This window comes from Streptomyces sp. NPDC002734 (genome assembly GCF_040295685.1).
In the GTDB taxonomy this organism is placed as follows: domain Bacteria; phylum Actinomycetota; class Actinomycetes; order Streptomycetales; family Streptomycetaceae; genus Streptomyces.
In genome coordinates, this window is the sequence record NZ_JBEOVU010000010.1 from 57,672 (window position 1) to 112,131 (window position 54,460).

The window sequence follows — 54,460 nt, forward strand, 5'->3', positions numbered from 1 at the left end:
GGAGTAGATGCCGAGGGTGACGCCGTGCGCGGTCGTCACCTCGCGCAGGTACGCGATCGCCTCGCGCACGGGGCCGTCCTCCCAGTCACCCCGGCCGGGCAGGCCGTGGGTGACGGCCAGGTCGGCCGGCCCGATGTAGACCGAGTCCAGACCGGGGGTCGAGACGATCTCCTCGGCCCGCTCGACGCCGGCCCGGGTCTCGATCTGGACGACGGCGGACACCGCGTCGTTGCCGGCCTCGGTGTAGACGTCGCCCGGGTAGAGCGCCGGCCGGGACGGGCCCAGGCTGCGGTTCCCGAGAGGCGGGTACTTGGTGGCGGCGACCAGCGCCTCGGCCTGGGCGCGGGACTCGACGGTGGGCGCCACGATGCCGCGCGCCCCGCTGTCGAGCAGCCGCAGGATCGGGGCCGGGTCGAGCGAGCCGACGCGCGCGTAGGCGTAGGCGTTGTCCCGCGGCAGGGAGCGGAGGATTCCGCAGGCCGCCTCCAGGCCCAGCTCACCGTGCTGGAGGTCGAGGATCACCCCGTCGTAACCGGCGGCCGCGGCCCACTCCGGCAGGGAGAAGGAGGGGAGGGACTGGTGGTAGAGGACAGGGTTCCCCCCGCCGAGGGCCGATCGCTTCACCGCGCCGGTCCTTCCTGCGTCTGCCCGTCCTGCGCGGCCCCGTCCCGGCCGGCCAGCCGGGCGGCGTGCGCGGCGGCCGCCCGGCCGCCGAAGACCGGCACGATCTCGCGGCGCGCGAACAGCCACCGGCCGTCCACCTTCCGGTAGCGCTCGCGGAACTCGCCCACCGAGGCGGGCTCGGTCTGCGGCTCGTTGCTGTCGCGGAAGGTCAGGTACTGCACGGTTCCCTCGACCTCGTCACCGTCCTGCACCAGGCGGATCCCGCCGATGAAGTGGCGGCCGACGATGTCGGTCTGCCGGGCGCGCTTGGCCCCCCAGACCTTCATGGCCTCGCGGTCCATGTCGCCCATCGGCCCCACCGAGACGCCGTCCTCGGTGTAGAGCTCCCAGGTGGTGTCCGCCTGGTGGTGGTCCAGGCGGTAGAGCATCTCCGCGATGAGCTGCTCGATCTCGACGCGGGTGATCGCGTCGACGGGACGGTAGTCACTCATGTCCGTCTCAGCCCTTCGAATCGGCGGTCGCGACCACGCGACCGAGTCCGGTGATGGTGGCGACGCACTCGACGTCGGCGGGCCACGGCTCGATGTAGCCGATGGACCCGGACAGCAGCACCTCGCCGGCGCGCAGCGGCTCGCCGGTGCGGAGGGCGGTGGCGGCCAGCCAGACGATCGCGTTGACCGGGTCCTCCAGCACGTTGCTGCCGACGCCCCGGGTGATCTCGGCGCCGCCGCCGGTGATGACCATCTCCACCTGCGTCAGGTCGACCTCGCCGTAGGGGTGCCGCTCCTCGCCGAGGACGACGCCGCTGCAGCCGGCGTTGTCGGCGATGGTGTCCACGATCTGCCCGACCGACCCGCCGTAGCGGAAGTCGACGACCTCGAACGCGGGGGTGACGTGGTCGATCGCGGCCTCGACGCTCTCCCGGGTGGCGTCGAGGACGTCGTTCTTCAGGACGAACGCGACCTCCGCCTCGATCAGCAGCCGGTTGTACCGGGACAGCGGGAGGCGCACCCCCGAGGCGTGCACCATGTCGTCGTGGATGACGCCGTAGTCGGGCTCGTCGATGCCCACCCGTGCCTGGACCAGGGGGTTGGTCAGGCCGACCTTGCGGCCCACCCGCCTCACGCCCAGCTCGCGCTCCCGCAGGGCGGCGAACTCGGCGGAGATGGCGTAGGCCGCGTCGAGGTCGCGCTCGGGGAGCCGGGGGCTCACGTACGGCACGGTGTACACATCGCGCTTGGCCTCGAACAGCTCGCGCGCGATCCGGTCGATGGTCTCCTGGGGGACGCCCACCACGGTCCTTTCGTCAGACACGGTTCGGTCAGTCACGGATGCGTCAGGCATGGCTCTTGAGGAAGGCGACCGCCGCGGCGTTGAACTCCGCGGCGCCCTCCCACTGGGGCCAGTGCGCGGCGCCCCGTACCAGCAGGAACTCGCCGTCCGGGATCAGCCGACACAGGCGCTCGCCCTCGGCCGCGTCGCCGGTCGGTTCGTTGTCGGTCCACACCATGAGCGCGGGGACCGGGAGCGCGGCGAAGTCCTCGTCGGTGACCCGGTTGCGCCACCGCCGCTCCGGCTCCCGCAGCGCGGAGACGTTCGCCATGCTGAAGCCCTCGCGCGCGTAGATCGCCTGACGGACGCGGACCAGTTCGTCGGTGATGTTCTCCGGGTCGTGGATGACGACCTGAAGACGCTTCCTCACGTTCTCGAAGGTCGGCTCGCTGACCGCCTGGGCGCTCACGGACTGGGTCCGGTCCAGCTGCGGCTCCCCGACCACCCGGCCGCCCGGCGCGGACAGGATCACCGTGTGCAGCCGGTCGGGATGCCTCGGCGCGAACTTCAGCGCGAGCCAGCCCCCGAGGGACTCACCGGCGAGGTGCACGCGCTCCAGGGACAGGGCGTCCAGCAGCGCGAGCAGGTGGTCCGCGTAGTCGCGGATCTCCAGCGGATGGTCGGCGAGCGAGGTGTGGCCATGGCCCGGGTAGTCGAAGCCGACGACCCGGAAGCCCGCCTCCACGAGTGCGCGGACGTTCTGCGTCCACGCCTCGATGTGGCCGCTGGTGCCGCTGGCCAGCACCACCGTCCGCGCGTCGGGGGCGGCCGCGGGGAAGTCCAGGACCCGGGTGCGGTAGCCGCCTGCGTCCACGTACCGCAGGGTGTGCTCGAGGTCCGCGATCTCCTCCCAGAAGGTCGCGAAGTGCGTGCGGTCCGCCCGGCTCACGCGGTCACCGCCGCCTGGATCGCGAAGCCCGCGCCCCACTTCTCGACCGGCCAGTAGTGGTCGACGGCCATGCGATAGGAGCCGGCGGTGGACAGCGCCGCGTAGGCGGCGATCCAGCTGCGCATCTCGTGCGCGGCCGAGCCGCCCTCCGCCAGGAACCAGCCGTTCTCCCAGTCGTCGACCGGGCTCAGGTCGCCGGAGCGGAGCACGTCGAGGACGAGCCTGTCCCACTCCTCGTTGAGCGGGTCGCTCGGCGCCTTGCCGTCGGCGATCGCCTGGATGCCCCGGACGATCATCTGCTCGCGCTCGTGCCGCTCCTCGGGCGAGGGAGCGTACGAGACCAGGCGCTCGTGCACGGTGCCGGGCGCGCCGTCCCAGCGCGGGATCGGCGGGCTGTGGGAGATGCCTCCCGAGGCGAGGAACAGCACCTTCCTGTCCATCGCCCGCGCGGCCCGGCCGAAGGCCTCGCCCATCAGGCGCACCCGCCGCATCGGGGAGAGCGGCAGGCCGATCGCGTTCACGAACACCGGCACGATCGGCTGGGTGAAGCCCTTGCCGAACACGAAGTCCAGGGGCTGCACGATGCCGTGGTCGACCGTCATCCGCTCGCTGCGGCCGATGTCGACGCCCTCGGCCAGCACCGCCGCGTGGAAGGCCCTCGCGGCGTCGCCGTCGACCGGGAGCGGACCCGCCGTGGTGCCGTAGTCGCCGACGCCCTCGGCGACCGCGCCGATCACCCACGGCGTGATCAGGGAGTAGAGCTGGCCGTTGAAGTGGTCGGGCCCGAACACCACGACCAGGTCGGGCTCGTAGGCGGCGACGAAGCCCTTGACCTCGTCGATGGCTGCGTTGATCTCGGCGAACGTACTCCCTCCCGGGTCGACGTTGCCGAAGGACGGTGCGTGGGAGAGTGCTGCGAGGGCGAGCGGCAAGGCTGGTCCCTTTCTCGGGATGGGGCGGGAGCCGGCGGGTGTGGCCGGGCCGGGCCGGGCGGGGGCCCCGGCCCGGCCCGGGACTCGGGGGCCGGGGAGGCGGCCGGGGTCAGGCGGCCGCGGTGACGGGCTCGGGCTCCGCGGCCGCAGAGGCGGCGCGCGCCTGGCTGCGGTGGAGCACCAGCACGCAGACACCGGCGACGAGCATCGGCAGGGCGAAGACCGTGAAGGCGGTCCCCATCCCCATGCCCGCGTCGAAGGCCGCGCCGCCCACGATCGGGGCCGCGATGCCGCCGAACCGGCCGGCGCCGATGACGATGCCGAAGCCGGTCGAGCGCGCCAGCGTCGGGTAGAGGGTCGGGACGATCGCGTAGAAGGCGGCGGTGCCCGAGCAGACGAAGAAGGACGCCAGGAAGAGGGTCCACCAGGCGGTGGGCATCCCCGGACCGGCCAGGCCGAACAGTGAGAGGGCGCCGGTGGCCAGCACCAGGAAGACGGGGGCGAGCAGGCGGACGTTCACCCTTCCGCCGAGGAAGCCGAAGAGGACGTTGCCGAGGATGCCGCCGATGCTGAAGGCCGTGACGAGCTGCGGCGCCAGCGAGGGGTCGCCGTTGCCGGCGGCGACGCTGCTCGGCGCCCAGTTCGTCATGAAGTAGAAGCTGAGCATGTAGGCGACGTAGCCGACGATCATCAGCACCGTGTAGCCGCCCGTGCGCCCGGTGAAGACGGTGCGCAGCGATCCCTTGCTGTCGGCGGTCGCCGGGTCGGGCTCCGGGAGGGCCGCGAGCACCGGCCGGCGCATCTTCACCAGGAGGGCGTTGAGCCGGTCGAGGGAGTCGGCGCGCCGTCCCTCGGAGAGCCAGGCGAGCGACTCCGGGAGGAAGGCGTAGGAGGCGACGGCGGCGACGGCACTCAGCACGAAGCCGACCCACCAGCCGAACTGCCAGCCGCGCTCACCGAGCATCGGGCCCACGATCATGGAGCCGAGCAGTCCGCCGATGTTGATGGCGGCCGCCGAGATCGCCATGACCAGCGCGTACACCCGCCGACCGGTGTACTCCGCCAGGATCACGCCGACCACGGCCACCAGCGCGCCGATGCCGACGCCGGTGACGATGCGGCTGACGACCAGCGGCCAGGTCCCGGTCTCCGGGGTGGCGAACGGGCCGATGAACATGCCGATCGCGATGGTGGTCGTGGCGATGACGCCCATCCTGCGCCGGCCGATGCGGTCGGCGAGCGGCGCGACGAGGATCGAGCCGATCAGCATGCCGATGAGGGCGCCCGACATGACGAGTCCGAGCTGGGCCTTCGTCACACCGAAGCCCTGCTCGATGTACGGGGCGGCGAACGAGGTCAGCGAGACGTCGTAGCCGTCGAGTACGACAAGGGTGATCGCGATGACGACGGCGCGCTTCTGCAGCCCGCTCATCCTCCCCTGGGCGACCTGGTCCGTGACCTTCATGGGCGGCCTCTCTGCGGTCGGGAACCGCGGGACGGCGGCGTTGCCGCCCGCGGGGCGGGGAGGCCGCGTCGGAACCGCCGCCTTCCCGAATCTAGAATCTAGGTTCTAGGTTCTAGCTGGCGGTACAGTGACCGGCGAACGCGGTCGGCGTCAAGGGGTCGATCCGAGATTTGGTAGAACTGCGGTCCGAGCGGCGAGGGGGAACAATGGCTGGCAGGCGGAAGGCCCACCGGGCGTCCGAGGAGTCCAAGCAGGCGATTCTTGAGGCCGTGCTCTCGCGGGCGGTCGAGGCCGGGTACGAGGGCACCACCATGGCCGACGTGGCCCGCGCGTCCGGTCTGCCGATCGGATCGGTCTACTGGCACTTCCAGAACAAGGAGCAGCTCTTCGTCGAGCTGCTGGAGTACTCCTTCGAAGTCTGGAAGCGGGCCAACGCCGACTTCGGCGGCATGCGCGACCTGCTGCGACGCACCATCGGCGAGTCGGCGGCGGCCTCGGCCAGCCTGGCCGAGCCGGCGGCCGCGTTCTGGAGCATCGGTCTGGTCTTCGCGTTCGAGCGGCGCCTGGAGGACAACCTCGCGCGGCAGCGGTACCTCGCCATCCGCGAGGAGATGTTCACGTTCGTCACCTCCCGGCTGCGGGCCGCCTGTCCGAAGGTTCCGGACGACGTCGCGGAGGCCCTGGCGCACGACCTGGCCGTCATGGGCCGCGCGCTCACCGACGGCTTCCGCGTGGCCGCGGCCGCCGGTGACGACACCGACTTCGCCCGCTACGCGGAGTTGGCCGCCGACGCGCTCGAGTCCTTGGTCGCCACCCGCCTGAAGGAGTACACGCATGCCTGAGACGCCCTCGTCCGCCGCCGGGAAGGTCGCGATCGTCGTAGGGGGCGGATCCGGCATCGGCGCCGCCTCGGTACGGGAGTTCGCCGCGCACGGGTACCGGGTGGTCGCCATGTCGCCCTCGGGCCGGGCCCGGGTCCTGGCCGAATCCCTCGGCGGCGCCGGCCTGGACGGCTCGAACACCAGCGTCGAGGACCTCCGGGCGTGCGTCGACCTCGCGGTGTCGCGGTACGGCCGCATCGACGCGGTCGTCAACAGCAGCGGTCACGCGGCTCGTGGCCCGGTGCTCGAGATCACCGACGAGCAGTGGGCCGAGGGCGTCGACCTCTACCTGCTGAACGTCGTGCGCATGGCCCGCCTCGTGACGCCCCATCTGATCGCCGCCGGTGGCGGCGCCATCGTGAACATCTCCACCGCGGGCGTCTTCGAGCCGAGTGCGAAGTTCCCCGTGTCGGTGACCATGCGGGCGGCGCTGGCCTCCTTCACCAAGCTGTACGCCACCGAGTACGGCCCGCAGGGCGTCCGGATGAACAACCTGCTGACCGGGCTGACCAAGGACGATCCGGCGGCGGTCCCGGCCGAGTGGACGAGCGGCATTCCGCTGCGCCGGGCACAGAGCACCGCGGAGGCCGCCCGGATCGTCCGCTTCCTGGCCGGCGAGGAGTCGGCCTACATGACCGGGCAGAACGTCCGCGTCGACGGCGGAGAGACCCGGTCGGTCTGACCCGCCCGCGGCGGACGCTCGTCCCACCGGTCGACGTATGCCGCCCGTAGTCCAAGTACCCGCGCAGATGCGGCCGTTGAGCCCCTGTGGCCTCGCTGGGGAGCGCCTGTCACGTAGTGGTTCCGGGCTCCCGGCGCCCGAACGACCCGGAAACGGTGCCCCGGACCGCAGGCCCACGCCCTATACTTCTACAGTGGTGTAGAAATTGAAGGATGGCCGCGACCCCGTCCGACGAAGGAGTTGCCCGATGGCCCTGTGGGACCGCATCCGGGAATCCGCATCGACGATGCAGACCCAGCTGATCGCGAAGAAGAACGACCTGAAGTCCGGCGCCTTCCGGGACGCCTCCATGGCGATGTGCGCGCTCGTCGCGGCTGCCGACGGCACCATCGACCCGGCCGAACGCCGGCGTGTGGCGCAGCTGATCGCCACCAACGAGGTGCTGCAGAACTTCGACGCCGACGACCTGCGGCGCCGCTTCGAGGACAACCTGGCCAAGCTGACGACCGACTTCGACTTCGGCAAGGTCAGCGTTCTGCAGGAGATCGCCAAGGCCAGGAAGAAGCCCGCGGAGGCGAGGGCGGTGATCCAGATCGGCATCGTCATCGGCGGCGCCGACGGCGACTTCGACAAGACCGAGCAGGCGATGGTCCGTGAGGCGTGCTTCACCCTCGATCTGCCGCCGCACGAGTTCGACCTGTAGGGGGACGACCGCCCCGTCCGGCGCGCACCGCGCGTGAGAACGGGACGGGTCGGCATCCGAAGCACCACACGACTTCGAGGAGAGGACGGACGGCATGGAGATCTCCGGCATCATCACCGCCATCGTCATCGGCGCTGTCATCGGCGTGCTGGGGCGCCTGGCCCTGCCCGGCCGCCAGCACACCGGCTTCCTGTGGACCATCGGCGTCGGCATCGTCGCCGCCCTGGTCGGCACCGCGATCGCCGCCGCCGTGGGGGTGGCGGACACCAGGGGCATCGACTGGATCGAGCTGGCCATCCAGATCGCGCTCGCCGCAGGCGGCGTCGCCGCGGTCGAACGACTCAAGGGCCGCCGCTGACACGTGACAGCCTCGCGTCGCTGCGGCCGCCCGGCACCCTGCCGGGCGGCCGCAGCGCGTCACCGCCACCCAACGCCCTCCGCTCCAGTCCCTCGGGCAGCGCGGGCATCGCCGCCGACACGCCACCCGGCCGGCTCCGTACGGGAGCCGCCGCTCAGTTGCCCGCCGTGGCCGCCCAGGGGCGTTCACCGGGGGTGGATGTCGAGCACGTCCGGGCCGTCGATCTCGACATCCAGCCCGGCGTGGTCAGCGAAGCCGACGGCGACGACTGGCCTGCCGTGCACGCTCAACTGCTAGAGGCCCGGATTCTCTTCGAGACCGACGACGGGCGTCCCGTCGCCTGCAACCGCGTCGCCGGAGTCGTCGTCACCGGTAACGAGGACGGCGCGCACCACGTGATCAGCGAGATCAACGGCGCCCTCTGCGGCATCGGCCACACCGTCCCCGGCCGGTCGTGGAACTACTGGTACCTGGCTCCCGGCCCCGGCCCCGACCACCTCGACGACGGGAAGGGCCACGACCGGGCGCACAGGACCGGACGGGCGATGGCCGCCAACCTGCTCGGCACCGCACGCGCGCCGGCCGCGAACCCCCTGGGCGCTCCGCCCGGCTGAGCCCGGCCGACAGGTCACCGGGTGCGAGGAGGGGCGGCGCGGAACCGATCCGCGCCGCCCCTCACATCGTCTTCCGCGTGCCCGGGGGGCCGCACCCGGGTCGGGGCCGGGCGCCCCCACGGATCTCAGCTCGCGTGCGGTTGCAGCAGCCGGGCCAGCAGGTCGTCCAGGGTGACCATGCCGGTGACGTGGCCCGTGGCGTCCCGGACCACCGCGAGGGAGGCCCGGTGACGGCGTAGCAGCTCGATCGCCTCGGCCACGGTGGCCTCGCCGGTCAGCTCCGGCACCGGGCGGGCCAGGGCCCGGGCGTCGGTGACGCGCCCACGGGAGCGGGCGACCATGGCGTCGCGCGCGTGGATCGATCCGACGAACGCGTCGCCGGCGCGGACCAGCAGCCGGGTACGGCCGGCGGCCGCCGCCACCCGCAGGATCTCGTCGACGCCGGCGGCGGCGTCGACCGAGGTGATGCGTGCGGTCGGCACCTGCAGTGCGGCGACCGGGGTCTCGGGCTCGGTCAGCGAGCGGGTCAGCAGTTCGCCGTCCGTCTCGCTGATCAGGCCGAGCCGCCGGGACTCCACCACCAGGTGGGTCAGCTGTTCCCGGTTGTGGACGGAGGCCAGCTCCTCGCGCGGGGCGACCCGGCACAGCCGCACCAGGGCGTTGCTGAGCGCGTTGAGCAGCCGGATCAGCGGCCGCACCGTCCGCACCACGGCCCGGAAGGGCGGCGAGAGCAGCATGGCGGAGCGCTCCGGGTGGGCGATCGCCCAGGACTTGGGCGCCATCTCACCGACCACCATGTGGAGGAAGACCACCACGACCATCGCCACGGCGAACGCGATGCCGTAGCTGAGCCCACTGGGCAGGCCCAGGCGGTGCAGCAACGGGTCGAGTTCGTGGGAGATCGCGGGCTTGGAGACCGAGCCGAGGCCCAGCGTGCAGATGGTGATGCCCAGCTGGGCGCCCGCCAGCATGAGGGACAGCTCCCGCATGCCGGCCAGCGCGGCCCCGGCTCCGCGCCGGTTCTCGGCCGCGGCCTTCTCCATCCGGTGCCGTTTGGCGGCGACCAGCGCGAACTCGGCGGCCACGAAGAAGCCGCTGCCGATCAGCAGCAGGACGGTGACGAAGACCGCCATCGGGAAACTCATGCCGGGACCTCCGTCCGCGTCCCGGTTCCGGTTCCGGTGCCGGGCAGCTCGATCCGCACCCGGTCGGGCACGTGCCGGTCCAGGGTGCGGACCTCGATCAGCGCGGAGCCGCCCTTGGGCAGCTCCACGGCGAGCCGGTCGCCCACGGCCGGGAAACGGCCGAGGCGGTCGACCACCAGGCCGGCCACGGTGTCGTAGTCCTCCTCCTCGGGCAGGCCGACGCCGGTGACCTCGGCCACCTCGTCCAGACGCCGTCCGGCGTCCACCAGCCAGCCGCCGGCGTCCGGCACGGCGACCTCCGTGACGGTGTCCGTCTCGTCCGCGATGTCGCCGATCAGTTCCTCGGCTATGTCCTCGTAGGTGACGATGCCGGCCACCCCGCCGTGCTCGTCGAGGACGACGGCGAACTCGTCGTCCCGCTCGCGCATCTGGGTGACGGCGTCGGGCAGCGGGAGGGTGTCGGGCAGGAAGAGCGGCCGCCGGGCGAGCGCGCCGGCGGTGGCGTCCTGGAGGTGCTCGGCCGAGCGGCGCATCAGCTCGTTGACCCCGAGGACGCCGGTGATCTCGTCGGGGTGGTCGCCGAGCACCGGGTAGTTGGAGTGGCCGTGGCGGGCGATCAGGCCGATGGCCTCGGCGGCCGTCGCGTCCTCCCGGACGAAGACGGCGTCCACCCGCGGCACCATCACCTGGTGCAGGGTCCGGTCGGAGAACTCCAGCGCGTGGTCGAGGAGGGCGGCGGTGTCCTCCGGCAGGGCCCCACGCTCGTGGGACTCGCCGATCAGGTGGCCCAGCTCCTCCAGCGTCGCGCCGTGGTGCAGCTCCTCGACCGGCTCGATGCCGACCCTGCGGAGCAGTCGGTCGGCGGCGCCGTCGAAGACCCGGACCAGCGGACCGACGATCTTCAGATAGAGCAGCGTGGAGCTCGCCAGGGACTTGGCGAGGCGTTCCGGGACGGCGATGGCGAGGTTCTTCGGGGCCAGTTCGCCCAGCACCATCTGCACGAAGGTGGCCAGCACGAAGGCCAGCACCACGGAGACCGCGCTCACCGCGGCCGAGGGCAGGCCGATGCCGGACAGGGCGGGCCTGAGCAGCGCGGAGACGGACGGCTCGGCGATGAAGCCGACGACCAGTCCGGTCACGGTGATGCCGAGCTGGGCGCCCGACAGCATGAACGACAGCCGCTCCAGCACCTTCAGCGCGCGGGCGGCCTTCCGGTCGCCCCGCTCGGCGTCGCGCGCCAGCGCGAGGCGGTCGGCGGAGACGTAGGCGAACTCCTGGGCGACGAAGTAGCCGGTGCCCGCGGTCAGCACGAAAACGGCCAGCAGGCCCAGCAGGGCGTTCGCGGCACTCATCGAACACCATCCCGCCGTGTGCCAGGTTCAGGAACGCGTCGGCGGAATGGTCGGGGACTGTGCCCCGGGGGGTCCGTCGGTCTGGCGGACAAGGGGTGACTCCTTCTGGTTCTGGATCTACCGGGACAACGGTCCGGACCGGGCCGGTGTTCCCGGCCCCCACCGTGACCCGGCGTGGAGGGTGTCCCTCCGCGTACGGGAGCATCCTATGCTTCTACGCGTCTGTAGAAGTGAGGTCGGCGGGTGAACCGCCGGTCGTTCGCCCTGCCTGGGCGAACGCGGCACTGAAGGAGGAACGGACGCCTCATGGTGTTCAAACGACTGCTCGGCGCACTCGGTGTGGGGGGACCCACCGTCGACACGGCCCTCGACCCCGGACCCGTCCTGCCCGGCTCGACGCTCACCGGTCAGGTGCACATCGAGGGCGGCAGCGGCGACGTCGAGATCGCACAGGTGGCCCTGGAACTGGTGGCCCGGGTGGAGGCGGAAGACGCGGACGGGGAGAGCGAGGGTGTGGTCGCCTTCGAGCGGTACACCGTCGGCGGGGGGTTCCGGCTCGCGGCGGGGGAGCGGCTCAGCCTGCCGTTCGGCGTGCCGCTGCCCTGGGAGACACCGGTCACGGAGCTCCACGGGCAGCCGCTGGGGATCGTGCTGGGCGTGCGCACCGAGCTGGCGGTGGCGGGCGCCCGGGACAAGGGTGACCTGGACCCGCTGACCGTGCGGCCGCTGCCCGTCCAGGAGGCGATCCTCGAGGCATTCGGCAGCCTCGGCTTCGGCTTCCGGTCCGCCGACCTGGAGTACGGCCGCGTCGGCGGCACCGGCCAGCGGCTGCCCTTCTACCAGGAGATCGAGATCACCCCGTCGCCGCGGTTCGCGCATCAGGTGAACGAGATCGAGGTGACCTTCCTCGCCCACCCGGGCGGCGTGGAAGTGGTCCTGGAGGCCGACAAGCGCGGCGGCTTCCTCTCGCCGGGCCACGACGCGCTCACCCACGTGACCGTGGGCCACGACGAGGTCCGCGACTGGACGGCCGAGGTCGACGGCTGGGTCCGGCGGCTCGTCGAGCACCGGGCCGCCTACGGTGCGCACGGCGGGTTCGGGCCCGGTGGTCACGGCCACGGCGGCTCCGGCTCCGGCGGTCACGACCACGGCGAGCAGGCGTACGCGGGTCACGCCGGTCACCACCAGGGACAGGGGCACGGGGCGTCCGGTTCGGGCGCGGGTGCGGCGGTGGCGGCCGGTGCGGCGGGGCTCGCGGTGGGGGTGGTCGGCGGCATGGTCGCGGCCGAGGTCGTGGACGAGGTGGGTGACTTCTTCGAGGGGGACGAGGACGAGGGGGACGGTGAGGAGGCGTGACTCCCGCCGCGCCTGAGGCCGCCTGACCTCGGCCTCCCGGAGGGCGCCGCCGAACCCCTCCCGGTGGCGGAGGGGCACCCGACTCGGCGTCACCGGGAGGGGTTGCGGCTCGGCGGGGGAGTGCCGGGGGTCAGAGTGGTGTGGCGGCGTACAGGATGAGCGTCATGGTCACGGCCGCGTTGGCGGACGACATCGCCGACACGGCGGCCGCGGCGGCCGCACCCCAGGCGGCGAGTCCCACGGCGGTGAACACGGACGGCCAGCGCCGTGCGGCCGGGGCCGGGCCGAGCAGCGCGGCCACCCGCCTGGGCACCGGCCCCGCGACGGCGAAGTTCGCCCACATGGCCGACGGGGCGGCGCGGGACACCAGCGCCGCCTTGCCGATCGCGCGGGCCACGGTCCGCCGGCTGCCGACCGCCTGCGCGGCCTCCTCGTCCGCCCACCGTTCCGTCGTGTACGACACGGCGGTCCGCAGCGGCCGCAGGAAGGGGTTGGCGCGCGCCGCCAGTCCCACCGCCAGCAGGTAGCGGTGATGGCGGGCGGCCAGGTGGGAGCGCTCGTGGGCGAACAGGGCGCGGCGCTCCGCCGGTTCGAGACCGTCGAGGAGGCCGGTGGTCACCACGACGCGGCCGCGTCGGCCGCCGCCGGGGAGGGCATACGCGTAGGCGACGTCGTCCGGCAGTACCGCCACCTCCGTGTCCCGCAGCCCGGCGAGCGCCCGGTGCGCCCGGTGCCGCAGCCGGACGTGCCGCCACAGGGTCCGGCCGCAGAGGGCGAGCACCACGCACAGCACGGGGATGGCCGCCTTGCCCGCCACCTCGTCGTACGGGACCGCTTCGCGCACCTCGGGGTCGGACCAGCCGTCCGGCAGAGGGTTCCCCGGGAGCTGGGCGGTGCCGACGACCACCAGCAGGCCCAGGCAGACGGTGCTGCAGGCCGCCATCACCGCGGCGACGGACGTCAGCAGCCGGGTTGCCGTCCGCGGGTCCAGGTGCTGCTCGGCCAGCCGGGCCACCGGCCAGGCGGTGAGCGGCAGCACCAGCGGAAGGAAGACGAACACCCCCATGAGGTCAGTCGTCCCCTTCGCTCCCGGGCCGGCCGAGGAGTTCCCGCAGCAGGCGTTCGTCGTCCGGGTCCAGGCCGGTGACGAAGCTCGCCAGCACGGCCTCCCGGTCCCGCTCGCCGTCCAGCACCCGGCGCATCCTCCGGGCGGCCAGACCGGCGTGGTCGGAGGCCGGGGTCCACGCGAACGACCGCCCCGTGCGCTCACGGGTGACGGCCCCCTTGGCCAGCAGCCTGGTCAGGATGGTGACCACGGTGGTGTAGGCGAGGTCCTCGCCCAGGCGTTCCTGCACCCAGCCGGCCGTCGCCGGGCCCTTGGACTCCTGGAGGGCCGACAGGACCAGCGCCTCCAGCTCTCCCTGGCCGCGCCGGGGCCGCCGCTGCTCCGCCACGTCCTGTCTCCTTCCGCCGCTGTCCGCTCCCCGGGCGGTCATCGTATAGACCCGAGCGACGTCGCCCGCTCACCTCACCCGGTCTCACCGTGGACTCGGCCTTCTACACCCCTGTAGATTCTGACGGGTCACCCGGGCATGCCGCACGCCCGGGGGCGGCCTTCCGCCTCCCCTCTCCCCAGGAGCCCGCCGTGTTCGGACTGAGTGAACTCGCCGTCGTCCTCGTCGTCGTCATCGCCGTCCTGTCCGCCAAGAGGCTCCCCGACCTGGTGCGGTCGGCCGGCAAGTCGGCGCGCATCCTCAAGGCCGAGGCCCGAGCCCTGAAGGAGGAGAAAGAGCGGGACGAGGCGGCGGGTACGGACAGCACGGAAGCGCCCGCCCCTCCCCGGACCGTCCCGGGTGAGCTGACGCCGCCCGCACCCGGCGTCGGCGCACCGGGTGGCGCGCCGCACCAGGCGGAGAGGCGGACACCGCCGCCGGTTCCGTGACGGACGCCCCGCGTGCCGGCGACGGAGAACGAGAAACGCGGTGGCCCCGGACCGGGGGTGCCTCTAGCATCCGTCCGTGATCAAGAACAACGAGAGTCCGGGCGACGACGAGTACGACGCGGAGGCCGGGAGGGAAATCGCCTGGCGGGCCCGGTCCGTCGGCCTTGCGGCACTCGACATGGACGACGCCGAACTCGTGCACAGCTGGAGATCCGACCCTGTGGCCGCCCACCAGATAGGGATGTGGCCACGCTCGCTCACCGCCGTGCGCGAACGCATCGAGCGCGACATCGAGGACGACGACCGCGACGACTTTCTCATCTGTCCGGTCGGCGGCGCTCCGGTCGGCCACGTCGCCCTGACCCACCAGAACATCGTCGACGGCACAGCCGACGTCGAGTTGCTGCTCGCCGCCGAACACCGCGGGCACGGCCACGGCCGCGCTGCCCTCGACGCGCTGGTGGACCTGGCGTTCGGCGAGCTCCCGATGTACCGGCTCACGGCGCAGACGCACACCGACAACGCCCCGGCGCTCGCCGTCCTCACCAAGTGCGGCTTCACCCGTGAGGGAGTCCGTCGCGCCGCCTGCTTCCACCGGGGCCGCCGCCACGACCTGGCCGTGTTCTCACTGCTCCGCCCCGAGTGGGAAGAGCTGGACCGCCCTCGCGCCTGGGAGGCCTGACCGGCCGCGGACGGACGATCGCGGTGTCCGCCTCCGCCGCCACCTCGGGACCGCGGCTCAGCAGAGGACGACGGGCGCCCCTGCCCGGACCGGAGCGGCCGCGAAGTCCGGAGTGTGCGGGGTCGCCGTGGGGAGAGGTCGCCGCCGCGCCGGGCTCAGGCGGAACCGGACAGGTCCTCCCGCAGCGCTGCGGCCGCGGCCTCCAACGCGTTGACCAGGGGGCGCAGCCGGTGCGGGTCGTAGCGCACGCTGGGCATCGACACCGACAGGCCCGCCAGTGCCCTGCCCTCCGTGTCGCGCACCGGGACGCCCACGGCGACCAGGCCCCGCTCGGACCGCTCCTTGTTCACGGCGAACCCGTTGCGCCGCAGTCGCCGCAGGTCCGCGCGCAGCCGCTCCAGGTCGGGGAGGTCCGCCGTGCGGTCGCGGTCGCGGTCGTGATCGGGGTCGCGCCGGCGCCCGGGCGGGTAGACCTCCGCCAATTCCTCGTCCGTGAGCTCGGCGAGCAGCAGCAGCCCGGCGGTGGTGCGGTGGGCGGGGAAGACCATGCCCTCGCGGGAGCCGACCCGCAGCGCCTGCCGTGACTCGACGCTGGCGACGAAACGCGCGGTGTCCCCGGTGCGCACGGTCAGGTTCGCGGTCTCGTCCAGCAGGGCGACCAGCCGGTGCAGGTGGGGCAGGGCCGCCGCGCGCAGCCGGGAGACGAGGGACTGGGAGTGGGCGGCCAGCTCCAGCACCGGGCCGGCGCGGTACACCCGGTCCTCGCCCTGTACGGCGAAGTCCCGGTACACCAGCATGGCCAGCAGCCGGTGGGCCGTGGAGCGCGCGACGCCCAGGCGCTCGGCGAGCTGCGCCACGGTCGCGCCGCCCTCCATCTGCAGGACGATCGCCGCCCGCAGGGCGTGGTCCACGCTGGCGATCGGGTAGGGCGGAGGGGTCTTGAGCGGCTTGTCCACGGTGCGGGCCTTTCACAGGATTCTGCTCTCCAGAATCTACCCGTTCTGCTCTCCGACGCGTCGCAGTCTGTTCCCGTGACTGACTCCGCCATCGCCCACGACACCGCCGCCGGCTCCCCGGTCCGGCTGAAGGCCGTCTCCGCCGAGGGACAACCCGACGTCACCCCGGCGCTCGAAGAGCTGTACCGGGGGTTCGAGCAGGAGCTGCTCGTCCCGCTGTGGACCGAGATCGGCGACCTGATGCCCGCCCACCCGCGCTCCCGTGCCCTGCCGCACGTGTGGCGCTGGGACCGCCTGCGGGAACTCGCCGCGCAGGCGGGCGACCTGGTCCCGGTCGGCCGCGGCGGCGAACGCCGGGCCATCGCCCTGGCCAACCCCTCGCTCGGCGGCCGCCCCTTCGCGACCCCGACGCTGTGGGCCGCGATCCAGTACCTGATGCCCGGCGAGGACGCCCCGGAGCACCGGCACACCCAGCACGCCTTCCGCTTCGTCGTCGAGGGCGAGGGCGTGTGGACGGTGGTCGGCCGCGACCCCGTGGCGATGCGCCGCGGCGACTTCCTGCCGCAGGCCGGCTGGAACTGGCACGCCCACCACAACGCCACCTCCGAGCCGATGGCCTGGATCGACGGCCTGGACATCCCCTTCCAGTACGCCAACGAGGCCCAGTTCTTCGAGTTCGGCCGCGACGAGATCAGCGACGCCGAGCGGATCACCCCGGACCGCTCCCGCTCCGAGCGGCTGTGGGGCCACCCCGGCCTGCGGCCCGTCTCCGCCGGGGCCACCGGCCCCGGATCCCCGCTGCTGGCCTACCGCTGGGAGCAAACCGACCGCGCCCTCGCCGACCAGCTCGCGCTGGAGGCCGAAGGCCACCCGGGCACCGTGGAGCACGGGCACGCGGCCGTCCGCTTCAGCGACCCGGCCACCGGCGCCGACGTGCTGCCGACCCTCCGCGCCGAGATGCACCGGATCACGCGCGGCGCCCAGACCGCGCCCGTCCAGGAGACCGGCTCGTCCGTCTACCAGGTCTTCGACGGCTCCGGAACCGTCACCGTCGGCGACCGGACCTGGTCCGTCACCCGCGGGGACCTGTTCGTCGTGCCGTCCTGGCAGCCGCTGACCGTCCGCTCCGAGGCCGGCGCCACCGACTCCGACTCCGGCGCCCTGGACCTCTTCCGGTTCAGCGACGCACCCGTCTTCGAAGCCCTGCGGCTCAACCGCACCCACGTGGAAGGAACCACCCGATGAAGCTCGCCACCCTCCGCACCAGCGGCACCACCCAGGCCGTCCGGCTCGACGGCGACAGCCTGGTCGAGCTCGGCTTCCCCGACGTCGGCACGCTCCTCGCACAGGACGACTGGCAGGCCCTCGCCGCCTCCGCGGCCGGCGCCCGTCACCCGGTGGACGGCGCCGACTTCGCCCCCGTGGTGCCCGCCCCCACCAAGGTCGTCTGCGTCGGCCTCAACTACCGCAACCACATCCAGGAGATGGGCCGGGACCTGCCCCAGCACCCCACCCTCTTCGCCAAGTTCGCCGACAGCCTGATCGGCGCGGGCGACGACATCCAGCGGCCCGCCGAGACCGAGGAGTTCGACTGGGAGGTCGAACTCGCCCTGGTCGTCGGCAGGAAGGTGCGCCGCGCCACCGGCGAGGAGGCCGAGCAGGCCGTCGCCGGCTTCACCGTGCTCAACGACATCACCTGCCGCGACTGGCAGTTCCGCACCCGCGAATGGCTGCAGGGCAAGATGTGGGACTCCTCCACCCCCGTCGGCCCCTACCTGGTCACCCCCGACGAACTGCCCGGCGGCGTGCGCCCCGCCCTTGACGTCACACTCACCGTGGACGGCGAGGTCATGCAGTCCGACAACACCGGCGACCTGCTCTTCGACCCGGTCGCCCTGGTCGAGTACGTCTCCACGATCGTGCGCCTCAACCCGGGCGACATCATCGCCACCGGCACCCCCGGCGGCGTCGGCCACGCACGCAAGCCGGCCCGCTACCTCACCGGCGGCGAGAGCGTCGTCACCGAGATCGCCGGCCTCGGCCGCCTGGAGAACCGGATCGTGCGGGAGGCGTCCCACTGATGGCCCGCACCCTCGACGACGCCCGCCGCTGGGCCGCCCTCGGCACCGACCTGGTGCTGCGGGCCGCCGACCGCCTCGACGGCGACGCCCTCGCCGCGCCGAGCGCCCTGCCCGGCTGGACCCGGGCCCACCTGACCGCGCACGTCGCCGCCAACGCCGAGGCGCTGTCCAACCTGGTGCACTGGGCCGCCACCGGCGAGGTCACCCCGATGTACGCCTCGCCCGAGGAGCGCGCGGCGGGCATCGAACGCGGCCCCGCCCTGTCGGCCGGGGAGCTCACCGCCTGGCTGCGCGAGTCCGCCCGGGCGCTGGAGGCCGCCACCGCCGCCCTCACTGAGGAGCAGTGGCGGGCCCCGGTCGTCACCGCGCAGGGGCGAACCGTGCCCGCGACCGAGCTGCCCTGGATGCGTTCGCGCGAGGTGTGCGTCCACGCCGTCGACCTGAACGCAGGCGTCACCTTCGCCGACCTGCCGGACGACTTCCTCGCCGCCCTGTGCGCGGACGTCGCCGCCAAGCGCGCGACGGCCCCCGGACCCGCCGTGACCCTGCGGGCGCCGCACGACACCTGGGAACTGCCCGGCGAGGGCGACCCCGTCCTGGTGACCGCGCCGCTGCCCGACCTCGCCGCCTACCTCACCGGACGGGACGCCGGCCTCCGCGCGGCGGACGGCACGCCCGCCCCCGCGCTGGGCCCCTGGCTGTGACCAGGGCCGCGCAGGCACCGTCCCGCCACCGAAGGAACCGATCATGAACACTGAAGCCAGCGCCGCGGACCGGCCCGACGTCCTCGTGGTCGGCGGCGGCATCGGCGGTCTCGGCACCGCCCTCGCCCTGACCCGCAAGGGCCTGCGGGTGCGCGTCCTGGAACGCGCGCCCGAGTTCGGCGAGGTGGGCGCGGGGCTGCAGATCGCCCCCAACTGCACCCGCATCCTCGCCGAGTACGGCCTGCTGGACGAGGCCAGGAGCCTGGGCGTGGTGCCCGAGTCCATGGTGATGAAGGACGCGCTCGACTCCACCGAACTGACCCGGCTGGACCTGCGCGACCTCGAACGCCGCTACGGCTTCCCGTACATGGTGATCCACCGCAGCGACCTGCACGGCATCTTCCTGCGCGCCTGCGAGCGGGCCGGCGTCGAACTGCTCACCGACGCCACGGTGGTCGGCTACGAGAACACCGCCGAGGGCGCCCGCGTCCGTCTCGAGGACGGCGCCGTCCACGAGGCGCCGCTGGTCGTCGCGGCGGACGGGCTGCACTCGGTGGCCCGCCGCCAGCTGGTCGGCGACGACGTGGTCAGCTCCTCCTACGTCGCCTACCGGGCGGCCGTGCCCATCGAGAAGGTGCAGGACAACGGCGTCGCGGAGAAGGACGTGACCCTGTACGTCGGCCCGCGCTGCCACTTCGTGCAGTACGCGCTGCGCGGCGGCGCCATGTTCAACCAGGTCGCCGTCTTCGAGTCCCCCAAGGCGCTGGCCGGGCAGGAGGACTGGGGCACCCCGGACGAGCTGGACGCGGCCTTCGCCGCCACCTGCGGCACCGTGCGCGACGGCATCCCGCTGATGTGGCGCGACCGCTGGTGGCGGATGTTCGACCGCGACCCGATCGAGACCTGGGTGCACGGCCGGATCGTGCTCCTCGGCGACGCCGCGCACCCGCCGCTGCAGTACATGGCGCAGGGCGCGATCATGGCGATCGAGGACGGCTGGGTGCTGGCCGAGCAGTGGACGAGGATGCGCGAGGCCGCCGCCCCCGGCGAGCGGCCGGACTGGGACGGCGCCCTCGCGGCCTACGAGGCGGTCCGCGTGGAGCACTGCCGCCGGGTGCAGACCACGGCCCGCGCCTGGGGCGAGCTGTGGCACCTCGACGGTGAGGACCGCCGACGGCGCAACGAGATCCTGCGGGCCCGCGGCACCTACGACTACTCCTTCACCGACTGGATCTACGGTCCGACCGCGCTCACCCCGGACGAGGAACCCGAGATGTTCACGCCGATCCCGGTGACCTCCGCGGCCTGACGCCGGGAGCGGGGCAGGGGGCGACGACGGATCCGTCGTCGCCCCCTGGTCTTGTCCTCGGCGCACCTCCGTGAGGCTCAGCGACGGCCTCCCGATGAGGTGGGCGGACGGGGCCGGCGGGCGCGCGTCACGCCTTACGCGAGCTGTGGACCAGGCCCATCAGCCCACCGGCGGCCGCGCCCAGCCACGGCACGAGGTAGCCGAGGGGCGAGACGTGGGCGTCCCAGGCGCGGACGACCGTGACGGTCACGCCGAGCAGCAGCGACTGCGCGAACAGGTAGACCGTGATCCTGCGGCGCGTGCTCCAGCCGCGTGCGTGGCTCAGAAGTTTCCGTCTCACCGCCGACACGACGCGTCGCGTTCCCCGCCGGTTCCGCGGAGCACATGAGTGAGCCGTTCATGGTTCGAGTGAGACATCGATGTCTCATGTGGGTTACGGTTGGCTCATGAGCTTCGATCGTGACCATGTGCTGCGTACCGCGGCCGACCTGCTGGCGCGCAGGTCCACGGCGACCACCGAAGAGGTCGCCCGGGCCGCGGGGATCAGCCGGGCGACGCTGAACCGGCACTTCCCCGGGCGGGACACCCTGGTGCGCGCCCTGGAGGAGTTCGGCATCACCGAGTGCGAGAAGGCCCTGGCCGCGGCCTGCCCGGAGGAGGGGAGCGCCGAGGAGGCGCTGCGCCGCCTGGTCCGCGCGGTCGAACCGTGCGCCGGCCTGCTCGCCTTCCTCTACTCCGAGAACCAGCTCTTCGAGGGCGAGGAGCAGAACGCCGGCTGGGCCCGCATCGACGAACGGCTCACCGGCCTGTTCCGGCGGGGCCAGGAGAGCGGCGAGTTCCGCATCGACCTGAGCGCGGTGTGGCTCACCGAGGCCCTCTACGGCCTGCTGGCCGCGGGCGGCTGGGCCGTCACCGAGGGCAGGGTCGCCCGCAACGACATCTCCCACATGCTCGTCGAGCTGCTGCTCGGCGGCGCCATACGGAGGGACGCGTGATGACCACCTTCCCGCAGACGGCCGAACACGGCAGTGCGCAGCGGACTCCGGGGCGCTGGGTCGCCCTGGGCGTCCTCGTCCTCGCCGTGCTGCTCGTCGCCGTGGACGCCACCGTGCTCGGTCTGGCCACGCCCTACCTCAGCGAGGACCTCCAGCCCACGGGCACCCAGCTGCTGTGGATCGGGGACGCCTACTCCTTCGTGATCGCCGGCCTGCTGGTCTCCATGGGCAGTCTCGGCGACCGCATCGGCCGCAAACGCCTGCTGCTCATCGGCGCCACCGCGTTCGGTCTGGTCTCGCTGCTGAGCGCCTACGCGACGACCCCCGAGACGATGATCGTCGCCCGGGCGCTGCTCGGCGTCGCCGGCGCCACGCTGATGCCGTCCACCCTCGCGCTGATCCGCAACATCTTCCAGGACCAGCGCGAGCGCAGCCTCGCCATCGGCATCTGGTCCGCCGCCGCCTCGGCGGGCATGGCGGTCGGCCCGATCGTCGGCGGCGTGCTGCTGGAGCACTTCTGGTGGGGCTCGGTCTTCCTGATCAACCTGCCGGTGATGGCGCTGCTGGTCGTCGTCGGCGTCAGGATGCTGCCGGAGTCGCGCAACCCCGCTCCGGGGCCGTGGGACCTGCCGAGCGTACTGCTGTCGCTGGTCGGCATGGTCGGCGTCGTGTACGCGATCAAGGAGGCCGCCGCCCACGGAATCACCTGGCCCACCCTGGCTGCCGGACTGCTCGGCGCGGCCGCCCTGTACGCCTTCGTCCGACGGCAGCGTGCGCTGCCCGTCCCGCTGGTGGACGTCCGGCTGTTCCGCAACCGCGGCTTCAGCGGGGCCGTCCTGGCGAACCTGCTGACCATCCTCGGGCTGTCCGGACTGCTGTTCTTCCTCTCCCAGTACCTGCAACTGGTCCAGGACCGGGGCCCGATGGAGGCGGGTGTCGCCGAGCTGCCCGCCGCCGTCGGCGCGGTGGTGGCGGGTCTGCTCGCCGGCGCCGCGGCGCGCCGCGTGTCGGTGCGCGCGGTCGTCTCCGGCGGCCTGGCCGCCATCGGGCTGACCCTGGCCGCCCTCACCACGCTCACCCAGGCCACCGGCTACCCGCTGCTGGGCACGGCCCTGCTGGTCGTCGGGTTCGGCGCCGGACTGTCGTTCACCGTCACCTCCGACGTCATCCTCACCGCCGTGCCCAAGGAGCAGGCGGGCGCTGCCTCCGCGGTGTCGGAGACGGCGTACGAACTGGGCACCGCCCTGGGGGTGGCCCTGCTCGGGTCGGTCGTCACCAACGTCTACCAGGGCTTCACCGGGCCGGCCGGAACGCCGGAAGCGGCCCACGAGTCGCTGGCCGGAGCCGTGGTGGCCGCCGAGCACCTGCCCGCCGGTCACGCCGAGGCGTTGCTGCACGCGGCACGCGAGTCCTTCGTCGACGGCGTGGCCCTGGCCGCCGGCGTCGGCGCGGGACTGCTGCTGCTCGCCGCGGGCATGGCCTGGTTCCTGCTGCGCGGGCAGAAGCTCACCGACGAACCCGTCGAGCACTGAGCGAGCCCCGTCGGACCGGGGAGCCCCGTCAGACGGTGCGGACGACGGTGCCGGCGGCCTCCAGCGCCGCCACCTCGTCGGCGGGCGCGGTGGCGTCGGTGACCAGCGTGTGCAGGAGGGCGGAGGGCACGACGTGGGCGAAGGCGGTGCGGCCGAGCTTGCCGCCGTCCGTCGCGGCGACGACCCGGCGGGCCGAGGCGACGGCCGCCTTCTTCACCGTGGCGTCCTCGAGGTCGTAGGCGGTCAGCCCGTCGGCCGCGCTCAGCCCGCAGCAGCCCACGACGGCGGTGTCGAAGCGCAGCGCCGCCAGCGACGCGAGGGTGAGCGGCCCGGTGAGGGCGCCCTCCGCGGCCCGGGGCTGCCCTCCGGGCACGACCAGCGTGGCCGGGCCGGGCGCCTCGGCGAACAGCTGGACGGCCTGAAGGGACAGCGGCATCACCGTCACGGGCCTCTCGCGCAGCAGCCGCGCGACCTCCAGGCAGGTGGTGCCGCTGTCCAGCAGGACGCTCTCGCCGTCCGCGACGAGGGCGGACACCTCGGCGGCGATCCGCCGCTTGGCGTCCAGCGCCTCGTGGACGCGCAGCGCGAACGGAGGCTCCTCGCCCCGCAGCAGCAGGGTGCGGGCCCCGCCCCGGACGCGTTCCAGCACGCCCTGGGCGGCCAGCGCGTCGAGGTCGCGGCGGATGGTCATCTCCGAGGCCCCGGTCAGCTCCGCGAGCTCCTGGACCGTGGCGCTCCCGGAGTCCCTGACGGCCTTCGCGATCAGCGCGTGGCGGTCTGCGTAGCTCATGCCCGGCATTGAACACCACCGCCGAACGAACAGGCAATCTGTTCGCCGACATGCCTTTCGAACACGTGCCTTGTTCGTTTACGGTGATCGGTATGGAACGTTCGCTGCGAGCCGCCCGCGGGGCGACCTATGTCTACTTCGTCCTGTGCGGCATCCTCATGGGCGCGTGGGTGGTGCACATCCCCGTAGTCGAGGAGCGGGTGGGCATCAGCCACGCCACCCTGGGCGGCCTGCTCGTCCTGCTCGGGCTCGGAGCCTTCCTCGGCATGCAGGTGGCCGGCCCGCTGACCGACCGCCTCGGGGCGCGCGTCGTCGTGCCCGCGAGCGGCGTGCTGTGCGGCGCGTCCCTGATCCTGCCCGGCATCGCCCAGGACCCGTGGACGCTGGCGGGCGCACTGCTGGTCTTCGGCTTCTGCAACGGCTGCCTGGACGTGAGCATGAACGCCCATGCCGTGCACGTCGAGAAGGCGTACGGCCGGCCCGTCATGTCCGGCTTCCACGCCACGTTCTCCGTCGGCGGCGTCGTCGCCGCCCTCGCCGCGGCGGGCACCACCGCCGTCGGGCTGCGCCCGGTGGCCGGCATGGCCGTGATGGGAGCGGTGGGGATCCTCGTCGCCCTGGTCTCGGCCCGCGCCCTGATGGCGGCCCCTGCCGTGACCGGGAGCCCTGCCTCCGAGGGCGCCGCCCCGGCTGCCGCCGAAGGCACCGCCCTCGCTCCCGGGGAGAAGGCGTCGCCCACCGGTGGCGGCACCGGGCGGGTGTGGCTCCTCGCCGTCCTGGCGCTGATGGTGATGCTGTGCGAGGGCGCGGCGAACGACTGGAGCGCGCTGCACCTGCAGGACGTCCTCGGCGCGTCGACCGGCACCGCCGCCTTCGCGTACGGCACCTTCGCGGCCGCCATGACCGTGGGCCGGCTGCTCACCGACCGCTGCGTCGCCCGGTTCGGGTCCATGGCGATCCTGCGGTACGGCTCGGCGCTGGCCGCCGTGGGCATCACGCTGGTGGCCCTCTGCCCGTGGATGTGGGCCGCGTTCGTGGGCTGGGCGCTGTTCGGGCTGGGCCTCTCCGGCACCGTTCCGCAGCTGTTCAGTGCCGCCGGGCACGCCGACCCCGCGGCCGCCGGGGCCAACGTCTCCCGCGTCGCCGGGCTCGGCTACGTCGGCATGCTCGCCGGCCCCGCCCTCATCGGCTGGCTGACCCGTCTGGTCGCCCTGGACCACGCGTTCATCCTGCTGACCCTGCTGTGCGTGACCACCGCCCTGGGCGCCGGGGTGCTGCGCACCGCCTCGGTCGACCGCACGCGACGGAGCGAGACGGCGCCCGTCGGCCACTGACCGCTCGTGCGGCACGGCCTGACCTCGTGCCGCACGAGCCCGCCCCCCACGCGCCGTTCCCGCGTCTCCACGGCGCGGCCGATGAGTACGCGGCTCCCGACCGGTCCACCCTGGTGACAGCCCAGGAAAGGACAGCGCCATGTCGGACCTTCTCGTCGACTTCATCACCTCCCTCGACGGCTACGCCTCGGGCGAGGGATGGCCCGGGTTCTGGGGGCTCGAGGGCCCGGAGTACCTCGCGTGGCTCGGTGAGCAGCCCGAGGTCACCTACCTGATGGGAGCGAACACCTACCGCCTGATGTCCGGCTTCGCGGAGGGCCGGGTTCCCGACGGCCAGGACGAGTTCCGGCCCGAGGAGGAGGAGTCCGTCGACGAACTCACGCGAGCGTCCAAGGTGGTGTTCTCCTCCTCCCTCGAGGAGCCGCTGACCTGGGCCAACTCCACGCTCGTCCGCGACGACGCCGTCGAGGCGGTCCGCGCCATGAAGTCCGGCGGCCCGGGGCTCCTCAGCACCATCGGCAGCCTCAGCCTGTCCCGGTCGCTGCTGCGCGCCGGACTCGTCGACCGCTTCCGCGTCGTGATGTTCCCGGTGATCACCGGGGCCACGGGCGAGGAACGCATCTACGACGGCTATCCGGACGTCGCCCTCGAGATGACCGACCAGCGCACCTTCGACGGTCGCATCCAGCTGGTCGAGTACCGGCCCCGCGTCCTCGAACACCCGCCGCTCGGGGCCCCCGCCTGACGTCACGTCGACGCCCGGGCGGAACCGGCGCCGCCGCGCCGACGCCTCGCCGGCCGCGGCTGCGGGGATCGGTCGGGGATCAGTCGAAGACCGTCTGGTTGGGGGTCGGGGTGCGGCCGGCGAGGACTTCCTGGAGCCGCGGCGTGCCCTGCCGCACCGCCGAGTCGGTGGTGCTGGTCTTCGCCCCGCTCACGCCGCCTTGGGTGACGGTGATCGCGTTCGTGCCGACCCGCACGACCGCGACGGCCAGGGTGAGGGTCACCGGGTTGCCGTCCTCGTCGCCCTGCACCGTGACGGTCAGGCCCTGCCGGGCGTCGCCCTCCTTCGGGATCGCCGTCTCCACCACCTCGACGGTGCGCTTCCCGCCGTCGTCGCCGGTCAGGGTGAAGCTGTCGCAGCTCTGCGGCAGCGTCTTCAGCCACCGCATCGAGTCGTCGAGCGTCTTCTGGTCGTACGTCGCGACCTGGTACAGCAGCCGCGAGTCGCCCTCCTCGAAACCGGCGAGCGCCGAGGCGCCGGACGGGCTGCCGAGCAGCGTCTCGTCGAACAGCGCGTCGGTCATGCGTTGGCATTCGGCGACGTCCGACTTGCCCGTCAGGAACTGCGCGGCGTCGACCTTGCCGATCAGGAGGCTGTCGCGCCAGGACCGCGCGGTGGACGTCGTGACCTGGGTCCAGTCGTCCTCGATCTGCGCCGCGGTGATCAGCGCGTGACGCGCGCCGTCCTCGGTGAGGGTGGGGGAGGGCGAGGGGGTGCCGGTCGCCGCCTCGGCGGGACGTTCGCCCCGGCCGGCGCCGGTGCGGGCCTCGGGTCCGCTGCCCGTCCCCGCGCCGGAGCAGGCGGTGGTGGCGAGCAGGGCCCCGGCCGCCATCGCGGCGGCGAGGTAACGCATCGGCCGGACGGCCGGACGGGGAGTGGTCACCGGTGCCTCCTGGGTGCTGAGCTGCGAGCCCCGCTCTCCGCTTCGCGGGGAGGAGCAACGACGGCCCGGCGCGCCTCGGGCGCACCGCACCGGTTCCTCCGTGCCTCCACCGCATCACCCACCGGCCGCCACGACCAGCGCAGCACGTCGGACGGGTGAAGGGCCCGACGAGCCGCGCCGTGCGTGTCGGCCGATCGGGTCGGTCCTGCCTGCTCCGGCCGCGGCAGGAGGGCAGGGGCAGGCGAGAGTCGCCGGGTTCAGGGCGTGTTCGGGGGATCGGGGGCCGAGCGGGGGCGGGTGAGGCCGAGGTCGTAGGCGTAGATCACCGCCTGGACGCGGTCACGGGCGCCGATCTTGGCGAGGACGCGTCCGACGTGGGTCTTCACGGTCGACTCGGAGAGGACGAAATGGGCGGCGATCTCGCCGTTGGTCCAGCCCTTGCCGATGGCGACCAGGATCTCGCGTTCGCGGTCGGTGAGGGCGGCCAGCCGGGGGTCGAGGGCCGGGTCGGTGTCGGGACGCGGGATGTGCTGGGCGTACTCGTCGAGCAGGCGGCGGGTGAGCGCCGGAGCGATCACGGCGTCGCCCGCGGCCACCGCGCGGATGCCGGCGAACAGCTCCTCGGGGCGGGCGTCCTTCAGCAGGAAGCCGCTGGCCCCCGCGCGCAGGGCCGCGTGCACGTACTCGTCGAGGTCGAAGGTGGTCAGCACCAGGACCCGGGAGCGGCCGCCCCCGGCGACGATGCGGCGGGTGGCCTCGATACCGTCCATGCCGGGCATGCGGATGTCCATCAGGACCACGTCGGGGCGCAGTTCGGCTGCCCTGCGGACCGCGTCGGCGCCGTGGGCCGCCTCGCCGACCACGGTGGTCTCCGGGACGGACTCCAGCAGGACGCGGAAGGCGTAGCGCTGGAGCTGCTGGTCGTCGACGATGAGCACGGTGGTCACCGGGCACCGCCCTGCGGGGTGAGGTCGAGGCCGACCGCCACGCGCCAGCCGCCGTCCTCCGTGGGGCCGGCGTCGACGGTTCCGCCGTACAACGCGGCACGCTCGCGCATACCCATCAGACCGTGTCCTTCCTCCTCGCGCGGTCCGGCAGGCCCGGCGGGGGCGAGCGGGCCGGTGTCCCGGACCTCGATGTCCAGCCGCCGGTCGTCGGCGGTGATCGACAGGCTCACCCTGGTGTCGGTCCCGGCGTGCTTGAGGGTGTTGGTCAGCGCCTCCTGCACGATGCGGTACGCGGTCAGCTGTACGCCCGGGTCGAGGGCCCGCACGTCCCCGGTGGTGCGGTAGGCGACCTCCGGCCCGGCGGCGCGGACGCCCGCGCACAGCATGTCGACGTCGGCGATGCCGGGCTGCGGGCTGAGCAGCGAACCCGCCGACGGGTCGCCACCCGCCTCGCGCAGCACCCCGAGCACCCGGCGCAGCTCGTCCAGGGCCTGGCGGCCGGTGCCGCCGATCAGCCGCAGCGCCTCCTTGCCGCGTTCGGGAGCCGCGTCGGCGGCGTACGCGCCCGCGTCGGCGAGGGTGATGATGACGCTCAGGTTGTGGCCCACGACGTCGTGCATCTCGCGGGCCACCCGCGCCCGCTCGGTCGCCGTCGCCAGCCTGCTGCGCTGGTCGCGCTCGATCTCCAGACGGGCCGCGCGCTCCCGCAGCCCGGCCAGCTGGGCCCGGCGGATCCGGATCGCGATGCCGAGCGCGACCGCCGCGGTCGCCGTGCCGAGCAGGAAGAAGAGGGTGTCCCAGACCGACATCGTGGCGCGCACCCGCCACGCCACCAGCCCCATGGCGAGCGCCGTCACGGCACAGGCCCACGGCAGCCGCCGCAGCCGCCCGTGCAGCGCCAGGCTGTACAGCGCGACGAAGAGGGCGACGTCCGCCCGCAGCGCCGCGTCGAGGGACCACTGGACGACGAAGGCGGCGGCGATCACGCCGAAGACGGGCAACGGCGCGCGCCGCCGCCACCACAGGGGCAGTACCAGCCCGGCCTGAAGGGCCAGCGTCGGCGCCAGGGGCAGATCGGTGAGGTCCAGCCGCACGCCGTGCGGGCCCTCGGGAGTGCCCTCGACCAGCAGGTCCGGCAGGCAGCACACCAGGACGACCACCAGCACGACGGCGGTGTCCAGCGCCCACGGACGGCGCTGGTCGATCTGCCGCAGGCGCTGCCCGGTGGAGGCCAGCCCGGCGACCAACGGGCTCATGGCCCCGGCGTTCTCGATGCTCACGGTGTCACCTGCGGGGTCGACTGCCCGGGGGAGGAATGCCGCGCTGCGGCGCCGCCGCCCACGCTACGGTCAGGCACGGAGGGAGGCCAGTTCGACCACCGTCACGTCGGACGGCGCGCCCACCCGGGTCGGCGGACCCCACGCGCCCGCGCCGCGCGACACGTACAGCTGCGTGTCCCCGTACCGCTCGAGCCCGGCCACCGTGGGGTTCGCCAGCGCCGCCACATGGTTGAGCGGCCACAGCTGACCGCCGTGGGTGTGACCCGACAGCTGCAGGTCGACGCCGTGGCGCACGGCCTCGTCGACGAAGACCGGCTGGTGCGCCATCAGCACCGACGCGCGGGAGGGGTCGCGGTCGCGCAGCGCGGCCGCGAGGTCGGGGCCGTCGCCGTAGCCCTCGCCGGACACGTCGTTCACCCCGGCGAGGTCGAAGGCGGGGAGCTCGACGCGTTCGTTCGCCAGCAGGTCCAGGCCCAGTTCCTGGACCAGGGCGGTCCACTCCTCCACGCCGGAGAAGTACTCGTGGTTGCCCGTGACGAAGAATGACCCGTGGCGCGCCCGCAGCCGGCTGATCGGCTCCACCGCCGACCGGAGGTCCTCCACCGAACCGTCCGCGAGGTCGCCGACCACGGCGATCAGGTCGGGCTGCGTCGCGTTGACGGTCGCCACGACCCGCTCGGAGAAGGCGCGCCCCAGGACGGGACCCAGGTGGACGTCGCTGACCACCGCGATCCGGAAACCGTGCGCCGCCCGCGGCAGCTTCGCCAGCGGCACGGTCACCCGCTTCACCCGCGGCCCGCGCAGCACGCCGTACGTGCCCCGGCCGACCGTGCCGACGGCCGCGACGGCGGTCGCGCCGGCCACGACGCGGGCGACGAACACGCGGCGGGACAGCTCGGCGGGGTCCGCGGGCGAGCGGTCCGTGGAGGTGGGGTCTGCGGGCGTGAGGGCCGAGGAGGTGAGGTCAGCGGGCGTGGGGTCAGCGGGCTTGGGGGCCGGGGAGGACGCATGGTCGTCGGCCGGGACGGTGGCCGGTGCGGGGGCCGCCGTGAGGTCCGTCGCGGCAGCCGGGACCCGTGCCGCGGCCGTCGCGCGGGCGGCACGGCGACGCAGCCACCGGGCCAGCGCCGGCCGGACCGCCTCGCCGGCCAGCGCGCCGAGCAGCAGGTACAGCGCGACGGCGGCCCACAGGTAGCCGGGCCACGCCAGGACCCGGACCAGCCAGAACGGCAGGCCGAGCCGCGCGCCGGCGAACACCGCCACCAGCAGCACCGCCCCCGTGACGAACACCGCGGTGCCCGCCCGCCGCCCCACCGTGCCCGGAGCGGTCGTCGCCCGGACCATGCGCCGCCACACGTACCAGTGCAGGCCGCCCAGCACCGCAAGGACCACCGGTACCGCCAAGACGATCATGTATCCCACCGCGCAGCGGCCCTCTCCGACGTGTCCGGTCCCGTTCCGCCCGCCACGCTACGGAGCCACCGAGTACCCCCGCCTCGTACCACGGTGCGACATCCGGGCCCCCGGCTCAGCCCAGGGAGCGACGGCGGGCTCCTCCCGCGCCCGGTCCCGGACGGTCAGGGGCCGGACGGGTCACCGCCGGCCGCGGCGGTGGTGGTCACCGGCTCCCGGCCTCGTGCCGGAGCCACCGGTAGGCGACCGGCTGGGCCGCGTTCCAGCTCGCGGCGAGCTCGGCGGCCACCGGCGCGAACCCGGTGCCCTCGTAGCAGCGCAGCGCACGGTCGTTGTCGGGGTGGACGCGCAGGAAGACGTCCGCGTGGCCCGTCGCCAGGGCGTGCGCGAGCAGACCCCGTGCGAGGGTGCGGCCCAGGCCCTTTCCGCGGTGCCCGGGCGCCACGATGACGCGGGCGAGCTCGACCTCGTCCTCCTCGGCGTCCAGCCACAGCTCCCCGTAGCCGACGGCCTGCCCGTCCCCGTCGACGAGGACGTAGGCCCGCACGTCCTGGTCCTCCTGCCAGTCGGTGACCGTCCTCGCGGGCACGGGGAAGTCCCGACGTCCGCACCACATGACCACCTCCTCGGCGGAGGCCGGCCATCCGGCCACGGTCGCCGCGTGGGCGGGATCGAAGGGGGCGAGTTCCATGGGCGCCGGTCCATCCGTCGGGCGTGGTCTGACAAGCACACTCCAGGGGGCGTGCAGGCCGACAGTACGGTGCACACGCGGACGGATCCACCTGCCGTCGTCCGGCCACGGAGCCGCTGGGTGACGGTCGCTTGACCTGGACCGAGGTCCAGGGCCGAGGCTTGCGGCATGAGTGAAGCAGAGGAGTTGCCCGGCATCGCCGAGGTCGCGGCGCTGATCGGTCTGGCGCCCGACACGCTGCGGTACTTCGAACGCCAGGGCATCGTGCCGTCGCCCCGGCGCGACAGCGCGGGCCGTCGTCGGTACACCACGGCCGACGTGGAGCTGGTCCGCATGCTGGTCCATCTCCGGGAGACGGGGATGCCCCTGGCCGACATCGCGCAGTTCACCGGTGCCGACGGCAAGGTCACCGATCCGGCCACGCTCCGGCTCGAGCTGCTCACGGCTCATCGCCGGCGCTTCCAGGAGCGCCGCGAGGAGCTGGACCGTGCGCTCGACGTGATCAGCCGGAAGATCGCGGACTACGGCGAGCGACTCACGGGTGCGCCCGAATTCCTCGTCCGGCCGGACTGCGAGATCGCCTACGGCGTCCAGGGCGAGGGGCCACTGCTGTTCCTCGTCGGCGCTCCGGTGGGGCGAGCCGGCTTCGCGGCGCTGGCGCATGAGCTCGCGGGCCGGTTCAGCGTCGTCACCCACGATCCGCGCGGCATCGGCGCCAGCCAGGCGGGTCCTGGGGCGGCCGAGCCCACGCCCGAGGTACTGGCCGAGGACCTCGCCGCGCTCGTCGACCGGTTCACCGGCGGGCCCGCGCTGTTCGTCGGCACCAGTGGGGGTGCCGTGACGCTGCTGGAGCTGGCGAGACGAGTTCCTCACCTGGTGGGCCGGGCCGTGCTGCACGAGCCGCCGCTGGTGTCCCTCCTGGACGACCCGGACCTGGCGGACCGGGCGGCAGCGGCGTTCGCCGTGGCGGAGGCCGATCCTCAGCGGGCGGTGCAGGAGTTCTTCGATCTCAGCGGCGCGGCTCACCACACGGGTCCGGACGAGACGCCTCCCGCGCACATGGCACTGCCCGGACTGCCGGCCGAGGAACTCGACAAGAACCGCTACTTCCTGGGGCGGATGGCCGGCCCCACGGTCTTCTACGTGCCCGACATCGAGGCCACCCGTCAGGCCCCGGTGACCTTGTGCGCCGGTTCGCTGAGCCATCACCAGATGGCACGCCGGGCGACCCGGGCGCTCGCCGGACTGCTGGGGGTGCCTCTGCTCGACATGCCCGGCAACCACATGGGAGCGAGCGCCGAGCCTGCGGAGTTCGCCCGCGCCCTCCTGCCGCTGCTCGAACCCGGAGCGCCGCCGAGGCCGTTCCGCCGGTGAACACGCCGGGCGCTGCGACGAGCGGGGCCGCGCCCTACTCGTCCGAGGCGCCGCGCCCCGAGGCGGAGCTCCGGGGCAGGCTGCGCGCCGCCTCGCTGCCGAGCAGCGTCACCCGGGACACGACGCGGGCCCACCGCGGGGCGTCGCCGCGGGCGGTCCAGTAGACGCAGGCGCAGCCGCCGAGAACGAGCAGGACGACGAGCGACAGTACGAGGACCGCCATGTTTCTCCCCCTGTGTGGTGCGGTCGGTGGCTTCGTGCCAGGTGACAGGCGTATGCGACCTGGATGCGACCGCACAGGACAGGACGCGTGGGGTGCCGTGACAGTTCCGTGCACGGGAGCGGGGCGCCGCACCCGGGTCCCGCCCCGTCCGGAGGAGCGGGACGGGACCCGGGTGGAGGATGCCGGCCGTCAGCGGGAGGTGGTGGGCCGGATGTCGACGACGCGGTCGTAGCGGCCGAGCAGCACGAAGAGCGTGGTCCGCTGCGCCGTCTCCCCGCTGCCGAACGTCAGGGTGACGACGACCTCGTGGCCGTTGCCCACGGCGCCGTTGTCGGTCACCGTCCACCGCGCGGGGACGTTCTGGGCGCGCAGGACGCCGTCCACCCCGTTCTCCGTCTCCCAGGCCGCCAGCCGCGTGGCGAAGCCGGCCTCCAGGTAATGGTCGCGCAGCGCCGTGGCCAGGGCGCGGTCCGGGTCCGCGTAGTCGCCCTTGGCGTCGACGTAGGCGCCGTAGAAGTCGGCGACCCGAGTCAGGGCCTCCGCCGACCTGCCGGTGATCGTCCGCCGGGCGAGGACGCCGGCCGGCGCCTGCGTCGACGCCCGCGTGGTGGCCGCAACGGTGGTCGCCGGGGTGGTCGCCTGCGCCGAGACGGTGAGGGCCAGGGGGAGGGCGACGGCGGCGGCGAGGCAGGCGGCCAGGACGGTGCGGCGGACGCGCCGGCCCGCGGTCGTGCTCGTGCCGGTGCTCGAGTTGGCGTTCATCAGTTGATTCCTCTGTTTCGCTCGATCAGTGCGGTGGGTGGGTCGCCGGGTGGATGGCCCCCCGTTCGGCCCACCACGTGGCGGTGGGGTTGCGGGGAGGTTCCGGCGACGACAGGAGCGTCGGCGGGGCGGTGGGCCTGGGACAACGGATGAGGCGCCGGCCGCAACGGTGGAACCGTCCCAGCCCCTGTGACCTCTCCTTTTCCGGAAGCCTGGGACGCCGTCCCGGGACACGGAGGCAGGGGGAGCCGATGCCGTCGCAGGACGAGGTGGAGGAGTTCGCGGCGTTGCTGCGCGGACTGAAGGCGCGCACGGACCGCAGCTACGGTGCGCTCGCGCGGCGGCTGGACATGAACACCTCGACGCTGCACCGCTACTGCGCGGGGGACACCGTGCCGCTGGACTTCGCGTCCGTGGAACGGTTCGCGGCGTTGTGCGGGGCGACTCCGGCCGAGCGGGTCGAGCTGCACCGGAGCTGGATCCTGGCGGTGGCGGCCCGGCAGCGGGGGCCGGCCCGGACGTCGACGACCACCACGTCCGCCGCGTCGGCCCCTGGGAGGGTCACGCCCACCGAGGGGACCGTCGCGCCGACCGCCGGAACTGCCGCGCCCGGCGCGGAAACCGCCGCTCCGGCCGCCGGGGCAGCGGCGCCCACTGCCGAGGGGACCACTCCCGCCGCCGTGTCCGCGGAGGCACCCACGGCAGTCCCCGCGGAGACGCCTGCGGATACGCCCGCCCCTGCGGATACGCCCGCGCCCGCGCAGACGCGGCGGCCGTCCGGGCCGAAGGGCCGGGCAAGGCGGCGTCTCGTGGTGTCCGGTGTGGCGCTGGCCGCGCTGTGCGCCACGCTGGGCGGGGTGGCGGCCCTGTCGTCAGGGCGTGGGGCGACCACCACGGACGGCGGGGGGCCGAGTCACGCCACCGCCGACCCGCCGGGCGCGCGGCAGGGATCCTCGACCTCCGTGGACGGCCGGTCACCCGGCGGGCCCACGGCCTCGGCCCCGGGCGCTCCGAAGGCGTCCGGGGCCGGCGCGCCCGCTTCGGAGCCGTCCACGCACCCCTCCGCGGGGGCCTCCGCCGCCGCGGTCGCCCCCCTGGCCTGGAGCGTCGACTCCCAGCTGTGGGCGACCGGTTGCGATCACGACTACGTCATCGGCAAGGCACCCGCGGACGTCCCGCCGCCCCCGGCCCCGCAGGACGCGGCCCCGTGGGCGCGTTCGCAGAAGGCGGTGCACGGCGGCCGGACGCTCGTGGGCGTCTCCGTGCAGGGGCGGACGGACACGGCCGTGGTCCTGGAGGCGCTGCGGGTCCGCGTCGTGGGGCGGGCGGACCCGGTGCGGGGCGCCGTCTACTCCACGGGCCAGGGGTGCGGCAGCGACGTGACGCCGCGCTCGTTCGCCGTCGACCTGGACAATGACCGGCCCCTCGCCCGCCCGTTGCCCGGCAGCGACCGCGGCACGGACACGCCTGCGGTGCGCATGCCCTACAAGGTGTCCGCGACGGACCCGGAGGTGCTGCTGGTCGACGCCCGTACGACGGACTGCGACTGCCACTGGTACCTGGAGCTCGACTGGTCCTCGCAGGGCCGCACCGGCACCGCGCGCGTCGACGACCACGGCGTCCCGTTCCGCACCAGCGGCACCGAAGGGCTGCCGCACTACTGGTACGCGAACCGCGGCTGGAAGCCGTGGTGAGCCGGAAGCCGTGGTGAGCCGGACGGCCCCCGGAAGACAGAGGCAGTCACCCCCGGTCGCCCCCGGTCATCCCCGGGTGGGTGACGGGGAGGTCACGGCCGGGTGGCGCTCCCGACGTCGGGGTGGAGGGTGAAGACCTGGTCGAGGCCGGTGATGCGCAGGATCCGCTGCGTCCCGGAGGGCACGGCGGCGAGCGCGATGTCGGCCCCGGCGTCGAGGGCGTGGCTGCGCGCGGCGATCAGCGCGGTGATGCCGCTGGAGTCGCAGAACTCCATGCCGCCCAGGTCGAGGACCAGGCGCTGGCCCGGTCTCAGGGCGATGGTGGAGACGAGCGCGCGCAGCTCGGGGGCACTGGCGTAGTCGACGTCGCCGAAGACCTCCAGGACGGGCCCGGTGTCGGCGTTCCTCGTGGTCGTTCTCAGCATGCTCATCGGCTCGTACTCGTCTGACGGTCGGGGGCCGGGACGCCCAGGGCCAGCAGGGCGGTGTCGTCTTCGAGGCCTTCGCCGAAGCCGGCCAGCAGACCGGTGAGGGCTTCGACCACCGCCTGGGAGGACCGGCCGGCATGGCCGGCGGCGAAGGCGAGCAGGGCCTCCTCGCCGTACAGGCCGGTGCGGTCCTCGCCGGTGCGGGCCTCGGTGAGGCCGTCGGTGTAGAGCAGCAGGGTGTCGCCGGGGGCGAGCACCGTGGTCGCGGTGCCGACGGGCGCCGAGGGCAGGATGCCCACCACGAGGCCGCCCGGGGTGGGCAGGTAGTCGGCGGCGCCGTCGGCGCGCAGCACGATGACCGGCGGATGGCCGCCCGACGCGATCTCGACGGTCACTCGCCCGGTGACGGGGTCCGGCTCCAGGACGCCGAAGACGGCGGTGCAGTAGCGCGGGTCCCCGCCGGCCGAGTACCGGTCGTACAGCACCGTGTTGAGGGTGGACAACGCGGAGACCGGGTCGGGGTCGTGCAGGGCGGCGGCGCGCAGCGTGTAGCGCGTCAGCGAGGTGAGCGAGGCCGCCTTGGGCCCCTTGCCGCAGACGTCGCCGAGGAAGAACGCGAAACGCTTGTCGTCCACCGGGAACACGTCGTAGAAGTCGCCGCCGAGCCGCTCGGGGGAGGCGGTGTGGTAGTACGCGGTCGCCTCCACGCCGGGGACGGCCGGCAGGACGTCGGGCAGCAGCGAGTGCTGGAGGACGGCGAGGGCGTCCTGAAGCCTGGCCCGGTCGGCCTCGGCCTCCCGGCGGGCCTCCTCGGCCTCCCGGCGGGCTTCCTCGGCCTGCCTGCGCGCCTCCTCCGCCTGCTTGCGCGCCTCCTCGGCGGCCCGCCGTCGGCGCAGCAGCTCCTCCTCGTAGGCGCGGCGGTCCCGGGCGTCGAAGACGGTGGTGCGGATCAGCAGCGGATCGCCGGTGCCGCTGTACTTGACCACCGAGGAGACCAGCACGGGCATCCGGCCGCCGCCGGCCTGCTTGATGTCCAGCGCGATGCCGGTGAGTTCGCCCTGCATCCGCAGCAGGGGCGCGAAGTGCGTCTCGTGGTACAGCTTGCCGCCCACGGTCAGCAGGTCGGTGAACCGGATCCGGCCCACCACCTCGTCGCGATCCCTGCCGATCCACTCCAGCAGGGTGGCGTTGATCTTCGCGACGGTGCCGTCCATCAGCGTGGACAGGTAGCCGCAGGGCGCCGACTCGTACAGTTCCTCGGCGCTGTCCTCCAGCACCGCGGCGAACGCGGCGTCCAGGGTGCTCTCGTCGTCGGGGCCGTGCGGGTCCTGCTGCTGCCCGCTGCGGCACATCACCGCAGACCGTCCAGGAACGCGCGGATCGCCGCGTTGGTGGCCTCGGGGGCAGACAGGTGCGGGCAGTGGCCGGTCGCGTCGAGGGTGACCAGCGTCGAGCCGGGCACGGCCCGGTGGACGAAGGCGCCGACCTCCCGCGGGGCGATCGCGTCCTGGGTGCACTCCAGCACCAGCGTCGGCACCCGCACGCTCTTGAGGTCCTGCCGCGCGTCCGACAGGAACGTGGTGCGCGCGAAGACGCGCGCCATGTCGGGGTCGGTCGCGCAGAAGCTGTTCCTGAGCTCCTCGCCGAGCTCCGGCCGGTCCGCGTTACCCATGATCACCGGGGCCATCGCCCCCGACCAGCCCAGGTAGTTGGCCTCCAGGGACTCCAGCAGCTCCTCGATGTCCTCGGCGCTGAACCCGCCCCGGTAGCCCTCCTCGTCGATGTAGCGCGGCGACGGCGCCACCATCACCAGCGACCCGATGCGCTCCGGCGCCATGTCGGCGGCCAGCACGCCGATCATCGCGCTCACCGAGTGGCCGACGAACGCCGCGTCGCGCAGGTCGAGTGCCTCGCACACCTCCACGACGTCCCGGGCGTACCCGTGCAACGAGCTGTAGCGGTCCTCCGAGAAGGCCGAGAGGTCCGAGCGGCCCGACCCCACGTAGTCGAAGAGCACGACCCGGTAGTCGTCGACCAGGGCGGGCAGCGTCAGCCGCCACATGTTCTGATCGCAGCCGAACCCGTGAGCCAGCACCACCACAGGCCCCAGCGGATTGCCGGTGACGGTGACATTGTTCCTGCGAGCGATGTCCATGCCCTTCAGTCTCTCAGCCTCCGCGCACCGCTCGGGCACGGCCAGGTGGTCGCAGCGGCCCGCCCGGGCGACGCCCCGGCCGGTCCCGCCCGGCACGCCTCCCCGCTGCCGGCCCGCGTGTCGCGTCAACTGCAGTGCGCCGACGCGCTGTTGGCGCTGCCGTGTGCATGCGCGGCGGCAGCCGGGGTAGCGGGACGTGGCCGTCCGGACCGGGACGGCGTGCGACAGGGGGTAGCGCGTTGACAGCAGCGACTCGTTCGTTCGGCATGCGACTCGGCGGGGTCTGCCTCGCCGCCGTCACCCTGCTGACGTTCACCGGCTCACCGCAGGCCGCGAACTCGCTGCCCGGGCTGCGCGCCACCGCGGCCGAGTCCTCGGACGCGACGCTCGGTTACCGCGCCGACGGCCGGGCCGACGGGTACGCCGCGGAGGCCACCGCGGCCCCGCCGTTCCGGAAACTGTGGTCGAGGGACTTCGGCGCCGCCGTCTCCGCGCCCGTCGCGATCGGCGACAAGGTGTACGCCGTCGTCAACGCGGACGACGGCACGGAGGGCGGGCCGCGCATGGTGCTCGTCGGGCTCCGGGCCGCCACCGGCAAGAACCTGTGGCCGCCCGTCACCGTGACCGACAACGAACCGGACGCCTCGGTGACGTACGGCGGCGGGCTGCTGTACACCCAGACCTCGCGCGGCACGATCGCCGCCTGGGACCCGGCCACCGGGCGGAAGAAGTGGTCCGTGCGGCTCGAAGGCGCTTCCGTGCAGTACCCGGTCGCCTGGTACGGCGGCATGCTGTACCTCCAGGACGGCGTCGGCAACGCGCTGGCGCTGCGCGCCACGACGGGTGCCCGGGTGTGGACGGCGCCGCTCTCGGAGTACGGCTGGTCGCCCACCGTCGTCGACTCCACCGGTGTCTGGATCGGCTTCGACGACATCGCCTGGCACCACCTCGACCTGAGGACGGGCGCCGAACTGCACCGCTTCGAGGTGCCGGACATCTGGGGCGCCTACGGCAACCCGGTCGCCCTGGGCGCCGGGGCCGTCTGGGTGCGCGGCGGCAAGAGCTCCGACCCGACGGTCACCGCCTACGACCGTAAGACCGGTGCGGCCGTGCGGACACTGCCGGCCGACGCGACCCCCGCCTTCGGGCCCGGCCGCGTCTACGTCGCCCACCAGGGCAAGGTCAGGGCCCTGAGCACCAGCACCTACAAGGCCGCCTGGACGTACACCAGTTCCGTCGGCGCGGCCACGGTGCGGCTGGTCGCCAACGGTCACGTCTACGTGCAGGACGCCGACGGACGCCTCGTCGTGCTGGACGACAGGACCGGCAAGGCGGTGTGGTCCTACCGGCTCCACCCCGCGCCGCACCCGCAGACGCGGATCGTCGCCGAGGACGACTGGCGCGGTTTCGTCCCGCCCGGCATCGCCACGGCCAGGGGCCGGCTGTTCGTCCCCGGCGCCGAGGGGACCCTGATCGGCTTCGGCAAGGGGTAGGGGCGGGAAGCCCGGAGCAAGGGGCAGGGGTGGGAAGCCGGGAGCCGGTGGCGGGCAGCCGGGCGGCCCACTCCTGCGTGCGGGGGCGCAGGGGCGGTGCCACGATGGTGACGTTCTTCGTTCCCCAGGGCAGCAACGTCGAGTAGGCGGGTGCGTCGTATGGACAGGTCCGAGCTGGTCGAGGCGGTCACGCGGAAGGCCGCGGGAGGCGGTGACCTGTCCGACGCGCAGGTCGGGCGGGTCATCGACGCGGTGTTCGGCACCGTGGCCGAGCCGGGGGCGATCGCCGAGGCCCTCAAGGACGGCCGGACCGTCACGCTGGTCGGCTTCGGCAGCTTCCACCACGCGGACGGCGAGGCGGGCCTGCGCCCCGGCACGGCGCTCAACGAGTTCGTCAACGACCAGGTCCGCTGAGCGGCGGCCGCCGATGGCCGCGATGACGCTCCGGGCCACCGGCTCCGCGCCGCCCGGGACGGCCTGGCAGCGGTACGCCACACCCTCCCGCTGGCCGGCCTGGTCGCCGCAGATCAGGGCCGTGCGGGTGGACGCCGACCGCATCGCCCCCGGTCTGCGGGGCGAGGTGGTCTCGCTGTTCGGCGTCACCGCGCGGTTCGTGGTGGAGAGCGTCGACGAGGAGCACCGGCGGTGGACCTGGCGGGTCCGGCTCGGGCCCGTGCGCATGCGGCTGCACCACGCGGTGCTCGCCCGCCCCGCCGGTTCGGCCACCACCCTGCGCCTGGAGGGCCCGGCCCTCGCCCTCGCCGCGTACGCCGGCCCCGCCCGGTGGGCACTGGGACGCCTGGTGCGCGCCTGACGGGGCCCGGGGCGCGGGAGGGGCGACGCCGGGGCGGCACGTAGCCTTTCCCCATGCCGGCCTCCCGTCCCCGTCTGCACCGCGTCGCCGTGCTCGTGCTCGAGGGCGCCAAGCCGCTCGACGTCGGCATCCCCGCGCAGGTGTTCACGACCCGCGCGAGCATGCCGTACGAGGTACGGGTGTGCGGCGCGACACCCGGGCTCGTGACCGGCGGCGACGGCCTGTCGTACGCCGTCGCGCACGGCCTCGAGGCGCTGGAGTGGGCCGACATCGTCTTCGTCCCGGGCTACCGGTTCCCCGACCGCGAGGACCCGCCGCAGGCCGTCGTCGAGGCACTGGTCGCCGCCCACGCCCGGGGGGCCCGGCTCGCCGCCATCTCCACCGGCGCCTTCGCCCTCGCCGCCACCGGCCTGCTCGACGGCAGGAGGGCCACCACGCACTGGCACTACACGCGCGCCCTGCAGGCCAGGCACCCGCTGGTCCGGGTCGACGAGAACGTCCTCTTCGTCGACGAGGGCAGCGTGCTCACCTCGGCCGGCGCCGCCTCCGGCATCGACCTGTGCCTGCACATCCTGCGCGGCGACCTGGGGGTGGCCGCGTCCAACCACGCGGCCCGCCGCCTGGTCGCCGCGCCCTACCGCAGCGGCGGACAGGGACAGTACGTGCCGCGCAGCGTCCCCGAGCCGAAGGGTGAACGCTTCGGCTCCACCCGCGAGTGGGCGCTGCACCGGCTGGGCGAACCGCTGACGCTCGACGTGCTGGCCCGGCAGGCCGAGGTCTCGCCGCGCACCTTCTCCCGGCGCTTCGTCGAGGAGACCGGCTACACCCCGATGCAGTGGGTGATGCGCGCCCGCATCGACCTGGCCCGCGAACTGCTCGAGCGCTCGCAGCGCAGCGTGGAACAGATCGCCGCCGACGTCGGCCTGGGCACCGGGGCGAACCTGCGGCTGCACTTCCAGCGGATCCTCGGCACCACACCGAGCGAGTACCGGCGCACCTTCACCCAGGGGGAGTAGCCGGTCGCCGTCCGGCGGCCGGATCCGGCCGGTGGCACGATCCTTGCGAACTGTGGCGATCTCGCCACTGTCAGCGGCGTGACCTGCGAGGGAGGCTGGAGGGGAAAGGAAGGGACATCACCCATGACTCGCATCGCCATCAACGGATTCGGCCGCATCGGACGCAACGTGCTGCGCGCGCTGCTGGAGCGCGACACCACCCTCGAGATCGTCGCCGTCAACGACCTGACCGAGCCGAAGGCGCTCGCCCGGCTGCTCGCCTTCGACAGCACCTCGGGCCGCCTCGGGCGCCCGGTGACCGTCGACGGGGACGTCCTCGTCGTCGACGGACGCCGGATCAAGGTGCTGGCCGAGCGTGAGCCGGCGCAGCTGCCGTGGGCCGAGCTCGGGGTCGAGATCGTCCTGGAGGCCACCGGCCGCTTCACCTCGGCCAAGGCGGCGCGCGCCCACATCGACGCGGGGGCCAAGCGCGTCCTGGTCAGCGCCCCGGCGGACGGCGCCGACGTCACGCTGGCGTACGGCGTGAACACCGACGCCTACGACCCGGCGCTGCACACCATCGTCTCGAACGCCTCCTGCACCACCAACGCGCTCGCCCCGCTGGCCGCGGTTCTCGACGAACTGGCGGGCATCGAGCACGGGTTCATGACGACGGTGCACGCCTACACGCAGGAGCAGAACCTCCAGGACGGCCCGCACCGCGACCCGCGCCGGGCCCGTGCCGCCGGCGTCAACATCGTGCCGACCACGACCGGCGCCGCGAAGGCGATCGGCCTGGTGCTGCCGAACCTCGACGGGAAGCTGTCGGGCGACTCGATCCGCGTGCCGGTGCCGGTGGGCTCGATCGTCGAGCTCAACACGACCGTGTCGCGCGAGGTGTCGCGGGAGGACGTGCTGGCCGCCTACCGTGCGGCGGCGGACGGCCCGCTGGCCGGCGTCCTCGAGTACTCGGAGGACGCGCTCGTGTCCTCCGACATCACGGGCAACCCCGCCTCGTCGATCTTCGACTCGGAGCTCACCCGCGTCGACGGCCGTCACGTGAAGGTCGTCGCCTGGTACGACAACGAGTGGGGCTTCTCCAACCGTGTGATCGACTCGCTGGAGCTGCTCGCCGCCGGCTGACCGGAGCGAACACCGGGCAGGTGCCGGAGCGTGCCCGCCCGACGACCGACGCCGGCCGTGCCGCCGGGGCCTCGAGCCCTCGGCGCCACGGCCGGCGGTCGTCGTGCGCGAGCGCCCTGCCACCGCGCGCCGCGGGAGCTCCGGCGACACCCTGTCGCGGCGCCGGCGCCGGCGCCGGGGCCGACGCCGACGCCGACACCCGCGCCCGGGCTCGGCGGAGGCCGTGGGCGCCCCGCCCCGCCCCGCCCGCAACCGGCGGCACGGCTGCGGCGGGCGACCGGGGCGGGCGACCGCGGAGGCGTGCGAATACGGAAAGGGCCCGCAGGCGGGGACCGGTCAGACGGACCGCTGGTACTGGTCCGGCACCCGGATCTCGGCGCCCAGCTCGCGGGCCGCGCGCCGGGCCCAGTACGGATCGCGCAACAGCTCGCGGCCGAGGAGCACCGCGTCCGCCTCGCCGTTGGCGACGATCTTCTCCGCCTGGTCCGCCTCGGTGATCAGCCCCACCGCGGCGACCGGCAGCGCGGTCTCCGCCTTGACGCGGGCGGCGAAGGGCACCTGGTAGCCGGGGCCGGTGGGGATCCGGACACCGGAGACGTTGCCGCCGGTGGAGACGTCCAGCAGGTCGACGCCGTGCGCCCGCAGGTCCCCGGCGAGGCGGACGGTGTCGTCGGCGCTCCAGCCGCCCTCCTCCAGCCACTCGGTCGCCGAGACACGGAAGAACACCGGCCTGTCCTGCGGCCACACCGCACGCACCGCGTCCACGACCTCCAGCGCGAAGCGGGTGCGGTTCTCGTACGAGCCGCCGTAGGCGTCGGTGCGGTGGTTGGAGTGCGGGGAGAGGAACTCGTTGATCAGATAGCCGTGGGCGCCGTGGACCTCGACGACCTCGAAGCCCGCGGCCCGCGCCCGCCGGGCCGCGTCGGCGAACTGGGCCACGATCTCCCCGATCTGCCCGACCGTCAGCTCGTGCGGCAGGTGATGACCCTCCGCGAACGGCACCGCGCTCGGCGCGACGGGGGTCCAGCCGTGGGCGTCGGGGCCGACCGGGGCGCCGCCCGTCCAGGGCTGCGCGGTCGACGCCTTGCGGCCGGCGTGCGCGAGCTGGACGCCGGGCACGGTGCCCTGCGCGACCAGGAAGCGGGTGATGCGCCGGAAGGCCTCGACCTGCGTGTCGTTCCACAGGCCCAGGTCCTGCGGCGAGATGCGGCCCTCGGGGCTCACCGCGGTCGCCTCGGTGAGGATCAGGCCGGTGCCGCCGGCCGCGCGGGCGGCGTAGTGGGCGAAGTGCCAGTCGTGCGGGGCGCCGGCCCCGGGACCGTCCGGCTCGGCCGAGTACTGGCACATCGGGGCCATCCACACGCGGTTCGGGATGGTCAGCTCGCGCAGGGTGAAAGGCTCGAAGAGCGCGCTCACGGCGCCTCCATTCGTCACGGACGGGACGGTGGGACTTGTACGATAGCCGTCGTAGTACGGCAGGTGTCAAACTACGAAGGTCGTCGTACCATGGGTGTCATGACCATCAGTGCACCCGCCGGCAGTCGTGACCTCCCGCATCCGGCCCGTGAGGAGATCCGGCTGGAGGGGGTCCTGCACGCGCTGTCCGACCCGATGCGCCTGATGATCGTGCGGGAACTCGCGGCGGCCGGGGGAGGGGAGCTGACCTGCTCCCAGTTCGAGCTCCCGGTCACCAAGTCCACGACCACGCACCACTTCCGGGTGCTGCGCGAGAGCGGCGTCATCCGGCAGATCTACCGGGGCACGGCCAAGATGAACTGCCTGCGCGGCGACGACCTGGACGGGCTCTTCCCCGGTCTCCTCGATGCGCTCCTGGCCGCGGCCGACCGGCAGTCCGCCCGGCGGCGGTAGTCGGCGCAGGTCCTCCGGGTTGCGGCCCCGGCGGCCGCCGGGAACATGGGGGGAGGAACGGGGGGTGAGGCGCCCGCGCCGCCGGAACCGGCCCGCCGGGCGCCCCGACACGACTGGAGTCCCGTATGACGACCCTGCCGCCGCCCGTCACGCCGTACCTGGAGCCCGCCGCCAAGGCGCTGGCCGAGGCCACCGAACCGCACCCCCGGATCTACGAGGTGCCGCCGGAGAAGGGCCGGGACATCCTCCTCGGGCTCCAGAGCGACGCGAGCGTCCCCCGTCCCGAGGTCGACGAGGAGTGGGTGGAGGTCGACGCCGGTGAATGGGGCACGGTGCGCACCCGCATCGTCCGGCCCAAGGGGGCGACCGGTCCGCTGCCGGTGGTGTTCTTCATCCACGGCGCCGGGTGGGTGTTCGGTGACGAGAAGACGCACGACCGGCTCTTCCGTGAACTGGCCGTCGGCGCCGGAGCGGCCGGGGTCTTCCCCGTGTACGACCGCGCGCCGGAGGCGAAGTACCCGACGCAGGTCGAGCAGAACTACGCGGTCGGCCGCTGGGTGCGGGAGCACGGGGCCGACCACGGCCTGGACGCCTCGCGCGTCGCCGTGGCCGGCGACTCGGTGGGCGGATGCATGTCCACCGTGTTCGCCCTGATGAACAAGGAACGCGGCGGTCTCGACCTCAAGGCGCAGGTCCTGCTGTATCCGGTGACCGACGCCGACTTCGACACGCCGTCGTACCAGCAGTTCGCCGAGGGGCACTACCTCACCCGGGACGGGATGATCTGGTTCTGGGACCAGTACTCCGAGCCCGCGCAGCGCTCCGAACCCCACGCCTCCCCGCTCCGGGCGAGCCTCGACCAGCTCAGGGGGCTGCCCCCGACCCTCGTCGTCACCGACGAGGCGGACGTGCTGCGCGACGAGGGCGAGAAGTACGCCAACAGGCTGCGTGAGGCGGGCGTCGACGTCACCGCCGTGCGCGTCCTCGGCATGGTCCACGACTTCCTGATGCTGGACAGCCTCCGCGACACCCGCGGCGCGAACGTCGCCCGCCATCTGGCCGTCGAGGCCCTGAGGAAGGCGCTCCACCAGGGCTGACGACCGCCCGGCCCCTCCGCCGGACGGCGGAGGGGCCACGCCTCCGGCCATTTAGATGTACGATACAAGGAAAGTAGTTGTAATTGCCAATCATCGCCAATCATCCTGTAACCGTCATCTGAAGGGCTGGCCCTCTCCATGACCGCTTCCCCGGCCGCCGCCGCTCCGGGAGCAGTGTCCGCTCACGCCGCTCCCCGTCCGCGCGAGAGCGTCGGACACGTCGTGCAGCACCTGCTGACCCCGCTCCTGATGTGCCTGGGCATGGGCCTCGCCTATCTGGGCGCCTTCCACGCCCCCGCGCCGCACGGCATGGAGGTCGCGGTCGTGGGGACCGGGACCCGCGCGCAGGTCCTGGCGCAGACCCTCGAGGACAAGGCCGGGGACGGCCTCGACGTCAGGACCGTCCCGACGCGCGACGCCGCGGTGGACCGCCTGCTGGACCGGGACCTGGCCGCCGCGTACGTTCCGTCCACGAAGCACCCCGAACTGCTGGTCGCGAAGGCCAACTCCGACACCACGGCCACCGTCGCGGAGACCGTCTTCGGGAAGGTCGCGGCCGAGCAGCACGCGACGTTGTCGGTGACCGACCTCGCGCCCACCTCGGAGGGCGACCCCACCGGCCAGGGACTCTTCTTCGTCCTGGTGACGATCAGCATCGGCTCCTACGCGAGCGTCGCCGCCATCGGCGCGGCCGGCGCAGCCCTGCGGCTGTGGACCCGTGCCGCCATCGGTCTCGCCACCTCGCTGGTGGTGAGCGTCATCGGCATCGTCCTGGCCGGTCCGGTGTTCCACATCGTCGACCACGGCCTCGCCGGGGTGTGGGGGATGGCCTGGCTCTACTCGGCGGGCATCCTCGCGATCGGCGTCGGCCTGCACACGTTCCTCAAGCGGTGGACCACGCTGACGATGATGACGCTGTTCGTGATGCTCAACTTCACGACCTCGGGCGGCATCTTCCGTCCCGAGCTGCAGAACGGCTTCTTCGGCGCGCTGCACGCCTTCTGGAACGGTGCGGGCTTCGTCGAGGGCGTCCGCAGCCTGCTGTACTTCCCCTCCGCTCCCGGCCTGACCGGCAGGATCGTCTCGCTGGTCCTCTGGCTCGCCGTGGGTCTCGTCGCCCTCGCCGCGGCCGACGGCGCCGAACGGCGTGCCCGGCGGGCCGCCCGGCCCGCACCGCTGCCCACGGCCGAGGAACGGGACGCCGAGGAGGAGATGGCGGAGGCGGTGGCCGTCTGACCCGCGTGTCGGGAAAGACGGTTGGCGTCCGGAAGGACGCCGCCTAGGGTCGCCGTCATGACGCTGCGACTCTTCGAGGTGAACCTCAAGGCCCGGGACGACGCGGCGCTGGGCCGCTTCTGGGCCCAGGCGCTCGGCTGGACCGCCTCCGGCGCAGGCGGCGCCACCACCGTGAAGCCCTCGGACGTCGCCTGGCCGGACGCCGCCGCCGTCCGGGTCGACATCATCTCCGTACCCGATCCGGAGACCGTGGACACCCGCGTGCACCTGGAACTCGGCAGCGGCTCCGCGGCCCACCACGCGGAGCTGGTCGCCCGTCTGCGGGACCTCGGCGCGACGCCCGCCGACGCGGGGCAGGGGAACGTCCCCTGGACCGTCCTGTCCGACCCCGAGGGGAACACGTTCTGCGTCCAGGAGCCGCGGGAGTGCCACCGGGACACCGGGCCGATCGCCGCGGTGGTCCTCGACTGCGCGGACCCGCGCGCGACGGGCCGGTTCTGGGCGGAGGCGATGGGCTGGACCGCGCACGAGGTGACCGACGAGCACGCGCTGCTGCGCTCCGCCGAGAACACCGGCCCCTACCTGGAACTGGTCCGCACGCCCCACCTCAAGGGCGTCCGGCACCGGGCCCATCTCGACCTGGCCCCCCACCCGTTCGAGGCCGGCCTCCAGGCCGCGGAGGTGGCCCGGCTCGAAGGCATCGGCGCCACCCGCGCCGACGCGGGCCGGGGCGACTTTCCGTGGAAGGTGATGACCGACCCGGAGGGCAACGAGTTCTGCGTCCTCGGGCCCGCCTGACGGGTTCCTCGGGCCCGCCCCAGGGGGTTCCCGCGCCCGCCCGACGGGCGGGGAGCGGCCGGAGCGGGGCGTCCGCGCGTCGCGGGCGTCACGCGGGCCGCTCGGGTCCCTGGGGTCCCTGGGGTCCCTCGGGCAGGGTGTCCAGGGAGCCCCTGGCCACCATCGTCACGTCGCCGCCGACCCGGACGTTGTGCAGCGCGTCGGGAGTCCCCTGCGGCAGGACGACGAGCCGGCTCGGGCGGCCGGTGAAGCGCCCCTGCCGCAGCACGAACGCCTCGTCGACGGGCACGACGCCGTGCCGCGCCAGGTACGCGCCGACGCAGCCGGCCGCGCTGCCGGTCGCCACGTCCTCCAGGACCCCGTCGTTGTTCCAGTGCCGGCCCTCCAGGGCCTCGACGTCGATCAGGTAGGCGAACTGCGCCCCGTACCGGCCGAGCAGTTCCGCGAAGTCGCCGCGGACGATCCTCGCGCCGGCCAGACCCGCCGCCACGGGGACCAGGAGATAGCGCAGGCCGGTCGAGACGACCTCCAGGGGAAGGTCGGCGAGCGCACCGGCGGACAGGTTCAGGGCCGCGGCGATCTCGGACCTGCCCCGCGCGGGCACGGTCGCGAGGAACTCCGGTGGCCCCTGGTCGAGTTCCGCGTGGTACCCGGCGCCGGTGCGTCGGGTCGTCACCTCGACGGTCCTGCCGGTCAGGCGGAAGGTCCACCGCCGCGGTGCCGCGCCCCCGTCGCGCTCGTGCAGGACGGCTGCCGCCCCCAGGACCGGGTGACCGGCGAAGTCCAGTTCCTCGAAGAGGTCGAACACGCGGGCCGACACCTCCCGGTCCCCGTCCACGCCGCTCAGGAAGATCGTCTCGAAGTGGCGGAGCTCCTGGGTGATCGCGAGCATCTGCTCCGCCGAGAGGCCGGCGGCGTCGGGGACGACGGCAAGGCTGTTGCCGGTGAAGGCCGTGCCGGCGAACACGTCGACGTGGCGGTAGCTCAGGGGCATGGGAGGTCCAGGGTCCGTGGGGTGGTGGCCGGTCGTGCTCGACGCTAGGCCGGTGGGAGCTTTCGGTCCCGGGCCAATCCCGCTCAGGTGGCCCAGGTGAGTGCCCCGCGTGACGCGTTCCCGCGTCGCGGCTGCCGCGGATCCTCGGTGACCGGCGCGGCGGTTCGCCGGTCACGCCTTCCGATTTCCGGGTGAACTCGCCTCTTCGCCACGATTTCCCGCCCGACTCCGCCGAACATTCCCGACGTCATTCCCGCAGGGCGGGAACGCGCTGGTCAACGGGATGTCGACGCAGGGCCCGGTGCGTCCTCGCGGCGAGGTCGCGGGCCGACGGGTGGCCCCGGCTGGGCCCTTCGACGGCCCTCGCCGCCGGTGAATGCGCTGTCGACGGGAGCGAATTCCGGCCACGTTTAGCGACCGGTTTAGTTACCGTCTCCGCTTTTTCCCGCCGGGGCCCGCGAGACTTTCGATCGACTATTGACATGACCGAATCAGCGAATGCTGTCATGGGTCGCGGCAGCCGCCTCGCGGACCGGACGACCGTCCTCCGCGGCGTCCCTGCCGAGCCGATCGTCTGCCCACCGGGCCGGCTGTCGGCGCCGTACCCCCGGTGACGCCGAGACGGCGGCGGGAGACCCCCGACCCCCGTGGAACCGCCGATGCGTCCCCGCGGGACCGCCCCCACACTGCCGTCACGCGCCCGACACGGCGTACGGCGAGGACGAAAGGACGAACGAGGATGAGACGACGCGTCGCATTACGGCTCGGTGCGGCTCTGGCGACCGGTGCGGTCGCCGCGGCGACCGGGGTGGTGCTTTCGATGCCCACGGCGTCGGCGGCCGCCGCCGGGGCCACCGGCTTCGCCACCCAGAACGGCGGCACCACCGGAGGCGCGGGCGGACAGACCGTGCGCGCCACGACCGGAACCGCGATCCACACGGCCCTGTGCAACCGGGCCAGCCGGAGCACCCCGATCGTCATCCAGGTCGAAGGAACGATCAACCACGCGAACACCAGCCAGGTCTCGGGCGGCAGTTGCAGCACGGCCAGCGGCGTGATCGAGCTCAAGCAGATCAGCAACGTCACCATCGTCGGTGTCGGCGGCGGCGCCGTCTTCGACCAACTGGGCATCCACATCCGGGAGTCCAGCAACATCATCATCCAGAACGTGACCGTCCGGAACGTCAAGAAGTCGGGGTCGCCCACCTCCAACGGAGGTGACGCCATCGGCATGGAGAGCGACGTCCGCAACGTCTGGGTCGACCACACCACGCTGGAGGCGTCGGGCGGCGAGTCGGAGGGCTACGACGGCCTGTTCGACATGAAGGACAACACGCAGTACGTCACGCTCTCCTACAGCACGCTGCGCAACTCCGGCCGCGGCGGCCTCATCGGGTCCAGCGAGAGCGACGTCAGCAACGGCTACGTGACCTTCCACCACAACCTGTACGAGAACATCGACTCCCGCACCCCGCTGCTGCGCGGTGGTGTGGCCCACATCTACAACAACCACTACCGGAACCTGAACGAGTCCGGCATCAACTCCCGCGCCGGTGCCCGCGCGAAGGTCGACAACAACTACTTCGAGGACTCCAAGGACGTCCTGGGCACCTTCTACACGGACGCGGCCGGCTACTGGCAGGTCTCCGGGAACATCTTCGACAACGTGACCTGGTCCAGCAGGAGCGGCGACACCAACCCGGCCGGCCCGAACCCGCAGTCGAACACGACGGTCTCCGTGCCGTACGGCTTCAGCCTGGACGCGGCGAACTGCGTGCCGAGCGTGGTGAGCCAGACGGCCGGCGCGAACAAGGGCCTGCGCGTCTCGGACGGCAACTGCACGCCCCAGACCCCGGCCCCGACGCCCACCACCCCGGCCCCGACGACCCCGGCTCCGACGTCGCCCGCCCCGACGACGACGCCGACCCAGCCCAGCGGGACCAACCTCAGCCTCGGCGCCGGCGCCGACGGCTCCAGCAAGGCCGACGGCACCAGCTACGGCAACGTGCGGGACGGCGACCTGTCGACCTACTGGTCGCCGGCCGGCAGCACGGGCTCCGTCTCGGTCAAGTGGGGCTCGCCCACGGCGGTGTCCCAGGCCAACATCCGTGAGGCGTCGGGTTCCGTGGGCGCCGTCCGGTCCTGGCGGCTGCTGAACCACGACACCGGCGCCGTCCTCGCCTCCGGCACCACGGCGGGCGTCGTGAGCTTCCCCCGCACCACCCTGAGCAAGATCACCTTCGAGATCACCGGCTCCCAGGGGACGCCGCGGATCGCCGAGTTCGAGACGTACGCCGGCTAGTGCCCACAGGGACCGGCTGACGCGGACGGGACCGGACCGTGCGTCCAGCCGGCCCGGTGACCGCGCCGAGGTGCTTCCCGAGCCTCGGCGCGGTCCTCACTCCTCGGTGGGCAGCCAGGCGCCGTGCAGACCCAGGGGGACCCGGACGGGGATGCGGACGAGGGCGACGGGGCCGGCGCCGGGATCCTCGCCGGGCAGGACCAGGAGCCAACTGCTGTCGTCGGTGCGGTCGGTGGCGAAGGTCAGCCAGTGGCCGCGGCCGGCGTCCCGCGAGCCGGGCGCCGGCGCGAAGACGGGCTCGCCGACCGACAGGTCGCCGGCGTCCCAGGTCCGGGTGCCGGTGACGCCGTCGCTCCCCGTGTCGTACCAGCGCAGCGCGTCGTACTCGCCGGGCAGCAGGCCCTCGGTGCGGCCGCTGTCGGCCGCGACCGCGAGCCGCCGGTGGGGGCGTCCGACGACGCGGTCGTCGATCCTCGGCAGTTCGACGCGTGCGTCGTCGAGCAGGGTGCGCCGCATGCTCCCGGCGGCCGGGTCGATCACGGCGCGGGTCAGGCCGTGCTGGTCGGCGTTGCGCGCACGGTGGTGGTCGGGGGAGCCGGCGCCGGGGCCGAGGGCGAGACGGGGCCACTGGACGTAGTCGAGGACGACCCGGCCGTCGGCGGGGTCGTCGTAGGCGTTGACCGTGTGCCACAGCCAGTAGGCCTCGTCGTCCGCCCAGCGCACCGGTCCGCCGTCGCGGGGAATCAGGGCGACGCGGGTGCCCCGCTCGGGGCGCCAGGCCACGAAGGAACCGCCGTTCATCGCGGCGGCGATGTCGAAGAAGGCCGGAGCGAGGGTGATCACCAGGTACCGCTCGGTGAGGGCCATGTCGTGGATCATCCGTGGCTCGTCCACCCCCTCCACCGGGGTGGGGCCACGGCGCACGGCACCGTCGGGGCCGATCACCGACCAGGTGAGGTGGGGCGGGTCGAGGGCGTAGCAGAAGACCACCATCTCACCGGTCACCGGGTCGATCTTGGGATGCGCGGTGATGCCGGCCGGCAGGCGTCCGTCGAACTTCTCCTTGCCGAGGGTGTCGAGCCCGGGGCTCATGCGGAACGGGCAGTCCGACTCGGCGAGAGCCAGCAGACGGCCGGCGTGCCGGACGACGTTGATGTCGGGCAGCGGCTTGAAGGTGTCGGCCAGCTCGTCGCCCACCTCGTCGGCACCCGGCAGGATCATGGACTCCAGCCCGCCCCACAGGGCGTGCCCGGCCTTCTCCTCCGCGACCATCGCGGGCGTGCGGACGAAGCGGTTGCGGTAGCGGGCGCGGCCCTCCGACAGCCACACCCCGTGGATCATGCCGTCGCCGTCCAGCGGGTACAGGTAGCTGCCGATGGGGGTGAACCGCGGATTGGGCCCGTTGCGCAGGTAGACGCCGTCCAGGTCGTGGGGGAGTTCGCCGGTGACCTCGCAGTCCGCCGCGTCCACCTCCGCCGTGACAGGGGCGAAGCGGCCGGCGAGGTGGGCCACGCGGGTCGGGTCGAAGGCGGGGGCCATCACGTCGTCCCTTCGGGCGTCGGGCGTCGGGCGTCGGGTGCCGGGCGCTGGGCCTCGGGCGTCGGATGCCGGGCGTTGGGCGTTGGGCGTCGGGCGTCGGTCGTCGGGACTTCCGGCCACGCTCGTGAGCCGGGCCCCGGGCCGGAGGGCCTCCTCGGTCGGAGGGGCCCCGGGTGCTTGCCGTGCGACCAGTCAAGGCGGGGCGGTCCGCCGGTGCCACTCGGAGGGGGCCGACCGTCGGTGCCGTGACGGTCCCGTTCACGTGCCGCCGTGCGACGGCCGCACACGACCTGCGGCGCGCGCGGGGCGACGGATAGCATCGGGGCATGCCGCTGACCGCCGAGGACGTGGACAGGTTCGAGATCGCGAGGCCCCGGCTGGGGGCCATCGCCTACCGGCTGCTGGGGTCCTCGAGCGACGCCGAGGACGCCGTGCAGGAAACGTTCCTGCGCTGGCACGCCGCCGATCCGCGGCACATCGAGGTCCCCGAGGCGTGGCTGACCAAGGTGCTCACGCGTCTGTGCCTCAACCAGCTCACCTCGGCCCGCGCCCGCCGGGAGACCTACGTCGGCCAGTGGCTGCCCGAGCCGCTGCTGGAGGGCGACCCGATGCTGGGCCCCGCCGAGACGGTGGAGCAGCGGGAGTCCGTCTCGTACGCGGTGATGACGCTGATGGAGCGGCTGTCCCCGAACGAGCGCGCGGTGTACGTGCTGCGGGAGGCGTTCGGGCACTCCCACCGGGAGATCGCCGACATCCTCGACATCGGCGAGGCGGCCAGCCAGCAGATCTTCCACCGTGCCAAGCAGCACCTGGCGCAGGGCCGCACCCGCACCGAGGTCGACGGGACGGCGGCGCGGCGCATCGCCGAGGAGTTCCTGACGGCGGCGACGAGCGGGAAGTACGACGGTCTGCTGCGCCTGCTGACCGACGACGCCGTGGCGGTCGGGGACGGCGGCGGCAAGGTCCCGGCGCGGGCCAAGGCGTTCGAGGGCGCCCGGGCGGTCGCGAAGTTCATGTGGGGCCTGTTCCGGCCGGCCCCGGCCAAGCGGGCGATCGTCGGCGGTTCGCCCGAGATCCACGCCACGACGGCCAACGGCGAGCCCGCCGTCGTGGCGGTCGTCGAGGGGCGTGTGGTCGGGATCGTGTGCCTGGAGGTCACGCCCGAGGGCATCGCGGCGTTCCGCAGCCAGGTCAACCCCGACAAGCTCGGCCGGGCCACCCGGCGGTGGGCGGAGGGCGGCCACGGGGAGCCCTTGTTCCACGCCTTCTGAGGCGCGTCGCGAGGCCACGCGTGAGTGTGGCCCACGTCACTTTCCGTTTCTGTCAGGAAATCGCGAGCTGTCCGGTTCAAGAGGCGTACCGGCCCTCGAACGGGTCACGGACCGCGCAGACAGGAGCAGGAAAATGCAGCACCGCATCATCGTTCTCGGCGCCGGATACACGGGAGCCACCGCCGCCGGCCGACTCGCCAGGAGGCTGCACCCGGACGACGTGAGCATCACGCTCGTCAACGCAGCGCCCGACTTCGTCGAGCGGGTCCGGATGCACCAGCTCGCGACGGGCCAGGAGCTGAGGAGCCGTCCTTTCAGCGAGATGTTCAAGGGCACCGGCGTGCGGCTGGAGGTCGCCGAGGTCGCCGGAATCGACGTCGACCGCCGCACCGTCCAGGTCTCCGGCGACGGGGTGGGCGGCGGCACGAAGGAGTTGGACTACGACACCCTGGTGTACGCCCTCGGCAGTGGCTGGGACGACCACGGCGTGCCCGGCACCACGGAGCACGCCCACGAGATCGCGAGCAGGGCCGGAGCTCTCAGGCTCCGCGAGCGGCTGGCGGAGCTCGGGGCGGGAGAGACCGTGACCGTCGTCGGCGGTGGCCTCACCGGACTGGAGGCGGCCACCGAGATCGCCGAGTCGCACCCGCACCTCGCCGTCTCCCTCGCCGTCCGGGGTTCCCTGGGCGACTGGCTCTCCGCGAAGGGCCGCGCGCACCTGCGCAAGGTCCTCGACGGCCTGGGCGTCACCGTCCACGAGCACGCGTCGGTCACCGCCGTCGCGGCCGAGCACGTCACCACGGCCGACGGCGCGAATCTGCCGGCCGACGTGACCGTGTGGACCACCGGCTTCGCGGTGCACCCGATCGCCGGGGCCAGCGCCCTGGAGACCGGCGCCACGGGCCAGATCGTGGTCGACGCGACCATGCGCTCGGTGTCGCACCCGGACGTCTACGCGGTGGGCGACGCGGCCCTGGCCATGGGGGACGGCGGTACGCCGCTGCGGATGTCCTGCGCCAGCGGCGTCCCCACCGCCTGGCAGGCCGCCGACTCCATCGCGGCCCGGCTCACCGGAGGGAAGCTCCCGAAGACGGCGCTGCGCTACTTCAACCAGTGCGTCTCGCTCGGGCGCAAGGAAGGGCTCATCCAGTACGTCACCGCCGACGACCGCGCCAAGGACGCGGCGCTGACCGGCCGGATCGCGGCGTTCTACAAGGAGATCGTGTGCAAGGGCGCGGCCTGGGGCGTCGCCAACCCGACCCTCGGGATGCCCGGCCGCCGTCGGCACATCGTGCCGGCCGAGGAGCGGACCGCCCCGGCCCTCGAGGCCCGGGCCGCCGAGGCCTCCGCCTGACCCCACCGCCCCTCGACACGGATCCACCCGCCCCCTGCCGGTCGGCGCAGTGACGCTGACCCGTGCGGGGGGCTTGGGTCCCCCGGAGAGACCCGCCTCCGCTCACGGGTGAGGCGGGCCGGGTGGGCGCGTGCTGGGGTGGAGGTCACTGCCCCCGCCCGGAGCGGGCGTCGCCGGACGCGTACCGCCCGAGGGCGTCCGCGGCCGACTGCGACCGGTCGCGGCGGGGCCGACTTCCCAGGAGGACGACGATGACCCGCTCC

57 protein-coding genes (2 of these 57 only partly in view) are annotated in these 54,460 nt (G+C 73.6%); 31 read left to right on the forward strand and 26 right to left on the reverse strand.

The features are described 5' to 3' along the window. The 6 genes from ABT026_RS11375 to ABT026_RS11400 all read right to left on the reverse strand — a co-directional run. On the reverse strand, positions 1–624 hold the 5' portion of the coding sequence (locus ABT026_RS11375; RefSeq protein ID WP_351113940.1) for an HpcH/HpaI aldolase family protein. It extends 147 nt beyond the left edge of the window; the window shows 624 of its 771 coding nt (coding positions 1–624); it begins with the start codon at positions 622–624; its stop codon lies beyond the left edge, outside the window. Next, the gene (locus ABT026_RS11380) at positions 621–1,115 is read right to left on the reverse strand and encodes a nuclear transport factor 2 family protein (RefSeq protein WP_351113941.1); all 495 of its coding nucleotides are present in this window, start codon (positions 1,113–1,115) and stop codon (positions 621–623) included. The genes ABT026_RS11375 and ABT026_RS11380 overlap by 4 nt, the downstream gene beginning before the upstream one ends. Positions 1,116–1,122: 7 nt before the next feature. Then, the gene (locus tag ABT026_RS11385; RefSeq protein ID WP_351113942.1) at positions 1,123–1,938 is read right to left on the reverse strand and encodes a 2-keto-4-pentenoate hydratase; all 816 of its coding nucleotides are present in this window, start codon (positions 1,936–1,938) and stop codon (positions 1,123–1,125) included. Positions 1,939–1,960: 22 nt separating this feature from the next. Continuing rightward, positions 1,961–2,845 (reverse strand): alpha/beta fold hydrolase, encoded by an 885-nt coding sequence (locus tag ABT026_RS11390; RefSeq protein WP_351113943.1) that lies wholly within the window; start codon positions 2,843–2,845, stop codon positions 1,961–1,963. After that, positions 2,842–3,777: a 3-carboxyethylcatechol 2,3-dioxygenase gene (locus ABT026_RS11395; protein WP_351113944.1), complete on the reverse strand. Its 936-nt coding sequence runs from the start codon at positions 3,775–3,777 to the stop codon at positions 2,842–2,844. Before ABT026_RS11395 ends, ABT026_RS11390 begins: the two co-directional genes overlap by 4 nt. Positions 3,778–3,886: 109 nt before the next feature. Next, positions 3,887–5,242 (reverse strand): MFS transporter, encoded by a 1,356-nt coding sequence (locus ABT026_RS11400; RefSeq protein WP_351113946.1) that lies wholly within the window; start codon positions 5,240–5,242, stop codon positions 3,887–3,889. 206 nt (positions 5,243–5,448) lie between these two features. Between ABT026_RS11400 and ABT026_RS11405 the strand changes: the two genes are divergently transcribed. The 5 genes from ABT026_RS11405 (at position 5,449) to ABT026_RS11425 (ending at position 8,480) form a co-directional block, all read left to right on the forward strand. After that, positions 5,449–6,084: a TetR family transcriptional regulator gene (locus tag ABT026_RS11405; RefSeq protein ID WP_351113947.1), complete on the forward strand. Its 636-nt coding sequence runs from the start codon at positions 5,449–5,451 to the stop codon at positions 6,082–6,084. Beyond that, positions 6,077–6,805 (forward strand): SDR family oxidoreductase, encoded by a 729-nt coding sequence (locus ABT026_RS11410; protein WP_351113948.1) that lies wholly within the window; start codon positions 6,077–6,079, stop codon positions 6,803–6,805. The genes ABT026_RS11405 and ABT026_RS11410 overlap by 8 nt, the downstream gene beginning before the upstream one ends. A 247-nt stretch (positions 6,806–7,052) precedes the next feature. Continuing rightward, complete coding sequence (locus ABT026_RS11415) at positions 7,053–7,508, forward strand: tellurite resistance TerB family protein (protein ID WP_351113949.1); 456 nt, start codon at positions 7,053–7,055, stop codon at positions 7,506–7,508. A 94-nt stretch (positions 7,509–7,602) separates the two neighbouring features. Beyond that, positions 7,603–7,866, forward strand: a complete 264-nt coding sequence (locus ABT026_RS11420) for a GlsB/YeaQ/YmgE family stress response membrane protein (protein ID WP_351113950.1) — start codon at positions 7,603–7,605, stop codon at positions 7,864–7,866. A 107-nt stretch (positions 7,867–7,973) separates the two neighbouring features. Continuing rightward, the gene (locus ABT026_RS11425; protein ID WP_502967955.1) at positions 7,974–8,480 is read left to right on the forward strand and encodes a flavodoxin family protein; all 507 of its coding nucleotides are present in this window, start codon (positions 7,974–7,976) and stop codon (positions 8,478–8,480) included. Positions 8,481–8,605: 125 nt separating this feature from the next. On the opposite strand, the gene ABT026_RS11430 is transcribed toward ABT026_RS11425, so the two are convergent. Continuing rightward, positions 8,606–9,625 carry a hemolysin family protein gene (locus ABT026_RS11430; protein ID WP_351113951.1) on the reverse strand — a complete coding sequence of 340 codons (1,020 nt, stop codon included), beginning with the start codon at positions 9,623–9,625 and terminating at the stop codon, positions 8,606–8,608. Further along, positions 9,622–10,977, reverse strand: a complete 1,356-nt coding sequence (locus ABT026_RS11435) for a hemolysin family protein (protein ID WP_351113952.1) — start codon at positions 10,975–10,977, stop codon at positions 9,622–9,624. Before ABT026_RS11435 ends, ABT026_RS11430 begins: the two co-directional genes overlap by 4 nt. A 306-nt stretch (positions 10,978–11,283) precedes the next feature. On the opposite strand from ABT026_RS11435, the gene ABT026_RS11440 reads away from it, so the two are divergent. Continuing rightward, entirely contained in the window at positions 11,284–12,333 is a 1,050-nt protein-coding gene (locus tag ABT026_RS11440) for a sporulation protein (RefSeq protein WP_351113954.1), read from the forward strand. Between the two features lie 130 nt (positions 12,334–12,463). Here ABT026_RS11440 and ABT026_RS11445 read toward each other — a convergent pair whose 3' ends face one another. Both ABT026_RS11445 and ABT026_RS11450 read right to left on the reverse strand, forming a co-directional pair. Continuing rightward, a complete protein-coding gene (locus ABT026_RS11445; RefSeq protein ID WP_351113955.1) occupies positions 12,464–13,399 on the reverse strand; it encodes a M56 family metallopeptidase in 936 nt (311 codons plus the stop codon). A gap of 4 nt (positions 13,400–13,403) precedes the next feature. Next, positions 13,404–13,787 (reverse strand): BlaI/MecI/CopY family transcriptional regulator, encoded by a 384-nt coding sequence (locus ABT026_RS11450; RefSeq protein WP_351113957.1) that lies wholly within the window; start codon positions 13,785–13,787, stop codon positions 13,404–13,406. A 191-nt stretch (positions 13,788–13,978) separates the two neighbouring features. Between ABT026_RS11450 and ABT026_RS11455 the strand changes: the two genes are divergently transcribed. Both ABT026_RS11455 and ABT026_RS11460 read left to right on the forward strand, forming a co-directional pair. Beyond that, positions 13,979–14,275, forward strand: coding sequence for a twin-arginine translocase TatA/TatE family subunit (locus ABT026_RS11455; RefSeq protein ID WP_351113958.1), 297 nt, complete (start codon positions 13,979–13,981; stop codon positions 14,273–14,275). A gap of 76 nt (positions 14,276–14,351) precedes the next feature. Further along, complete coding sequence (locus ABT026_RS11460) at positions 14,352–14,957, forward strand: GNAT family N-acetyltransferase (protein ID WP_351113959.1); 606 nt, start codon at positions 14,352–14,354, stop codon at positions 14,955–14,957. Between the two features lie 155 nt (positions 14,958–15,112). On the opposite strand, the gene ABT026_RS11465 is transcribed toward ABT026_RS11460, so the two are convergent. Then, positions 15,113–15,913: an IclR family transcriptional regulator gene (locus ABT026_RS11465; protein WP_351113960.1), complete on the reverse strand. Its 801-nt coding sequence runs from the start codon at positions 15,911–15,913 to the stop codon at positions 15,113–15,115. A 75-nt stretch (positions 15,914–15,988) separates the two neighbouring features. On the opposite strand from ABT026_RS11465, the gene ABT026_RS11470 reads away from it, so the two are divergent. The 4 genes from ABT026_RS11470 to ABT026_RS11485 are packed head-to-tail and all read left to right on the forward strand — an operon-like array spanning position 15,989 to position 20,007. After that, positions 15,989–17,158, forward strand: coding sequence for a cupin domain-containing protein (locus tag ABT026_RS11470; protein WP_351113961.1), 1,170 nt, complete (start codon positions 15,989–15,991; stop codon positions 17,156–17,158). Continuing rightward, positions 17,155–17,994 carry a fumarylacetoacetate hydrolase family protein gene (locus ABT026_RS11475; RefSeq protein WP_351113962.1) on the forward strand — a complete coding sequence of 280 codons (840 nt, stop codon included), beginning with the start codon at positions 17,155–17,157 and terminating at the stop codon, positions 17,992–17,994. Before ABT026_RS11470 ends, ABT026_RS11475 begins: the two co-directional genes overlap by 4 nt. Then, a complete protein-coding gene (locus tag ABT026_RS11480) occupies positions 17,994–18,698 on the forward strand; it encodes a maleylpyruvate isomerase family mycothiol-dependent enzyme (protein ID WP_351113963.1) in 705 nt (234 codons plus the stop codon). Before ABT026_RS11475 ends, ABT026_RS11480 begins: the two co-directional genes overlap by 1 nt. Before the next feature lie 43 nt (positions 18,699–18,741). Further along, positions 18,742–20,007, forward strand: coding sequence for an FAD-dependent monooxygenase (locus ABT026_RS11485; protein ID WP_351113964.1), 1,266 nt, complete (start codon positions 18,742–18,744; stop codon positions 20,005–20,007). Positions 20,008–20,134: 127 nt separating this feature from the next. Here the strand turns inward: ABT026_RS11485 and ABT026_RS11490 are convergent, their stop codons facing one another. Beyond that, positions 20,135–20,347: a hypothetical protein gene (locus ABT026_RS11490; protein ID WP_351113966.1), complete on the reverse strand. Its 213-nt coding sequence runs from the start codon at positions 20,345–20,347 to the stop codon at positions 20,135–20,137. Between the two features lie 106 nt (positions 20,348–20,453). Between ABT026_RS11490 and ABT026_RS11495 the strand changes: the two genes are divergently transcribed. Continuing rightward, positions 20,454–21,002: a TetR/AcrR family transcriptional regulator gene (locus tag ABT026_RS11495; protein WP_351113967.1), complete on the forward strand. Its 549-nt coding sequence runs from the start codon at positions 20,454–20,456 to the stop codon at positions 21,000–21,002. After that, positions 21,002–22,534 (forward strand): MFS transporter, encoded by a 1,533-nt coding sequence (locus ABT026_RS11500; protein ID WP_351114080.1) that lies wholly within the window; start codon positions 21,002–21,004, stop codon positions 22,532–22,534. The genes ABT026_RS11495 and ABT026_RS11500 overlap by 1 nt, the downstream gene beginning before the upstream one ends. A 28-nt stretch (positions 22,535–22,562) precedes the next feature. Here ABT026_RS11500 and ABT026_RS11505 read toward each other — a convergent pair whose 3' ends face one another. Beyond that, complete coding sequence (locus tag ABT026_RS11505; protein WP_351113968.1) at positions 22,563–23,324, reverse strand: DeoR/GlpR family DNA-binding transcription regulator; 762 nt, start codon at positions 23,322–23,324, stop codon at positions 22,563–22,565. A 92-nt stretch (positions 23,325–23,416) separates the two neighbouring features. Here ABT026_RS11505 and ABT026_RS11510 point away from each other — a divergent pair, with 92 nt between their 5' ends. Both ABT026_RS11510 and ABT026_RS11515 read left to right on the forward strand, forming a co-directional pair. Next, on the forward strand, positions 23,417–24,658 hold the full coding sequence (locus tag ABT026_RS11510) for an MFS transporter (RefSeq protein WP_351113969.1): 1,242 nt from the start codon (positions 23,417–23,419) through the stop codon (positions 24,656–24,658). A 139-nt stretch (positions 24,659–24,797) separates the two neighbouring features. After that, positions 24,798–25,403, forward strand: coding sequence for a dihydrofolate reductase family protein (locus tag ABT026_RS11515; protein ID WP_351113970.1), 606 nt, complete (start codon positions 24,798–24,800; stop codon positions 25,401–25,403). Positions 25,404–25,482: 79 nt separating this feature from the next. Here ABT026_RS11515 and ABT026_RS11520 read toward each other — a convergent pair whose 3' ends face one another. The 5 genes from ABT026_RS11520 to ABT026_RS11540 form a co-directional block, all read right to left on the reverse strand. After that, positions 25,483–26,325 carry a hypothetical protein gene (locus ABT026_RS11520; RefSeq protein WP_351113971.1) on the reverse strand — a complete coding sequence of 281 codons (843 nt, stop codon included), beginning with the start codon at positions 26,323–26,325 and terminating at the stop codon, positions 25,483–25,485. 257 nt (positions 26,326–26,582) lie between these two features. Further along, on the reverse strand, positions 26,583–27,272 hold the full coding sequence (locus tag ABT026_RS11525; RefSeq protein WP_351113972.1) for a response regulator: 690 nt from the start codon (positions 27,270–27,272) through the stop codon (positions 26,583–26,585). Next, positions 27,269–28,552 (reverse strand): sensor histidine kinase, encoded by a 1,284-nt coding sequence (locus ABT026_RS11530; RefSeq protein ID WP_502967951.1) that lies wholly within the window; start codon positions 28,550–28,552, stop codon positions 27,269–27,271. The genes ABT026_RS11525 and ABT026_RS11530 overlap by 4 nt, the downstream gene beginning before the upstream one ends. 69 nt (positions 28,553–28,621) lie before the next feature. Further along, the gene (locus tag ABT026_RS11535; RefSeq protein WP_502967952.1) at positions 28,622–29,974 is read right to left on the reverse strand and encodes a metallophosphoesterase; all 1,353 of its coding nucleotides are present in this window, start codon (positions 29,972–29,974) and stop codon (positions 28,622–28,624) included. A gap of 196 nt (positions 29,975–30,170) precedes the next feature. Beyond that, positions 30,171–30,656 (reverse strand): GNAT family N-acetyltransferase, encoded by a 486-nt coding sequence (locus tag ABT026_RS11540; protein WP_351113974.1) that lies wholly within the window; start codon positions 30,654–30,656, stop codon positions 30,171–30,173. A 168-nt stretch (positions 30,657–30,824) separates the two neighbouring features. On the opposite strand from ABT026_RS11540, the gene ABT026_RS11545 reads away from it, so the two are divergent. After that, positions 30,825–32,030 carry an alpha/beta fold hydrolase gene (locus ABT026_RS11545; RefSeq protein ID WP_351113975.1) on the forward strand — a complete coding sequence of 402 codons (1,206 nt, stop codon included), beginning with the start codon at positions 30,825–30,827 and terminating at the stop codon, positions 32,028–32,030. A 34-nt stretch (positions 32,031–32,064) separates the two neighbouring features. On the opposite strand, the gene ABT026_RS11550 is transcribed toward ABT026_RS11545, so the two are convergent. Both ABT026_RS11550 and ABT026_RS11555 read right to left on the reverse strand, forming a co-directional pair. After that, positions 32,065–32,253 carry a hypothetical protein gene (locus ABT026_RS11550; RefSeq protein ID WP_351113976.1) on the reverse strand — a complete coding sequence of 63 codons (189 nt, stop codon included), beginning with the start codon at positions 32,251–32,253 and terminating at the stop codon, positions 32,065–32,067. 189 nt (positions 32,254–32,442) lie between these two features. Then, positions 32,443–33,015 (reverse strand): hypothetical protein, encoded by a 573-nt coding sequence (locus tag ABT026_RS11555; RefSeq protein WP_351113978.1) that lies wholly within the window; start codon positions 33,013–33,015, stop codon positions 32,443–32,445. 251 nt (positions 33,016–33,266) lie between these two features. Between ABT026_RS11555 and ABT026_RS11560 the strand changes: the two genes are divergently transcribed. Beyond that, a complete protein-coding gene (locus ABT026_RS11560) occupies positions 33,267–34,709 on the forward strand; it encodes a helix-turn-helix domain-containing protein (protein ID WP_351113979.1) in 1,443 nt (480 codons plus the stop codon). 92 nt (positions 34,710–34,801) lie between these two features. Here the strand turns inward: ABT026_RS11560 and ABT026_RS11565 are convergent, their stop codons facing one another. Genes ABT026_RS11565 through ABT026_RS11575 form a run of 3 tightly spaced genes read right to left on the reverse strand, consistent with a single transcriptional unit; the run spans position 34,802 to position 37,292 of the window. After that, positions 34,802–35,140: an STAS domain-containing protein gene (locus ABT026_RS11565; protein ID WP_351113981.1), complete on the reverse strand. Its 339-nt coding sequence runs from the start codon at positions 35,138–35,140 to the stop codon at positions 34,802–34,804. Continuing rightward, positions 35,137–36,489 (reverse strand): SpoIIE family protein phosphatase, encoded by a 1,353-nt coding sequence (locus tag ABT026_RS11570; protein ID WP_351113982.1) that lies wholly within the window; start codon positions 36,487–36,489, stop codon positions 35,137–35,139. Before ABT026_RS11570 ends, ABT026_RS11565 begins: the two co-directional genes overlap by 4 nt. Then, positions 36,489–37,292, reverse strand: coding sequence for an alpha/beta fold hydrolase (locus ABT026_RS11575; protein WP_351113984.1), 804 nt, complete (start codon positions 37,290–37,292; stop codon positions 36,489–36,491). Before ABT026_RS11575 ends, ABT026_RS11570 begins: the two co-directional genes overlap by 1 nt. Positions 37,293–37,531: 239 nt before the next feature. On the opposite strand from ABT026_RS11575, the gene ABT026_RS11580 reads away from it, so the two are divergent. The 5 genes from ABT026_RS11580 to gap all read left to right on the forward strand — a co-directional run bounded on the left by ABT026_RS11580 (position 37,532) and on the right by gap (position 41,737). Beyond that, positions 37,532–38,785, forward strand: coding sequence for an outer membrane protein assembly factor BamB family protein (locus tag ABT026_RS11580; RefSeq protein WP_351113985.1), 1,254 nt, complete (start codon positions 37,532–37,534; stop codon positions 38,783–38,785). A 159-nt stretch (positions 38,786–38,944) separates the two neighbouring features. Beyond that, positions 38,945–39,199 (forward strand): HU family DNA-binding protein, encoded by a 255-nt coding sequence (locus ABT026_RS11585; protein ID WP_351113986.1) that lies wholly within the window; start codon positions 38,945–38,947, stop codon positions 39,197–39,199. Positions 39,200–39,212: 13 nt separating this feature from the next. Beyond that, the gene (locus ABT026_RS11590) at positions 39,213–39,599 is read left to right on the forward strand and encodes an SRPBCC family protein (protein ID WP_351113987.1); all 387 of its coding nucleotides are present in this window, start codon (positions 39,213–39,215) and stop codon (positions 39,597–39,599) included. 53 nt (positions 39,600–39,652) lie between these two features. Then, complete coding sequence (locus tag ABT026_RS11595) at positions 39,653–40,615, forward strand: GlxA family transcriptional regulator (protein WP_351113988.1); 963 nt, start codon at positions 39,653–39,655, stop codon at positions 40,613–40,615. 123 nt (positions 40,616–40,738) lie between these two features. Then, complete coding sequence (gene gap / locus ABT026_RS11600; protein ID WP_351113989.1) at positions 40,739–41,737, forward strand: type I glyceraldehyde-3-phosphate dehydrogenase; 999 nt, start codon at positions 40,739–40,741, stop codon at positions 41,735–41,737. 336 nt (positions 41,738–42,073) lie between these two features. Here gap and ABT026_RS11605 read toward each other — a convergent pair whose 3' ends face one another. Continuing rightward, positions 42,074–43,153 (reverse strand): NADH:flavin oxidoreductase/NADH oxidase, encoded by a 1,080-nt coding sequence (locus ABT026_RS11605; RefSeq protein WP_351113990.1) that lies wholly within the window; start codon positions 43,151–43,153, stop codon positions 42,074–42,076. A 99-nt stretch (positions 43,154–43,252) separates the two neighbouring features. Here ABT026_RS11605 and ABT026_RS11610 point away from each other — a divergent pair, with 99 nt between their 5' ends. The 4 genes from ABT026_RS11610 (at position 43,253) to ABT026_RS11625 (ending at position 46,737) form a co-directional block, all read left to right on the forward strand. Continuing rightward, a complete protein-coding gene (locus ABT026_RS11610) occupies positions 43,253–43,606 on the forward strand; it encodes an ArsR/SmtB family transcription factor (RefSeq protein WP_351113991.1) in 354 nt (117 codons plus the stop codon). 125 nt (positions 43,607–43,731) lie between these two features. Continuing rightward, positions 43,732–44,703, forward strand: coding sequence for an alpha/beta hydrolase (locus ABT026_RS11615; RefSeq protein WP_351113992.1), 972 nt, complete (start codon positions 43,732–43,734; stop codon positions 44,701–44,703). 138 nt (positions 44,704–44,841) lie between these two features. Then, on the forward strand, positions 44,842–45,939 hold the full coding sequence (locus tag ABT026_RS11620; protein ID WP_351113993.1) for an ABC-2 transporter permease: 1,098 nt from the start codon (positions 44,842–44,844) through the stop codon (positions 45,937–45,939). A 57-nt stretch (positions 45,940–45,996) separates the two neighbouring features. Continuing rightward, positions 45,997–46,737: a VOC family protein gene (locus ABT026_RS11625; RefSeq protein WP_351113994.1), complete on the forward strand. Its 741-nt coding sequence runs from the start codon at positions 45,997–45,999 to the stop codon at positions 46,735–46,737. A gap of 88 nt (positions 46,738–46,825) precedes the next feature. On the opposite strand, the gene ABT026_RS11630 is transcribed toward ABT026_RS11625, so the two are convergent. After that, on the reverse strand, positions 46,826–47,731 hold the full coding sequence (locus ABT026_RS11630) for a PhzF family phenazine biosynthesis protein (RefSeq protein WP_351113996.1): 906 nt from the start codon (positions 47,729–47,731) through the stop codon (positions 46,826–46,828). A gap of 739 nt (positions 47,732–48,470) precedes the next feature. Here ABT026_RS11630 and ABT026_RS11635 point away from each other — a divergent pair. After that, positions 48,471–50,033, forward strand: coding sequence for a pectate lyase family protein (locus tag ABT026_RS11635; protein WP_351113998.1), 1,563 nt, complete (start codon positions 48,471–48,473; stop codon positions 50,031–50,033). 96 nt (positions 50,034–50,129) lie between these two features. Here ABT026_RS11635 and ABT026_RS11640 read toward each other — a convergent pair whose 3' ends face one another. Beyond that, positions 50,130–51,572: a carotenoid oxygenase family protein gene (locus tag ABT026_RS11640; protein ID WP_351113999.1), complete on the reverse strand. Its 1,443-nt coding sequence runs from the start codon at positions 51,570–51,572 to the stop codon at positions 50,130–50,132. A 326-nt stretch (positions 51,573–51,898) separates the two neighbouring features. Between ABT026_RS11640 and ABT026_RS11645 the strand changes: the two genes are divergently transcribed. The 3 genes from ABT026_RS11645 to ABT026_RS11655 all read left to right on the forward strand — a co-directional run. After that, the gene (locus ABT026_RS11645) at positions 51,899–52,843 is read left to right on the forward strand and encodes an RNA polymerase sigma-70 factor (protein ID WP_351114001.1); all 945 of its coding nucleotides are present in this window, start codon (positions 51,899–51,901) and stop codon (positions 52,841–52,843) included. 133 nt (positions 52,844–52,976) lie between these two features. Then, positions 52,977–54,197, forward strand: a complete 1,221-nt coding sequence (locus ABT026_RS11650) for an NAD(P)/FAD-dependent oxidoreductase (RefSeq protein ID WP_351114002.1) — start codon at positions 52,977–52,979, stop codon at positions 54,195–54,197. A 251-nt stretch (positions 54,198–54,448) separates the two neighbouring features. Then, positions 54,449–54,460, forward strand: the start of a protein-coding gene (locus ABT026_RS11655) for a hypothetical protein (RefSeq protein ID WP_351114003.1). 903 nt of this gene lie beyond the right edge of the window; 12 of the gene's 915 nt are visible here — the first part of the coding sequence; it begins with the start codon at positions 54,449–54,451; the stop codon falls past the right edge of the window.

Excerpts from the sequence above, each read along its gene's own strand:
- ABT026_RS11415 (WP_351113949.1), top strand. The coding sequence starts at position 7,053 with ATGGCCCTGTGGGACCGCATCCGGGAATCCGCATCGACGATGCAGACC.
- ABT026_RS11645 (WP_351114001.1), top strand. The coding sequence starts at position 51,899 with ATGCCGCTGACCGCCGAGGACGTGGACAGGTTCGAGATCGCGAGGCCC.
- ABT026_RS11585 (WP_351113986.1), top strand. The coding sequence starts at position 38,945 with ATGGACAGGTCCGAGCTGGTCGAGGCGGTCACGCGGAAGGCCGCGGGA.
- ABT026_RS11635 (WP_351113998.1), top strand. The coding sequence starts at position 48,471 with ATGAGACGACGCGTCGCATTACGGCTCGGTGCGGCTCTGGCGACCGGT.
- ABT026_RS11595 (WP_351113988.1), top strand. The coding sequence starts at position 39,653 with ATGCCGGCCTCCCGTCCCCGTCTGCACCGCGTCGCCGTGCTCGTGCTC.
- ABT026_RS11515 (WP_351113970.1), top strand. The coding sequence starts at position 24,798 with ATGTCGGACCTTCTCGTCGACTTCATCACCTCCCTCGACGGCTACGCC.
- ABT026_RS11435 (WP_351113952.1), bottom strand. The coding sequence starts at position 10,977 with ATGAGTGCCGCGAACGCCCTGCTGGGCCTGCTGGCCGTTTTCGTGCTG.
- ABT026_RS11615 (WP_351113992.1), top strand. The coding sequence starts at position 43,732 with ATGACGACCCTGCCGCCGCCCGTCACGCCGTACCTGGAGCCCGCCGCC.
- ABT026_RS11495 (WP_351113967.1), top strand. The coding sequence starts at position 20,454 with ATGAGCTTCGATCGTGACCATGTGCTGCGTACCGCGGCCGACCTGCTG.
- ABT026_RS11640 (WP_351113999.1), bottom strand. The coding sequence starts at position 51,572 with ATGGCCCCCGCCTTCGACCCGACCCGCGTGGCCCACCTCGCCGGCCGC.
- ABT026_RS11420 (WP_351113950.1), top strand. The coding sequence starts at position 7,603 with ATGGAGATCTCCGGCATCATCACCGCCATCGTCATCGGCGCTGTCATC.
- ABT026_RS11540 (WP_351113974.1), bottom strand. The coding sequence starts at position 30,656 with ATGGAACTCGCCCCCTTCGATCCCGCCCACGCGGCGACCGTGGCCGGA.
- ABT026_RS11410 (WP_351113948.1), top strand. The coding sequence starts at position 6,077 with ATGCCTGAGACGCCCTCGTCCGCCGCCGGGAAGGTCGCGATCGTCGTA.
- ABT026_RS11630 (WP_351113996.1), bottom strand. The coding sequence starts at position 47,731 with ATGCCCCTGAGCTACCGCCACGTCGACGTGTTCGCCGGCACGGCCTTC.
- ABT026_RS11550 (WP_351113976.1), bottom strand. The coding sequence starts at position 32,253 with ATGGCGGTCCTCGTACTGTCGCTCGTCGTCCTGCTCGTTCTCGGCGGC.
- gap (WP_351113989.1), top strand. The coding sequence starts at position 40,739 with ATGACTCGCATCGCCATCAACGGATTCGGCCGCATCGGACGCAACGTG.
- ABT026_RS11545 (WP_351113975.1), top strand. The coding sequence starts at position 30,825 with ATGAGTGAAGCAGAGGAGTTGCCCGGCATCGCCGAGGTCGCGGCGCTG.
- ABT026_RS11590 (WP_351113987.1), top strand. The coding sequence starts at position 39,213 with ATGGCCGCGATGACGCTCCGGGCCACCGGCTCCGCGCCGCCCGGGACG.
- ABT026_RS11405 (WP_351113947.1), top strand. The coding sequence starts at position 5,449 with ATGGCTGGCAGGCGGAAGGCCCACCGGGCGTCCGAGGAGTCCAAGCAG.
- ABT026_RS11575 (WP_351113984.1), bottom strand. The coding sequence starts at position 37,292 with ATGGACATCGCTCGCAGGAACAATGTCACCGTCACCGGCAATCCGCTG.
- ABT026_RS11620 (WP_351113993.1), top strand. The coding sequence starts at position 44,842 with ATGACCGCTTCCCCGGCCGCCGCCGCTCCGGGAGCAGTGTCCGCTCAC.
- ABT026_RS11445 (WP_351113955.1), bottom strand. The coding sequence starts at position 13,399 with ATGGGGGTGTTCGTCTTCCTTCCGCTGGTGCTGCCGCTCACCGCCTGG.
- ABT026_RS11475 (WP_351113962.1), top strand. The coding sequence starts at position 17,155 with ATGAAGCTCGCCACCCTCCGCACCAGCGGCACCACCCAGGCCGTCCGG.
- ABT026_RS11565 (WP_351113981.1), bottom strand. The coding sequence starts at position 35,140 with ATGAGCATGCTGAGAACGACCACGAGGAACGCCGACACCGGGCCCGTC.
- ABT026_RS11485 (WP_351113964.1), top strand. The coding sequence starts at position 18,742 with ATGAACACTGAAGCCAGCGCCGCGGACCGGCCCGACGTCCTCGTGGTC.
- ABT026_RS11560 (WP_351113979.1), top strand. The coding sequence starts at position 33,267 with ATGCCGTCGCAGGACGAGGTGGAGGAGTTCGCGGCGTTGCTGCGCGGA.
- ABT026_RS11650 (WP_351114002.1), top strand. The coding sequence starts at position 52,977 with ATGCAGCACCGCATCATCGTTCTCGGCGCCGGATACACGGGAGCCACC.
- ABT026_RS11555 (WP_351113978.1), bottom strand. The coding sequence starts at position 33,015 with ATGAACGCCAACTCGAGCACCGGCACGAGCACGACCGCGGGCCGGCGC.
- ABT026_RS11510 (WP_351113969.1), top strand. The coding sequence starts at position 23,417 with ATGGAACGTTCGCTGCGAGCCGCCCGCGGGGCGACCTATGTCTACTTC.
- ABT026_RS11380 (WP_351113941.1), bottom strand. The coding sequence starts at position 1,115 with ATGAGTGACTACCGTCCCGTCGACGCGATCACCCGCGTCGAGATCGAG.
- ABT026_RS11505 (WP_351113968.1), bottom strand. The coding sequence starts at position 23,324 with ATGAGCTACGCAGACCGCCACGCGCTGATCGCGAAGGCCGTCAGGGAC.
- ABT026_RS11400 (WP_351113946.1), bottom strand. The coding sequence starts at position 5,242 with ATGAAGGTCACGGACCAGGTCGCCCAGGGGAGGATGAGCGGGCTGCAG.
- ABT026_RS11440 (WP_351113954.1), top strand. The coding sequence starts at position 11,284 with ATGGTGTTCAAACGACTGCTCGGCGCACTCGGTGTGGGGGGACCCACC.
- ABT026_RS11500 (WP_351114080.1), top strand. The coding sequence starts at position 21,002 with ATGACCACCTTCCCGCAGACGGCCGAACACGGCAGTGCGCAGCGGACT.
- ABT026_RS11625 (WP_351113994.1), top strand. The coding sequence starts at position 45,997 with ATGACGCTGCGACTCTTCGAGGTGAACCTCAAGGCCCGGGACGACGCG.
- ABT026_RS11610 (WP_351113991.1), top strand. The coding sequence starts at position 43,253 with ATGACCATCAGTGCACCCGCCGGCAGTCGTGACCTCCCGCATCCGGCC.
- ABT026_RS11430 (WP_351113951.1), bottom strand. The coding sequence starts at position 9,625 with ATGAGTTTCCCGATGGCGGTCTTCGTCACCGTCCTGCTGCTGATCGGC.
- ABT026_RS11480 (WP_351113963.1), top strand. The coding sequence starts at position 17,994 with ATGGCCCGCACCCTCGACGACGCCCGCCGCTGGGCCGCCCTCGGCACC.
- ABT026_RS11570 (WP_351113982.1), bottom strand. The coding sequence starts at position 36,489 with ATGTGCCGCAGCGGGCAGCAGCAGGACCCGCACGGCCCCGACGACGAG.